We start from the raw sequence: 57,671 nt of genomic DNA, 5'->3' as shown, positions 1-57,671 counted from the left end.
ATCGATTTCCCCGTCAGCTGATTGCTTAACTCAACAGAAAACTGTTGCAGATTGCCGTTTATTTTCACAATCCCGTTTTTGGAATGCCACTGCGGATTATTAAGCGGCCAGCCTAATTCCTGCCACGCAGCGTTTAGTGAGACCGGCAAACTGGCTTTTAACAAATTCAGCTGCGCGCTGGCTTGCGCCGCATAAGGGCCACTCACAGATAGCTGATGTTTCCAGGCAGATAAATCACCCTGCGCCTGCCATTGCAACTCAGCAACCTGTTTGTTTTTCGAGTGCTCAGTGACATTCAGTTCCAGTTGGTTGGGGTATTGTCCCCTGGTGGTTATTTTGCCATTCAGGTTAAGTTGCCATTGCTGATAACTGGCAGCAAAACGTTGCAAGGTAATTTTTGCTCCTTCCCCCTTCGCTTGCAGCTGAAAGTCATTGATTTGCTGCATTTCACCTGCTGCTGCCTGATACCGAATCTGTTCAATCCGCATTTGATGTAAGACAAAATTTAGTGGCAGTCGCCAGTCTTTCAATGTCGGAGGCTGATATTGCAACTGCTGAAAATAGGCCGCATTCAACTGTTGAGTTGTCTGTTTATCTGAATCCGCCAGTTGCTGTAACGACAGCAACCCCATATGCAACTGTGCAACATCGAGGTTTTTGTTTAGTGATAAGCGGCTGTTGAATTGGGTGACGGAAACCAGCCAGCTATCGTCATAATTAAGCTGAGCTTTACCCAGGGTGAATTGTTGCAAGTCGACATCAATCGGGCTGCTAAAGGTACCAGTGCTTTTTTGCGATGTTTGCTGTTGTTGTGTCGCGAGTAATTTACCCTCAATCTGTTCAATCGATATTGATTCAATACATAATTTAACACTCAGCAGGCAGGGCAAGCGCAAACGGGTTTGCACATTTTTTAGCGCAACAAGACTATCACCATCTTTCCAGATAACCTTAGACAGCGCCAGTTCAGCGCCTATTGCACCAGACTGATAGTCTATTTCAACGCTATCGATTTGATGATCAATCCAGCCAATCAGCACCCGGCTTCCCCAGGGAGAATACAGCATCCCCAGAGTAAACAAGGTAATTCCAACAATAAATACCAGCACCGCAATGAAAAACTTCTTCATCATAAAGACGGCCCCATCAGCAAATGCAAACGCCAGGTATTTTCTTCATCATTATGGCCACGTGCCACATAAATTCTTACCGGACCGACAGGTGACTGCCAAATCGCCCCTACACCAGCACCGGTTGCAATATTGTTGTTGAACTTGTTGGCTGCATTACCTGCATCGATAAACACAGCAGCCCGCCATTCATCCGCAACCGGATAAGAATATTCGGCACTGACTACCGCCAGATAGCGTCCACCTGTCAGTTCACCTTCCTCATCTTTTGGGGCCAGATTGCGGTAACCAAAACCACGAATACTTTGGTCACCACCGGCAAAGAAACGCAAACTGGAAGGAATAGCGTCGAAGTCATCAGTAGCAATAGCACCAGCTTCCGCGCGCAGTAAAAAACGATGTTCCCCCAAACTCCGTAACCAACGGGTAACCGCAGAAATACGTACAAAATTAACGTCTGAGCCAACATCATCACCCGCGGCCTCAAGCGTTACCATTTGCTTGTCCCCCCAATCCACATCCAGTCCCCCGCGACTTCTAAGACGACTAAATGTCACCCCGGGAATAAACAAATTGGCTGTTTGTGGTTCGTCACTCCCCTGTTGATATTCTTCGTGTTCATAACGAATAAAATCGATACGTTGCCAATCAAGAGTATCTAAATCAATATGACGCTGTGCAGAAAGTGTGTATTTACTACTATCGGTATCATTATCCTGCAGGGCCTGATAACCAAGCTGCAAACTCAGAAAATGCTTAACTGGATCAGATAATGGGATTTTGTAATCAAAACTCGCATGCTGCTCCACCTGAGACGCAAACAACTCTGCCGACATTGAATGGCCGCGACTATTCACCCAGGGTCGTTCCCATTTAGCACGGAAACGGGGGCCAATATCATCCGATGAAAAACCACCGCCCAGATCAAAGTTATCCCGCGGCATATGCACCAGAGTAAGGGCAATTGGCACTTGATTATTACTTGCTTCTGACAACAGAGGACGGACTAATACATGCCTGAAATAACGGGTTTTCTTTAATGCCTGGCTTAATTCAGCCAGCCCGTCTGCCAGATAGGGCTCCCCCTGCTGAAAGGGCACCAGCTGAGCAATCAGTGCTTCAGTGCGTTCATCCCGGGAGTACTGCAATTTACCAAAAGAATAACGTGCCCCCGAATCTGCAATTAATATTACATCTGCAGTTAGTGATGAATTACTTACTTTTAAAGTGTGCGTACTGAAGGAAAAATCAAAATAACCACGGGCTAATGCCATCGCCTGTAATCGTGATTTTAGATCTTCGTATTTGGATTGATTTAGTGGTGTACCTTGTTTCAGTCCACTCTCATTAATAATGGCATTAAGTTGAGCATCCTGACTGCCATCACCATTGATTTGCAGTTTTAATGACCGTATTAACACCGGTTTGCCGGCTTCAATAACCAGTTTCCACTGCAAGCCTTTGTTGTCAGTGGGCATGACATTTATGTTGCTCTGATAATAGCCATAGGCTTTAAGGGCTGTCCGGGCTTTTTTCTGTGCTTGTAAGGCAAAGTCTTCAAATTGGAAACGACTTGAAGGAGCGTCCAGTGTTTGCAAATGTAACTGCACGTTTTGTTTTAAGTGCTTTTGCTCGAGCCCTTCAATATCAAAGTTAACTGTTTCAGCCTGAATGACTGCGCTGAATAACAGATTCATCAGCCAGCAACATAAAACAGATAAACGCGCGCTCAATCCCTGGATTCCTTAAAAAATATCGAACAATTAGCTTAACAAAACTCAGCTAAATATGCGCTACCGCTGAAAATTATTCATCTCATATTTATATTTGGCGATATTTTCATCACCCCAATTACATGTTGAGTGTATTACTCGCAGCAAAGTTAGCAACGTCACAAAGCTGTCTTAATGCTGACACATCACGGTCATATTGGTTTTATTAAATAATGCTGTCACCCTGCTAACGGAGCCAGCTATGTCGTTAAGACAATCAGCAGTTCATTCAAAGACCAGTAACATTAAATCCATAGAATACAGTCAGACTTTGATTCGTCAGCCTTCCATTACCCCTGACGACATGGGATGTCAGGACTGGCTAAGTCAAAAACTGACCAATCTTGGATTTACATGTCATCGCTTTAACGCCAATGGTGTAAGCAATTTAATTGCGCAAATGGGTGAGGGGGATACTACGCTGGCATTCGCCGGGCACACCGATGTAGTACCACCGGGACCTATGAACAAATGGCGGGTTAATCCATTTTCCGCCAGCATTATCGACGGTGAATTAATTGGCCGTGGTGCCGCCGATATGAAAACCGGCTTAGCCGCCATGTTAGCCGCGACTGAGCGCCATATTCAGTCAGGTAACCCGATTAACCAACGTTTTATGTGGTTGGTCACCAGTGATGAAGAAGGCGAAGCAGAAGACGGCAGCAAACTCATCGCCAGCTGGTTGGCTGATAACAACATTAATCTTGATTATTGCATTGTGGGTGAACCCACTGCCCAAAGCCAGACAGGCGATGTAATCAAAGTGGGGCGTCGTGGTGCAATCTCAGCCAAATTATCGGTACAGGGCATTCAAGGTCATGTGGCCTACCCGCAATATGCCGATAATGCGATTCACAAAATGGGGCACATTATAAGCCGCCTTAATCAAATTGAATGGGATCCCGGCAGTGAAGATTTCCCCGGTACAGGTTTACAGATCACACATATCAATTCGGGGCAATTTACCGACAATATTGTACCAGCGCACTGCGAAGCGCATTTTAATATTCGCTACAGCCACAATTATTCACAACAAAGCTTAAGCAAATTAATTGAGCGTACCATAAGCAGCGTAACACGTGATTTTAAGCTGGAATGGGATCGTCCATGTGAACCTTATTTCACCGCCAATCGCGAACAAAATTGTTTAATTCATGCAGCAGAAAAAGCCATTTTCAAGAATCTGGGCAAGTTTCCCCGCCTTTCAACATCCGGCGGTACCTCAGATGGACGTTTTTTCAGTAGCCCAACCACGCAAGTTGTTGAGCTCGGCGTACCTAATTACTCTATTCATCAGGTCAATGAACGCAGTCATATCGCCGATATTGTTACTCTGGAAGACATCTATACCGATTTGCTGACAAACCTGCTCAGCATCTGATCCCTCTTAATAAAAAAACCGGGTTAAATACCCGGTTTTAATCATCTTAAAAAAGCTTAATCACGCTGCATCTGATGACTGACGATGTGGCATATAACGTTCACGACGTTTGGGTTTAAGTTTATCCAAATCAACCAATACCAGACCATCCACACAGTCGTTGAAATCAGGGTCAACACCAAAACTTAAGAACTGCACACCGCCCGGTTCACATAATTCGGTGTACTGTTTATACAGTGTGGGAACTGCAACCCCCATGTTCGCTAACAAGTGCTTTAACTGAGTGAAGTCTTGTTTGTAATCATCACCACTAAAGCAACCTTCCAGTTCCGCCGGCAACTGATATGGGGATTTGGAACGGGCTATAAAATCCTTACTGCCAAAATAGGTGGAATAAAACTGGATCAACAGATCCTTGGCGGCGGCGGGATAGGCGTTACTTAAGCTGACCGCTCCAAACAAATAACGGTAGTGGGGATGACGCTCTAAAAAGGCGCCAATACCAATCCACAAATAATCCAGGCTGCGTTTTCCCCAGTATCTGGGCTGAACAAAACTACGGCCAAGCTCTAAGCCTTGTTCAAAATAGGCATCCATGGCATCGCCATAGTCAAACAGACTGGCAGAATAGAGGCCACTTTTTCCCTGTTCATTAATCAGCTTGCTGGCACCACCAAATCGATAGGCACCGACAATTTCCAGCTCATCGTTATCCCATAAAATCAGGTGGTAATAATGATGGTCGAACTTGTCCATATCACGGCGCTGATTTGATCCTTCACCCACAGCACGAAACGCCACTTCCCGTAAACGGCCAATTTCCCGCATAATTGGTGAACTGCCCTGATACTGATACAGATAAATTTGTTTATTATCCGGAGTAACATCCAGCAGCTCACATTGCTGAGCAATGGCTTTGCGTAACTCCTTGCGATTTTCTGAAGGCGCGATGGATTTCTGGGTCTGGAAAATACCTTTTTTATCCGCACCAATGCGGTACAAATGTTTTTTAAACAGTTTGGCCTGCTGATTTAAATTAATACCGCTGTTGCTGTATGACTCAAATGGCACCAGTTCACCAATGCGAATTGGTAAGTGTTTGCTACGCTGCTTGAACATTTCTTTAACTAACAACGCAGTTCCAAGCGGCTTATAGACCATGGACAGACCATAAAACAACGGGGAGTTTTTACCCTCCATAAACACCGGCAGAATCGGTGATTTAGTTGCTTTGGCAATACGTAAAAATCCGCTGCGCCATTCACCATCTCGTACGCCCCCCGGGCTTAAACGCGACACTTCACCGGCAGGGAAAATAATCACAGCACCTTCATTATTCAAATGGGACTGAATGTTCAGAATGCAGTCTTTGGCGGTACCGCCCTGCATATTATTTACCGGCAGTAACATGGAATGCAGCGGCTCAATTGCCATTAGCATCTGGTTTGCGACGACTTTGATGTCCTGACGAATATCGGCCAGCAGTTTTAATAACACCAAACCATCCAGTGAACCTATCGGATGATTGGCGATAATGACGACGCGTCCCTGTGCCGGAATCCGCTCTTTTTCCGTCTCTCGCGCAGAGTAACTAAAGTTGAAATACTCGAGCACCTGCTCGATAAACTCAACGCCTTCAAGATGCGGATAAATTTCGCCAAATTCGATGCATTCTTTTTCATGCAATAGGTGGCGAAGGGCCAAATTAAGCGGTTTTGCCAGCCAGGGTTTGTCTTCTAACTGAGGGTAATTTTTGTGTAGTACATCAGCAACGGTAAACATAAACACTCACCTGTTGAAATCTTAAGCAATGTTCAGTGTAGTGACTGAATATGAACAAAAGATTCCAAATTAATGGCGTTTTTATGACAGCCTGAATCAGCGCCTTAAACTCACCATTCAGGCTGCTTTTTGTTTGCTCTGTACGACTTCCCGGCGAGGCAAAGTGTGTAGATTTTCTGCTGAAATATGTGCCCAGTAAACCAGATTCAAATTACCCTGTGCATCTTCGGTCAAAGCCGAGCAGTTTTCGATCCAGTCACCGTCATTGCAATAAGTGACACCATCACGCTCATCAATCTCCGGATGATGAATATGACCACATACCACACCATCAAGACCCATTTCACGGGCGCGGTTTAGGCAAGCCTGTTTATAACGTTCAATGGCAGTATTCGCTCCTTTTACACGTGATTTAATATAGCCTGCCAGTGACCAGTATTTGAATCCCATCATAGCGCGAAAACGGTTGTACCAACGGTTGATAAACAACAACAAGTCATAGGTTTTATCACCAATCCACGCGTGCAATTTACCAAAGCACACTTCCTGATCGAACTGATCTCCATGCAACATCAACAGCTTGCGCCCATCAGCTGTGGTATGAATCAATTCACGGTGAATTTCCACTTCACCAAACATCATGCCATCGTACTTTTGTGCTGGCTCGTCATGATTACCCGGCAAATAAATCACCTTGGTGCCTTCCGACGCCATTGAAATCAATTTATGAAATAACTGATTGTGGCTGGCCGGCCATAAAAACTGGCGGCTCATCGCCCACATATCAACTATGTCACCCACTAAATAAAGGGTGTCAATTTTGTGATGTGCTAAAAAATCCAGCAAGTAGTCTGCTTTACAGTCCTTGCAGCCCAAATGAATGTCTGACAACCAGACAGTGCGATAGTGTGTTGACTTGCTCATGCCAATACCTCGTATTTGGTTTGGCTTATCTTGGCCAGCAAGCTTTACAGTTAGATGAACATCTTTTGACCACATGGTGAAAATATCACCTTAAAACCGTGTTGTTTGGTCAATAAACTGCAATAAAAGCCACGGTTTTTATTTTAAATGAGAATAACTTTTAATAGTTTATACAGTTAAGTACAATCCAATATGTTGTTTTATAAGGATATTTAGTTATGAATTGTAAAGGATTACAGGCCGTTTTCGCTTGTTTATTATTGTTTTCTTTTTTCCCGGCTGCCGCTGAAATACCGGTGGAAAGTTTTAGCCAGTTACCCAGTTTTCAACGTCCGAGATTATCACCTGATGGTACTCAGGTTGCTTACATTAATAATGTGGAAGCCAAGGGAGGTATGTCGGTTTTAATGGCATATGACCTCAAAAAGCGAAAGCAATATATTTTGCAGGCAACCGACAATCTTGACGTCAAAATTCGCTGGTTTGAATGGGCCAACAACAAAACGTTACTGGTTGGCCTGGCCTATGCGGCAAAACGTCAACGTGTGGATACCAAAGAAACACGTATGGTCGCCATAGAAGCTGACGGCAGTGACAAAACCCCACGCTTGCTGATTAAACCGCGCCGTATATTTTCAGACCATGTTTCCCAGTTTCAGGACAATGTACTCGATTATTTACCCGATGATCCTGAGCATATTCTGGTATCGATGGATTTGGATGTCGCTTCAATGCCATCAGTTTATAAGGTCAACATTTACACCCGTAAAAAATCCAGAATTGAGCACGGTAAACTGAATATTCGTGCCTGGATGACTGACCAGCAACACAAACTCAGACTCGGTGTTTCAGTAGACTACAAAACGGGTGAAGCCAAAGTCAGAATTCGCAACAATGAAAATGATGACTGGCAGGATTTGTTCGAATACAACGCCATGAACGACCCAGCCATTTCACCCCTGGGTTTTGCGCTGGATCCCAATATTTTGTATTACACCGCCTACAAAGGCGATAAAAAATCGCTGTATAAAATCAATCTCACCACCCGTGAAAGCGAGCTGGTATTTAGCGACCCTAATTACGATATGGACGGTAGCTTAATCTATTCGGGTAAAACCCGTGACGTAATTGGGTTTACACATGCCAATACCGACACTGGTCGCGTGTATTGGGACAAAGACAAAATTAACTTTATCAAAGCCATTAACAACGCACTGCCAGATATGGACAACTATGTGGTGGATTACTCGCGCGACGAAAATAACTACCTGCTTTACACCGAGAATGACCATAGTCCGGGAATATACTTACTGGGTGACCGCAAACAAAAAACAATGGATGTGCTGTTTAATCAGTATCCCAACATAACCGAAGATACATTAGGCTCACATAAGCTGATGACTTATACCGCAAGAGACGGCACTAAAATTGAGGGCTATTTGAGCTTACCTAAAAATATTAAAGGCCCTTACCCTATGGTTATGCACCCTCATGGTGGCCCTGGCGCGCGCGAATTAGGCGGCTTTGACTATTGGACATCCTTTTTTACCAGCCGGGGCTATGCGGTATTTCGTCCCAACTTCCGCGGTTCTACTGGTTATGGCTATGAGTTTTCCCAAAGCCAAATGAAAGGCTGGGGATTAACCATGCAAGACGATATTACCGATGCCACCCACTGGTTAATCGAGCAAAAAATTGCCGATCCGGAACATATTTGTATTGTGGGTGCGAGTTATGGTGGATATGCAGCAGCCATGGCCGCAGTAAAAACCCCCGATTTATTTAAGTGTGCGGTCAGTCTGGCAGGGGTATTTAATTTAAAACGACTGGTGATTAAAAGCCGCCGTTATAACAACTCCGAATTTGTTAAAAATCAAATCGGTGATGATTTTGACGACTTAGAACAACGCTCACCTTACTATCAGGTAGATAAAATCAAAATTCCTATGCTTATTATGCATGGTGAAGATGACAGGGTAGTCGATGTCGATCAAAGCAGGGACATGGCCGACGAATTAGACGATGAAGATAAAAAAGTTGAATTTATTGAATTGCCGAAAGGCGACCACTATCTATCGGTTCAAGCTAATCGACATCAGGCGTTCCGCGCAATGGATAAGTTCTTAAAAACCTATTTAAAGAAATAACCTGAGATTTCTTATATCAACCTCAGGTTAGATAACAATATAAAAGCGACAAGTGTTAACTTGTCGCTTTTTTTAACGCTAGTGGCGGATACCTACACCCTTATCCAGTAAGCGATAAGCAATGGCGAACAAAATCACATTAAACGCAATCAATACACCAATTGATGTGCTAAAACTCACATCACTGACACCTAAAAAGCCATAACGGAAACCGTTAACCATATATACGATCGGGTTCGCTTTGCTCACCACTTGCCAAAAGTCAGGTAATAACGACAAGCTATAGAATACGCCGCCCAAATAGGTCAGTGGCGTTAATACAAAGGTTGGCACCATGCTGATATCGTCAAAGGTTTTTGCAAATACAGCATTGACTAAACCCGCAGCAGCAAACAAGGTCGCGGTTAAAATCAGCGTAATCACAATCGCAGCAAAGTGGTGAATTTGCAGGTCGACAAACAGCAAAGAAACACAAGTCACGATAATGCCAATCAGCAATGCACGTGCGACACCACCACCGACAAATCCACCAATAATCACCCAGGTAGGGACAGGTGCAACCAACATCTCTTCAATGTTATTTTGAAATTTAGCGCTAAAAAACGACGAGCTAACATTCGAATAAGCATTGGTAATGACTGACATCATGATCAGGCCCGGCACAATAAATTCCATGTAGCTAAACCCGCCCATTTGACCAATTCTATTACCGATCAGACTGCCAAAAATAACAAAATACAAGGTCATGGTAATCGCAGGTGGTACCAGAGTTTGCACCCAAATGCGCATAAAGCGGGTAATTTCTTTAATCCAGATAGTGCGTAGTGCAACCAGTTTATGATTAGCCATTAGCGTTCCCCCCGTCACGACCTGACTCCAGTAAACGCACAAACAACTCTTCCAGACGGTTGGTCTTGTTGCGCATACTAAGTACCTGAATACCTTGCTCGGTTAACTGATTAAATACTGGATTTAAACCCGCTTCTTTGGCCACATCCACTTCCAGAGTATGGTTATCCAGCAGACGGTGTTCAAAACCTTCAAGCCTGGCAGTCCTGCCATTGCTCACATCCAAATCCAGTACAAAGGTTTCCATATTAAGCTTGGACAATAGCGCCTTCATGCTGGTGTTTTCGACAATGGTGCCTTTATCGATAATGGCGATATTGCGGCATAACATCTCTGCTTCTTCCAGATAATGGGTTGTCAGGATAATGGTAATGCCTTGCTCATTAATTTTTTTCAGGAAAGTCCACATAGAACGGCGGATTTCAATATCCACACCGGCTGTTGGCTCATCCAAAATTAAGATTTTAGGTTCGTGCATCAAGGCTCGGGCGATCATCAATCGGCGTTTCATACCACCAGATAATGAACGAGCAGGGGAATTACGCTTGTCCCACAGCTCCAGTTGTTTGAGGTATTTTTCCGCACGCTCTTTGGCAATATGGCGCGGAACACCGTAATAACCGGCCTGATTGACCACAATCTGCTGCAGGGTTTCAAACTGATTAAAGTTAAATTCCTGTGGTACCAAACCAATACATGACTTAGCTGCAATAAGGTCATCATCAATAGAGTGACCACTAACTAACACTTTTCCTTCTGATTTATTAACCAAAGACGATATCACGCCGATAGTGGTCGATTTACCTGCGCCGTTGGGGCCTAATAAAGCGAAAAAATCCCCTTGTTCGACGGTCAGATTGATCCCTTTCAGGGCTTGCACCCCGCTTTTATAGGTCTTTTTTAACCCATCAATCTCTAATGCGTACATACGATACTCTGCTACTAATTAATCTGTCTGAATGTGGTGACGGTTGCACCAAAATTCAAGCACTTAGGCTGGTTTACATTGACTGACTGATGCACTCATATGCTGGGTGGTAACAAAAGTTTGCTGAATAATACTGGCATCAGTGCTGGCACGATGTCGTTTTAAACGCGATTCCTGGTGCAACCGATCTTTAACGCTGTGCCAGATTGCCATTTGTTTCTCATTTAAGATCATCTCAAGCGCGCTTAATCGAAATTGCATACTCATTCCAGCTGCATTAAACAGTTTGATCATCCAGGGGTGATCCACCACCCAGCCATCGGAATACACGGTTTGCCCGTACAGCAAATTATTCAGCTCTATGGCAATTTCGGTAGGCGCCAAACCTCGCTGCTTAAGCAAGTCACGGGATATGCCATGCAACGCTTCTGCATCTTTATCCCAATAAGTCCATTTCGGTTGTGGTTTTATCAGGCTGCAATAACGCTTTTGTTCACCTGTCACCACCCCAACTTCGATGGGATAACTGTTATGCCCAAAACCGCTGGCTTCTACGTCCAGTATGGTAGGCGTGATAATAGAGTAATTCACACGTCGCTCTTTATATTTTATGTAGGGTACAGAGTTCTGAACCTAAGCTAGCAATAATTGTTCCCCGCGGGTGAAACATTGAGTAAATGTCTGCAATCCGTGGCTACCGCCATTTACTTTTTTACGTGCTTTGGCCAGATTTCCTGTGGTTAACGCCTGACGAATACCCGTTTCACCGCGTTTTAAAAACATCGACAGAATATCTGCAGCAATGATGGGATCATTGGCCAACTCAGGTTGTTGCACTAATTTGGTGCCCATGCCCAGCCGCTCACCAATATCGCGATAATTGTCCCGCCCCGTTAACTGGATATATCCCCGACCCTTAAACAGAGCACCATCGGGCGCCCCCTGATTGCCTAAATCGTGGCGATCATCATACAAATCAAAGTCATGACCCCCCTCGCTGGTGTTGTAATGGGATTTATATTCATCAATAGGGCAAAAACGGCCGGTTTCGGTATACACAGTGGCCATTGCCATCAGTAACATTAAAGGATCGGCAAGATCTAAACGACGCATAGACTGACAAATAATAGGCCAGTGATGGGCCACATTACTGGCATCACTGCCAATGCAAATTTGCTGCGCCAGCGTAATGTCTTCAATATTAACGGGAGTGGCAGCGGCAGCTTTAACGATCATTTCGATCTGGCCGAGAGTAATGTGTCCGGCCTTACCATCCACCTGCAGTTGTTTTTGTTGCTGAAACGCTTCAACGGCGGCCTGTGTTTTCTCGCCAAAGTCACCATCGATTGTGTAAGGATAAAAACCTAACTTCTTAAGCTGAGTTTGCAATGCAGCTACCGCTTCTCCTGCATCGCCCAGTTGCAACAGTGGCATGTGTTATCTCCTTATTTTCACACTCTGTTTAAGCGTAGCAGCAATAAAAAAGATAACTGTTTCAATCAGGTTAATTTTGTATAAGCACGAAAACTCAGCAGTGTGCACAAGACAGTATAAATAGCCAAAATTGCAAACAAATTGCTCACACTGGTGTGATGATCCAGAAGATATCCAAACAATACGGGTGACAAAGCAGTGCTCAATATACTGAGCGAGCTAACCAAAGAACGAATGCTACCTAAGTTTTGCGTGCCATAGACTTCAGCCCACATGGCCGTAATCAGTATCCCGGCGATACTCATTCCCAGCCCAAGCAAAAACAGCATCACCCACACCATAAAATCCGCCTGCACCAAAGCGCAACCGGCAAATGCCAACATGAAAGGCCCAACCAGTGCAATACACCATAAATGACAAACCCACTGGCAAAGAGTGAAGGTGACCACTGCATCCCCTCAAGAATGGATGATTGATGGATAAATATGCCGGTAATCGCAAAAGGTGGCATTAATACCAATGGCAATACACGCCAAAAACGCAGGTCTTTTAATAATGTGCGGCGCGATGCCGGTTTAGTGTCACGGTTAACAATGGGATCCACTGCACTCACATCCTCCGCAGGTGATAAGTGGCCAAGCAACCAGTAACCCAGAGGTAAAATCAAAGTGAGATTGATTAGGGCAATCCACAACCAATTTTGCTGCCAGTGACTAAGCGTTAACATATAAACCGCAAGTACTGGCAGTATGACTTCGCCCAATGGAACACCTAAGCCACTAACACTCAACGCTTTCCCGCGATTAATACTAAAATGCCGGCCCATATGCACAGCTGCGGTATGTGGTAATAAACCCTGACCGAAAAAACGTAACAATAGAAAACCAGTAAATAATGTTGCCACACCAGACACTTGCCACAAACTCAGACAGGCGACAACTAAACCTAACATTGCCAACGTAAAAAATCGCTTTACCGGCATTTTATCTACCCAACCGCCCAACGCCATAATCGCCAGGCCGCTGCACAGAGTAGCCGCAGAATAGATACTGCCATAGGAGGTGGCACTTAAATTTAAATCTGCCTGAATGGGTGCTCCATACCAGCTAATAAAAAATGACTGGCCAACATTACCAGCGAACACCGCCAGCATGCCAAACAACAAAGTTGCACTATGCTGCATAAATACATTTTTATAGGCCTTAAACAAATCTGGCTCCTGTGGCGAGAGTGAAAATGATCAACTATAACTGGTACTTAGTTAGGGCTTGTTGTTCTTTTTTAAACTTACAAGGAGTGAAAATGAAAACTGAGCGACATGGACTTTCAATCGGTATCGAACGCTCTGGTGACCAGTTTTTCTTATTTTTTAAAGCAACCGGCAAGTTAACACATCAGGATTACAAAGTAATTTCACCTATGTTGGAGTCGGCTGTAAGCAGTGTTAAACAACCCAATATCAGCGCATTAATTGATACCACTGAATTTGAAGGATGGGAATTGCGTGCAGCCTGGGATGATTTAACCATCACTCTTAAACATGGCAACCAGTTTAACAAAATTGCCATTTTGGGAAATAAGGGATGGCAGGAATGGTTTGCCAAAATCAGCAGTTGGTTTGTATCCGGAGAAGTACGCTTTTTTGACAAAGCCACCGATGCATTAAGCTGGCTGGATGATAACCCATCCAGCCAGTAACAGTTACTGGTAGTGAGGTGGCAGTTGCTCAAACTGAGATGCACCAGAATCCAAAGCCGCCTGTGCTACGGCCTTTGCCACCCGCTGGCATAAACGCGGATCCATGGGTTTGGGAATAATATACTGCTTACCAAAAGTCAGTGAACCGATATCACTGGCACGTAACACCTCGTCCGGCACCGGTTCCTTACTAATTTGACGAATAGCATCAACTGCTGCGATTTTCATTTCATCGTTAATCACGCGCGCTCTGACATCCAGTGCACCACGGAAAATAAACGGGAAACACAATACATTGTTCACCTGATTAGGATAGTCGGAACGTCCGGTGGCCATAATCAGATCATCACGAACCTGATGCGCCAGCTCGGGTTTAATTTCCGGATCTGGATTGGAACAGGCAAATACCACCGGGTTAGGTGCCATCAGTGCCAGAGTCTCAGCCGGAAGAACATCAGGGCCCGACACACCAACAAAAACATCTGCCCCTGACATAACATCGTCCAACGTACGTTTATCGGTGTTATTGGCAAACAACTCTTTATGTGCAGGCAATTCGTCACGCCGGGTATGGATAACACCTTGCCGGTCGAGCATATAGATACGCTCTCTCTGAGCACCACACTTTACCAACAGTTCCATACAGGCGACAGCTGCAGCACCGGCTCCCATACACACAATCGTTACCTGACCAAGTTGTTTTCCCTGAATTTCCAGCGCATTCAGCATACCTGCCGCCGTAACAATCGCCGTGCCGTGCTGGTCATCATGAAAAACAGGTACGTTGCAACGTTTAATCAATTGTTGCTCTATTTCGAAACATTCCGGGGCCTTAATATCTTCCAGATTGATGCCGCCAAAGGTATCTGCAATATTAGCCACTGTGTCGATAAATTCATTCGTAGTGCGATGACGCACCTGAATGTCGACTGCATCCAGTCCGGCAAAACGTTTGAATAACAAGGCCTTACCTTCCATCACTGGTTTAGAAGCTAATGGACCTAAATCCCCCAAACCAAGAATCGCGGTTCCATTGCTAATAACCGCCACCGAATTGCCTTTACCGGTATACAAATAAGCGGCATCGGGATCGGCGGCAATCTCTCTAACCGGCTCAGCGACACCCGGGCTGTATGCCAGTGCTAAATCTTTAGCACTGTCGGCTGGTTTGGTTAATTCAATACAAATTTTACCCGGCACCGGTTTGGCGTGATAATCCAGCGCCTGTTGACGAAAGTCTGTCATGTTGACCTCTGTGTGTTGTAGGGATGTTACGGATCAATTTTTTTGTCCGTTTTTTATTATTAGATCCTCAGCATAACACAGGCGTCTCAGAACAATAGGCCATCAAATTTACTGTGTCCTGGACACTATGATTTACTCAATAATAGTGAGCCTTTGTTGCACCACGTTAGAGCGGGTGGCCCGCAGAACATCAGGCTGACCACCACCTACGCTAATCAGATAATCCCCCGACACCAGTTGCGCTTCTCCCTGCGGGTTGTATTGCACAAAATCACGCTCAGATAAGGTAAAAGTCAGGGTTTGCTGTTCGCCGGGTTGCAATCTAATCCTTTGAAAACCTTTTAGGCTGCGTAATGGTTGCCCCGTCTGGTGCAACACTGGACTGATATAAAGCTGCGCTACCTCATCACCAGCAATCGCACTGGTATTTTTAAGTTTTACTTTAACCTCAAACGACTGCCCGGCTTTTAATTGCCGGGGCAAATTCAACTCACTGTAAGCAAACTGGCTGTAACTCAAACCATATCCAAATGGGTACAAAGGTTGTTGGGTAAAATAACGATAGGTCTGGGTGGAAAAATGATAATCATCAAACCCGGGTAAATCTTTTACCGAGTGATAAAAAGTGACCGGCAAACGCCCTGCGGGGTTATAGTCACCAAACAAAACATCCGCTATCGCCTGCCCGGCAGCCTGTCCCGGATACCAGGCTTCGACTATGGCATTCACATGTTTATCTGCCCAGTTTACCGCCAGTGCGCTGCCGTTAAGCAAAACCAACACGACAGGTTTACCGGTAGCGCTCACTGCTTTAATTAACTCCTGTTGAGGGTATGGCAATGCCAGCGAGGTGCGATCTCCGCCGTTAAATCCCGGCGTTTTCACCTCCATTTCCTCGCCTTCCATGCGCGCAGTTAATCCCATGACCAGCACTACCGCATCGGCCTGGGAAGCGATATCAACCGCCTGTTGTTGCATGGATTGTTGGGGAGGGGCCCAGACCAGTTCAACCTGTGCATCAGCATATGTCTCAATCGCAGTCACTTTTATTTTGTAATGCAGCCCTGCCTTAAGTGCTAAGCGCGTACTTTTACGCAATCTGGGATCACCATATTCATTACGGAAATGATAAGGCGTGTCGGCAATTAATTTTCCATCCAGCCATAACTGAGTATTACAAGTGGTAATTACACCAAGTTGGTACTCACCATCTTTTTGTGGCACCAGTTCGGTTTCCCAGCTAACCGAAAAATGATCATCATCCATGTCACTGCGTGGCGCCCGATCACGCCAGTTAACCGCCAGTTGCGGCATGTCCTGTTCAAACAATGGCTGGCCGCTTAAATCAATGTTATTAAAAAAACGTGCATGCAGACCCGCTTTTGTCGACGTCTGTTGTAATACCCCGGCAGGCACAGTGCTAAATACAGGGATACCTTCAGCTAAATCACTACCCTGTGCCGTCAGTATTTGTGTATTTTGACCGAGTTTTTGTTTTATTCCGGCCACAGGGGTAACCGGTGCCGCGGGGACACCATTGTAATTACCCAGTAACATCAGCCACTCATCAGCATTGGGACCTATTACTGCAATTTTTTTAAGCTCTTTGCTAAGCGGCAGAGTTTGCTTGTCATTTTTGAGTAAGACAATAGATTTTTGTGCCGCCTGCAAAGCCAACTGACGGTGTTTTTCGCTATCGACCACTGAATAGGGAATATGCTGATAAGGCACCATATCTGCTGGATCAAACATGCCCAGTTTAAATCTGGCACGCAGTAATCTGGCCAGCGATATATCCAGTTGTTCTTCGGTCAGCATACCGGCCTTAACGGCCTCGGTTAATGACTGATATACCTTGCCGCAGTTAAGATCTGTGCCACTTTTTACTGCCAGTGCCGCACTTTGTGCGCCGTTTTCGGTCAGTTTATGATGGGCATGAATATCTTCAATCGCACCACAATCGGATACCACAAAACCGCTAAAATCCCAGTCACGGCGTAAAACATCCCTGAGTAATAAATCACTGCCACAAGCCGCTTTGCCATTGTAACGATTGTATGCACACATTAAGGAATAAGCACCGCCCTGTTTAATGCCTTTTTCAAACATTGGCAGATAAGACTCATACAAGTCTTTGTTGCCGGTAACCGCATTAAAATGATGACGTTGCGGCTCGGGGCCGCTATGTACCGCAAAGTGTTTAACTGTAGCCACCGTTTTCAGATAACGTGGGTCATCTCCCTGTAAACCACGGATAAATTGCACCGCCAGCTCACCGGTTAAATAGGGATCTTCGCCATAGGTTTCCTGCCCCCGCCCCCAACGCGGATCGCGAAACAAGTTAATATTGGGTGACCATAAGGTCAGTCCCTGATACAAATTGCGTTTACCTTTGGCGGCAAAAGCGTGATGTTTGGCTCGCGCTTCATCGGAAATGGCAGTCGCAACATCATAAAGAGCTTGTCTGTCCCACATAGCAGCCAGACCAATAGCTTGTGGAAAAACTGTGGCAATACCCGCTCTGGCAACGCCATGCAATCCTTCCGACCACCAATTGTATTCTTCAATGCCTAACCGCGGAATGGCAGGAGACTGATTCATCATCTGGCTGACTTTTTCCTCGAGCGTCATTCTGGCCAGTAAATCGTCAACCCGATGCTCAAGTGGCAGATTAGGATTAAGATAATCAGCCGTTTTCGCCTTATCAGGCTCATGACTAGTACAGCTGACAATAACGGGCAAAATGGTACAAACAAAAAAAATCACACGGTTCATTTTGTGTTTCCGGTAGCACTGGGTTTCTACCAGTATGAGAAGTGTGACAGCCCGCCTCAATAGATCAGCGCTTACGTTTATTAACATTACAGCAACAAAAATTAGCAGGCTAAAATTGTGATTTATCTTCACTTTTCAATAAATTAGTACTTATATTGAAACAATAAAAACAACAAATGACGTCGCAGCCCAATATTTACGAGCTTTTTACGTCAATATGGCGGTGGTTATGGTAATTTTAGCCCCAGATAATCCGGCTAATATTACAACACCCATTTAGCGGAACCATTCCATTAATACACCAGTATTTGTGAGTCAGTATTGAACAATTATGTTGCGGAGGGCGAAAGTGCCTCACTTAGCCTTAGCTAAACAACAAGCTCCTTATGCCTATCTCAAAGCCATTTTGATTATGGTGGCAGTTGGCGCATTTTCGCTGATTCTGGATCACTGGTTTTTACCTAAACTTGGCACCCTGATGATTCTGCAACTGGGTGTGGTAATGGTGGCATTACAAGGTAAAAAAATACCCGCCGTGATGGCTGCTTTTATTGGTGCGTTAATTTTTAATTTGTTTTTTATTGAGCCGCGCTATCACATCCATATGATAGATGCTGAAGATATCACCAACATGCTGGTATTTTTGATTGTGGCTCTGCTCACCAGTCATCTGGCTAATTTTTATCGAAATCAAGGTGAAGCGTTGCGTCAGGCACAACTGCGTTCCAGCATACTTTTATCGGTCTCACACGATTTGCGCACCCCTCTTTCCAGTATTATCGGTACATTAAGCACCATTCAGGCCTATAAAGAAAAACTATCGCAAGATGAACAGAGCGAGCTATTGCAGGCGGCTTTAGATGAAAGTCATCGTTTACATACTTATATAGAAAATCTGTTACAGGCCACTAAAATTCAACATGGTGAACTTAAATTACTCACCAGCTATCAATCCATACTGCCGGTGATTCAGGCGGTGGAAAAGCGCTTCGAAGACCCCAGAGTCAGCGTTGAGATCAAACAGCCAGTTCCTCACGTGCATATTCGTTCTTCGTTGTTAGAGCAGGCGATATATAACGTAGTGGATAACGCCCTGAAGTATTCCGGCAAAGCATCACCTGTTGTGATCAAAGTGTCAGGACAGGATGACTATGTAGAAATCAATATTGTTGATTCAGGACCGGGCATTCCCAAAGCCCAGCATCAAAAAGTATTTCAGTTATTTTATTCCACCCGTCAGGGTGATACCGGCGAAGGCGGCACGGGGTTAGGTCTGGCCGTCACCGCTGGTATAGTAAAAGCGCATAACGGCTTACTGGATATTGTATCCACCACATCCGGCTGTACTATGCGTATCAGACTCCCTGCTGCAGAAGAGGAACAAGCATAATGCAACGTATCTTAGTAATAGATGATGAACCGCAAATCAGACGTTTTATTCGTATTTCGCTGACTGCAGAAAATTTTGAGTTTCTCGAAGCGACCACGGCAGCCGAGGGTCTGGAAATAGCCAGTACGGAGAAACCTGATTTGATCGTGCTTGATTTAGGCCTGCCTGATCAGGATGGTTTCAAGGTATTAAAGCGCTTACGAGAGTGGACCAATGTGCCGGTATTAATTTTAACCGCGCGTGATGCTGAGGAAGAAAAGGTAAAACTGCTGGTAGGTGGTGCCAATGATTACCTAAGCAAACCCTTTGGCATTAAAGAGCTGATTGCTCGCATCAAAGTACTGCTGCGTGATTTAACCGACAATCAGCAGGAAAAAACCATTCTGGAATTCCGTGATTTGCGCATTGATATACCCAATCATCAGGCCTGGATCCACGATGAGAAACTGTCTTTGTCGCGCAAAGAATTCGCCATGCTGTCATTTTTAGCCAGCCACCCGGATCAGCTAGTCACACAACAGCAATTACTGGAAAAGATCTGGGGCGCCAGTCATTCAGGTGATACCCATTACCTGCGCATTTTTGTTAGCCTGTTACGTAAAAAGTTAAATGACGATCCGGATAACCCGAGCTTTATTAAAACTGAACCTGGTGTAGGATATCGTTTTGTTCAGCCGGCTATAGAAACAGAGGCCTAACCTATCAAACTATGGTAAATGCCAGCAATACCATCAGGCTGTTGTCCATGCCCATGTTATGGATGGGCGTGGTACAAATCAGTTTTGGGGTATTGTCACTTTTTGTATTCAGAGACAACAATGCCGCGGCTTTTTTTGAGCCGGGTTTTGTACTGGTTTTTATCGCAGCAATACTGATATTCACTTTTAGTAAAACCGATATCAGTCAAATATCCAATCGCGATGCATTATTGTTCGCCACCTTAACCTGGGTGTTATGCGGCATTCTTGGTGCTCTGCCTATCGAAATTGTTACCCGGGTCAGCTATGTGGATGCGGTATTCGAATCCATTAGTGCCCTTACCACTACCGGTGCCACCATTTTAAGTGGCTTAGATGAGATGCCACGCTCATTTCTGATGTATCGCCAGTTCCTGCAGTGGATGGGCGGTTTGGGCATTGTGATTTTTGTGGTGGCGGTATTACCCATGTTGAACGTAGGTGGCATGCGCCTGATCAAGGCCGAAACGCCCGGTCCGGTCAAAGACGAAAAGTTATCCCCCCGTATCGCCAACACGGCTCACTATTTCTGGTTTGTCTATTTGCTGATTACTGTACTGTGTGCACTGGCTTATTATTTTGCCGGCATGAGCATGTACGATGCCATTGCGCACAGTTTTACCACAGTATCTACCGGTGGTTTTTCCACCCACGATGCCAGCCTGGGTTATTTTAACAGTCATGGCATTTTTGTGATTGCCAATGTATTTATGTTGCTGGGTGCCATCAGTTTTGGTTTGCATTTCCGTGTACTGCACTCAGGCAAACCCGGTTTGTACTGGCAGGACGAAGAAACCCGCATTTTTATTTATATTGTGGTTTTTATGGCGCTGATGCTGGCTTTGTATCTGTTTAATAAACAAAGTTACAGCACAGCCGGGGAATGCATCAGCTACGCGTTTTTCTATGTTATTTCCTTTATAACAAGTACCGGATTTGGTGGTGACGATATCAGTGGCTGGCCGGAAGCAACTGGCATGTTTTTAGTTTTTTGTGGTTATCTGGGTGGCTGCGCTGGCTCCACAGCCGGCGGCAATAAAATTATCCGTGACATCGTGACGTTTAAGGTTATTCGCCGGGAGCTGAAAAAACTGCTGCATCCACATTCACAAGTGGTGCTGAGATATCAAAAAAAACAGGTAGCAGATGATACCCGTAATGCCGTTATGGCCTTTATGTCGCTGGCAGCCGGCAGCAGCATGGTTATTACATTACTCCTGGTGTGCACCGGCATGGATTTTTGGTCTGCCTTCACCGCGGTTGCTGCTTGCGTGAACGTGCTGGGCCCCGGATTTGGCGAAGTGGGTAGTAATTTTCAACCTGTCAGTGACTTTGGCACCGTTTTATTATCCGCCGCAATGATTTTAGGCCGGCTGGAATATTTCACCGTACTGGCTTTATTCATTCCCGCTTTTTGGCGGTATTAGTCCAATAATGCTTTGGTAATACCTGCATCCGCTAACTCTTGTTTTAACCAGCGACTGAATATTTGAATACGTGCCAGTCTGGGTGAGTCCTGATCGTATAACAAAGTAAAATTCTGACCCGGTTCAATATTAATATTGAAGGGTTTGACCAGTAAGCCATTGGTTATTAAATCAGAGACTAGACACTTGGGAGCAAGACATATACCTTGCCCTGCCATTACAGCATTAATCCCCATTTCCAGCGTAGAAACCTCCAGCCAGCTCATTTGACTGCTTTGCATAGCAACACCTGCCGTATCAAACCAGTTTTGCCAGCTAAAACGCCCTGGTCCCGACGCTTCAATTAACTGACAGCAGCCAATTTGTTGTGGTGAGGATAAATTGTTGTTCTTAATCAAGTTTGGCGAACAAACCGGAAACACCGGATCGGTAAACAACAATTCGTTGTAAACCGTGTGGTCAATTTTGTCGCCCTGACGTATCGCTACATCCAGTTCGGAGTGTTTTACATTTTCCAATTCCGCCGACACAAACACTTTTACGGTAACAGAAGGGTGAAGTGCAGAAAATCGCCATAATCTGGGCACCAGCCAGATAGAGGCAAAGGATAAGCCAGTGGTGACATTTAACACTCCGGCTTCCGGCTCTACCTGCACCCGGTCAAACCCTTCAGATAATAACGAAAATGCTTTGTTCACATAGTCCTGTAGTGTTTTTCCCTGACTGGTCAACAGCATTGCCCGGCCATTACGCTTAAACAACTTAACCATCAGTTGCTGCTCAAGACTGCGAATTTGCTGGCTGACTGCGGCCTGACTAATCGCCAGTTCCTCGGCGGCATCACTGTAACTTTGGTGTTTGGCCGCTGCAGCAAAACAGCGTAACAAACCTATATGCCTTAACCTTTTATCCATAAGTTTAACTTATATTAAAAACAATAATTAATCGTTCGTTTTTTATGCGAACAATAAGCAGAATTACAACCTGATTCAGCACAGGAGTACAATAAATGAAGGCTAATATACATAAAAAACAGCAGGATAATAAGAAATCAGAGTTAAAATGTTGCAAAACGCCAGTAGCAGGATGGTTGTTCAGAATGGGACAAAAACTCAATATGGAACACATGGCAAGATATAAGTAATGCTTAATATGGATGGTACATTCCAAAGCATTACGATTTATAACAACCTCCCAACGAAAAATAACCAGTTGGTACCGACGCACAACACTCGGATGTTAAGCTTTTGTTATCGAGTAACAACTGGTTATTTTAATGAAGAAGTACCTGATCACCTTATGTTTATTGTTTAGTCATCTGGCATTTGCCACCCCGGATTTCAGTGGAGAAGACGGTTACAACCTTTGGCTAAACTACCGTCCTCTCAACGCCCGGCAACAGCAGCATTACTTATCGCAACTGGGCACGGTTTACATTGCAGATAAAAGTGCAACAACAAGCGTGATAAAAGATGAGTTAAAACGCGCTACCAAGGGGCTACTTGGTCAGAAACTCAGTGCGGTAAGCTCAGCCCAAAGTGCCAAATTGGTACTGGCTCTTAACAATAATCAGCTCACAACCCCCCTGGGTATAGAGCAAAAATCGCTGGGTGATGAAGGTTATGCGATTAAACAGCACAAAGGCCAAATCTGGCTGGTAGCCAATAGTGATGTGGGTTTGCTATACGCTACTTTCGATTTAATCCGTCAGATACAAACACTGGCCGATTTAAGCAAAATCAACAAAGTATCGGTGCCCAAAGTAAAACTACGCATGCTTAATCACTGGGATGATCTGGATCGCCACACCGAACGTGGTTATGCCGGACAATCGATTTTTGACTGGCACAAGTTGCCGGATTACCAGGAGCAACGTTATTACGACTATGCGCGTGCTAATGCGTCAATTGGTGTTAATGGCATTGTGCCGAATAATGTTAACGCCAATGCATTAATTCTGACCCCCGCTTATCTGCAAAAAGTCAAAGCACTGGCCGATATTTTCAGACCCTACGGCATTAAGGTGTATTTATCGGTTAAATTCAGTTCGCCCCATCTAATTGGGGGATTAGAAAATTCTGACCCGGTCAAACCTGAAGTACAGCAATGGTGGCACGATAAAGCCGCCGAGATTTATCAACTGATCCCGGACTTTGGTGGCTTTCTGGTCAAGGCCAACTCCGAAGGCCAGCCGGGCCCGGGAGATTTTGGCCGTACTCACGCGCAAGGCGCAAATATGCTGGCGCGTGCGTTAAAACCGTTTGGCGGCAATGTTTTGTGGCGTGCCTTTGTTTATGCCCATGACGCCAAAGCAGAGCGCAGCTTGCAAGCTTACAATGAATTTGTGCCGCTGGACGGCAAATTTGATGACAATGTTAGTGTGCAGGTAAAAAACGGCCCGATTGATTTTCAGCCACGTGAACCCTTCAGTCCGTTATTTGGTGCTATGCCACACAGCTCACTGGCAATGGAATTCCAGATTACCCAGGAATATTTAGGTTTCAGTACTCATCTGGCTTACCTCGGCACCTTGTATAAAGAGGCGCTGGATGCTGATACTCATACACAAGGTGCTGGTTCAACTGTCGCCAAAGTGGTGGATGGCAGTTTGTCTGATTCGCCGCTTACCGCCATGGCAGGTGTAGCCAATATTGGCATGGACAGAAACTGGACCGGCCATATCTTTGGTCAGGCTAACTGGTACGTATTTGGTCGGCTGGCGTGGGATCACGATTTATCTGCTGCGGATATTGCCGATGAATGGATCAACATGACCCTCACTCACGATAAAAACGCCATTGATCAAATCAAGGATATGATGATGAATTCGCGTGAAGACGTGGTGAACTACATGACACCGCTGGGTTTACACCACCTGATGGATACAGGTCACCATTATGGTCCTGGCCCCTGGGTGGATAATTTAGGCCGCGCCGACTGGAACCCAACCTATTATCATCGCGCGGATAAACAAGGTCTGGGTATTGATCGCACCGCCAGTGGCACCAACGCGATTTCACAATATGCGCCCTACTGGCAACAAAAACTGGCAAACCCGGCAACCACCCCCACTGAATTACTACTGTGGTTCCATCATCTGAGCTGGGATTACACCATGCCATCCGGCAAAAGTTTATGGTACGAGCTGGTACACCATTACAACATGGGCGTGGCTGGTGTGGAAAAAATGCAGCAGCAATGGCAGAGGGTTAAAAACCAAATCGATCCTAACCAGTTTCATCAGGTCGAAATGGCACTGGGTATTCAGTTAAAAGAAGCAAAATGGTGGCGCGATGCCTGTCTGGCATATTTCCAGACCTTTTCTCAGCGCCCTATCCCCGAGGGTTTTCCTAAACCCGTTCATGATGTGGATTATTACAAATCCCTGCAATTTCCTTATGCACCAGGACAAGGTTAATTATGCGTAGATTTTCTATCCCACTGCTTGCCGCTGCGGCGCTAAGTCAGTCAGCACTGGCCGATGTAACTCTGCCTAAACTGATTTCCGATGGCATGATACTGCAACGCGACCAGCCGGTTAAGATTTGGGGCTGGGCCGATGCCAACGAGTCGGTTACCGTTCGTTTAGATGGCAAACTAATAGGCCGGGTAACCAGCCCAACAGGAGAGTGGTCACTCACTCTTCCTGCACAAGATTCTGGTAAAGCTCATACTATAAGTATCAAAGGTAACAATAGTCTCGAAGTTAAAGATGTTTTGTTTGGTGAAGTGTGGCTGGCATCCGGTCAATCCAACATGGAATTACCCATGGAAAGGGTTAAAGAACGCTTTCCGGACGTAATTGCTGCGGCCAATTACCCAACCATTCGCCAGTTTAATGTCTCGTTAGATTACGATTTTATCGAGCAGCATCAGGATTATCCTAAAGGGCAATGGGTGGCAGCAACGCCGCAATCGGTACTGAAATTCTCGGCGGTAGCCTTTTTCTTTGCCCGTGACCTGCAACAAAAATATCAGGTGCCGGTGGGTATTATTAAAACCCCAATTGGTGGTACACCGGTACAAGCCTGGATGAGCGAAGGCGCACTAAAAGCCTTCCCAACTTATATGGACGAGCTAAAACCTTATCAACAACCTGGCCACGTAGCCGAGGTTAAGGCTGCAGATAAAGCTAAAAATGATAAGTGGTACGGTGAGTTAACTAAAAACGACCTGGGTTTACAGCAAAACTGGCAACAGCCCGATGTGGATGACAGTGACTGGCAAACCTACCAGCTACCGGGTTTATGGCCCGATGGTCTGCTGGAGCCCAAAGAAGGGGTGGTTTGGTTCCGTAAAACCATTGATATACCGGCAAATATGGCAGGCAAACAACAAAAACTGATGATGGGTCGCATCATCGATGCAGACCAGGTCTTTGTGAATGGCCAGCAAGTGGGCAACATTACCTATCAGTATCCACCGCGTCGTTATACGGTGCCTGCAGGTTTACTTAAAGCCGGTAAAAACTCGATTGTGGTAAGGGTAGTTAACAGCCAGAACCGTGGTGGTTTTGTGACCGATAAACCTTACTGGTTGGGCAGCCCGGAACGTCATATTGATTTAACCGGTAGCTGGAAATGCAAGGTAGGTGCGACCGCCGAACGTTTGCCCAGCGATACTTTTGTGCATTACAAACCAACCGGTCTGTTTAATGCGATGATTTATCCGGCACTTAATTACACTATTAAAGGTGTGATCTGGTATCAGGGAGAATCCAATACCGGCCATCCATCGGATTATCACGCATTATTCTCCAGCATGATTCAGGACTGGCGTAAACACTGGCACCTGGGTGATTTCCCGTTCCTGTTTGTACAATTAGCTAACTTCCAGCAATTCCACCAGCAACCAGTGGAAAGTGGCTGGGCGGAACTGCGCCAGCAGCAACTGGATACCTTATCCGAACCCAACACCGGCATGGCAGTGATTACTGATGTGGGCGAATGGAACGACATTCATCCATTAGATAAACAAACGGTTGGTCATCGTTTATCACTGGCCGCGCAACATATCGCTTATGGCGAAGATGTAGTTTATTCCGGTCCTATTGCCCAGAGTGCAGCCGCTATGGGTAACTCCTTGGTTGTGAGCTTTAATCACACCGGCAGCGGTTTAAAAATTAAGGGCGATAAACTAACCGGATTTGCGATTGCGGGCCGTGATGGCGTCTATCACTGGGCAAAAGCCACTATTAGCGGCAATAAAGTGGAACTGAGCAGCGATGCCGTCAGCCATCCTGTCAAAGTGCGCTACGGCTGGCAGGATAATCCCGAAAACGCCAACCTGTATAATGAAGAAGGGCTACCGGCCTCTCCATTTGAGTTAGCCGCTAAATAACGGCTAACAGGCATGATGGCAACAGTAAAATTAAGCATAATTAATTTTACTGTTGCTAAACATCTTTTATCGATTGCAAATGGCCATCCATCCCATAATCACGCACCACATGTGCAACGCGTAAACGGTAATGTTCAAACAAACTATTTTTCCCTTCGTGCTGCGCCTCACAATGCGCAAAATGACTTTTCCACAGTTTGACTGACGCTTCATCCCGCCAAAACGAAAGTGAAAGATAACGCCCGGGATTCGAGAGGCTCTCGAACCTTTCCATGCCAATAAAACCATCCATGTCACACAAGTAAGGCTTCAAATCTGCTGCAATCTCAAAGTACCTGTCCTTACCCGTTTCATTGGGTGTGACCTCAAAAATCACCGCTATCATATTGCAGCCCTTGGTAACTGTTTGTAGGTAGATGCGACCACTTTTAAGAACGAACGATTTTCCTGAACAATAAACCTCTCCTGTTGTGCATACATAAAGTTTTCCCGACCGGCATCATCTGTTTTAAGCCGTGCTCTGTACGTTTCGTAATCAGCTAAACTGTTAAAACTGATTAAACCAAAAGCAACATCATTTGTGCCTTCATGAGGTAAGAAGTAACCTAATAAGTCACCACCACACTCCGGTATAATCTTGCCCCAGCTTTCTGCGTACGTTTCGAATTGAGCCAGTTTTGACGGGTCAATTTTATATTCAATAAAGCAGGTTATTTTCATTAGCATTGCCTCCTGTGTTGTTTTGATGCAGTCTAGCGACTCACAAAATCAATGCTTCGATGCATATCGAACTATAGAGATACAAACTGCTTGGAACCTAATATTGCTTTTATTTCCGCTTTGCTCGGAGACCCAGCCCGCTCTCGTATGTTAATCGCATTGATGGGTGGAAAAGCACTTACCGCGACCGAACTGGCACTGGAAGCCGACGTCACAGCACAAACAGCCAGTAGCCATTTAGCAAAACTGGTTAATGGAGAGTTGCTTATCGTCAGAAAACAGGGGCGTCACAAATATTTCCAACTGCATCGTGCGGATATCGCACAACTTATTGAACAATTATTAAATGTAACCTCCAATATAAATCATCCAGCAACAATCACCGGCCCCACTGATCCTAACCTCAGAAAAGCCCGGGTCTGTTATGACCATCTGGCAGGCGAATTGAGTATCGGGCTGTACGATGCGCTGGTATCAAAGGGTTTTATTATTGATCAGGGCTTTGAAACAAAACTCACCAATACGGGGCGCTCTTTTTTTCACGCTCAGGGAGTTAATTTCGACAAGTTGGCAAAAGCCAGACGACCCGTTTGCAAGTCCTGTCTGGACTGGAGTGAAAGGCGCAGTCACCTGGCGGGTAGTTTAGGCCATTGGATACTGGAGGATATATTTGCAAAAAAATGGGCAGTCAGAGATCTAACCTCCAGAGCCGTCAGCTTTAACTCCAAAGGCTTAAACGCCTTTGCCCGTATGTACAATATTAAAAACATCATTTAGCTTTGATGACTCACCTAGGTTTCAAACATATGCAGACAATGTTCAATCTCTGTAAGCCTTTACCCGCTTTAATATTCTTATTATTAATCTCTGCCAACAGCCATGCACATCCGCCAGCAGGATTGCAGTTTATTCAGGTTTTAAAAGACCAAATAAACGGGGTAGATGGGCTGGATAATCCGCGTAATGTGGTGGCTTCCCATGATAATCGCAAAGTATTTATCACCAGTGCTGATGACAACGCTTTTGCTGTATTTAACATCGGCAATGATTTTAAGCTGCATTTTTCTCAGGTGTTTAAAAATACTGATAGCAACATCAATGGGCTGGAAGGTGCAACCGGACTGGTGTCAGTCAATCACGATAATCTGATCATCACCAGCGGATTTTACGATGGTGCATTAGCGCTGTTTACTCCCCATAAAGATCAATACCAACTCACTCAAACCCTCAGCGATAATCTGGGTTATGACAGAGTCTTTGATAGCGACAAACCCACAAAAGAGCGGGATAAACTGGGCATACTCGGCCCGTGGGAAGTTGTAGCCACTCGCGACAATAAACAGCTATTTGTAGCTGGTTATATGAGTAATGCGCTGTCGGTATGGGAAATAACAGCGGATAAGCAACTGCACTTTAAGCAGTTTTTACGAAACAGCGGGTCGTTAATTACGGATTTAGGCAAACCCATTGGTCTGGCATTGTCGCCTGCCAATGATGAATTATATGTACTTGGATTTGACGCAGGGCAAATTGCTATTTTCAACCGAGACCAACAAGGTGAACTGTCTGCCAAACAACTGATTCAGAATGAGGTCAATGGTATTAGCAATCTGATTAACCCACAAAAAATTGTGGTATCGCCTGATGGACGTTTGTTATTCGTGGCCTGCGCCGGTAGCAGTGCCATTCTGGTCTTTGAGAAAACAGCAAATGAACAATTCCAATTGATCCAGACTGTCACCACTGATGATGTGCAAGGCGGATTGGAAGGTGCCAGTAGTCTGGCGTTAAATGCAAAGGGTGACACCCTGTACGCAGCAGGTGAAGCTGGCAATGGTTTACTGACTTTTGAGATCACTCCAGCAGGTAAGCTCACATTAAAAACTAAATTACCAACAGCTGGTGAAGATGAACTGAAAAATATCGCGTCAATTTATATCAGCCCGGATAACTAGCATCTGTTTGTAACCAGTGGTAAAGGCGATGCGCTGTATGTGTTTAAAATAAAGGGTTAATTTAACAAACTTTAAATTAAGTGTGAGCGCCCGCTTACACTCAGACTATTTAACTAACATTATCTCCCTGCACTGTAACTTAATCAGCAATATTTAACTCTCATCTTTGATATTAAACTGCTCTTTGGCCTGCTCAATCAGGCTGTCGGATTCCCCACGTGAATTCAATTGCAACCCTTTAGAAGACAGGCTGAAACCAGCGGCTTCCTGAATCAGACTGCGACTGGCAGTCAGGTAACTTACCACTCCGTCTTCAGCCACATCATTTGCCTGCAAGGTTTTGGCGTATTCCTGTGTCTGGCCAAACTCATAAAATTCCGACATACGATCCAGCTGAGTTAATTTGTCCTGCAAGGCCGTATTTTTATCTAGGTAGGTTTGCAGGTTCTGTAACTGTTCCTGAGTAGCTTTTTCTTCCGGTGTGGCCGCGGCCAACTGTTCCTCGTCCATTAATCCGTCAACCTGCCATTTACCATCGACATTTTGCAGGTTAACCGGATCCTTTATGCCGAACCGATCGGCCATTTGTTGCAGGTCTTCGGCAACCGGGCGCATATTATAGGCAATCATATTGTTAACTGTTTTAAGACTCACATTGGAAAAACCATTATCCAGAAACTTAAGCGGGTTATCGGTTTGGCCTAAATTAAGCGAGTCGGTCAGTGTGTTTAGTTCCTTACGCAGGTCCTGATACTGGTACTGATTCTGTGCCAGATTTTGCAGGGTTTGGTTACTTTTATCCGCATCTTCTAAATAGTCGAAAAGCGTTAACCCGCTGGATTGAATTTGCATAACAAACTGACCTTTTATGTGAAAAAACCAATGATTGTGCAAATAAATAGCAAGCTTTACGCCAACTGATTTTCAAACGGATAAAGGCAGTGTTTTTAAGTGCAAATACAGGCTAAAATCGGCCAGATAACAGGGAAGATGTTTTAATTCTCCTCGAACAGGGACACGCATTATCAGCAGGAATTCTATGCCCGGATTACAACGAATTATTCTTATCGACACCCACCTGCCCGACGTGGTGGAACTTAAACTCAACGGCCATACCAATATTTGTGGTACCAATGCCTCAGGAAAAACCACCTTACAGCGCTTAATTCCGGTTTTCTACGGCGAATATCCCAGCCGCGTGGTACCCGCAACCCGCGATAGTTTTGAACGCTGGTATCTGCCGCGCCAAAGCAGCTTCATTATTTATGAGTTTACCCGCGCAGAAGGTGACTTATGTCAGGCGGTGTTAAGTTCCAACGGCAGCGGGGTGCAATACCGTTTTATCGCCAAACCTTTCGATTTAAATGATTACACCTATAAAAATAATGCCGGCGAGCACAATATTGTCAGCATGACCGAGCTGGCGCGTGCGATGAAACGCAATGATGTGCTGGTGTCTAACCTGCTGAATACCAAAGAATTCCGCGCCATTATTCAAAACGACCGCAGCACGCTCAATACCAGCGCCAACAGTCGTGAATTACTTGGTTATGCCAAAGTATTTAGCTTGTGTGCCCAGCACGCCAACCTGCGCCATATTGAAAAGCTGACCAAAGCCGTGCACTCCAAAGAAGGCAAGATGGAAACCATCAAGGCCATGATTGCCGCGATTTTGGAAGAGGACGGTGTGCAACCGCCACGTTCCAGCTTAAGTCGTCAGCGGGTGGAAGACTGGATTAAGGAATCACAGCTGATTACCGAGTTTGATGCTATTCGCCCTGAATTCAGCAAGCTGGAAAAATCCGATTTACAGCTTAATGATGCCGAGCAACGTCTGGCCGATTTAAACCAGCAATTTAGTCAGGATATCAGTTTATTGTCGGCCAGCAGCATTGAGCTGGATGGCCAGTTAAATGATCTGATCCACCAGATTAAAGTGAATGATAAAAACTGGACGCAAAACCGTGATGAGCTCAATCAGACGGTGTCTTCTGCTAAAGCCGAAATCACGACACTTTCGGCTAATCTCGATCAGGTGGAAGCCGAGTTTGACCAGTGGCAGCAGCAGGATATCGAAAAACTGCAACAAAATGTGCAGCAGCTACCGGGCTGGGTCAACGATTTAGATTCACTTAACAGCCGTTATTTACTGCTAACTGAAAAGCATCAGGATGTGGAATCTGCCTTTAATAAACGTGTCGCCGATTTAAACGAAAAGCTGCAAGGTGAACTGGATAATTACAATAACCAGTTACAACAGTTACAGGCACAGCAAAGCGAGCAAAAACAAGCTGAGCAGGATGATTTACGTGAAATCCACCAGCAATACCAAAACCAGCGCGAAGCTTTAAGCAGCGATTATGCAGAACAAATTCAGCAACTAAAAATCGAACAGGCAGAGCTTAGCACTCAGCTTAAAAACATCGGTTTTAATGAATTTGAACAAAGCCAGCTGGATATTCTGGAGCAAAGCATCAGTGAAGCCAGCGCCGCTGAAGACAGTGCGCGTGGTAAGTTGCAACAGATGCAGCAACAAACCCAGTCTGCGCAGCAGCTGCGTCAACAGGCACGCCAGCAACTAGACGATGCCGCCCGCGCCGAGCAGCAACAGCAGCAGTTAGTGGATAAAACCGAAGCGTTGTTATATCCGGGCGACGCCACGCTACTGGAGTTTTTACGTAAACAGCAACCGGGCTGGGAACAAAAACTGGGTAAAGTGATCCACCCGGATTTACTCAAACGCCAGGATTTAAAACCTGCTATGGGCGAGGAAAGTGACAGCCTGTTCGGATTAACCCTAGATGTGTCCACACTGGATACACCGGAGTACGCCGAAAGTGAACAGTTACTTCAGGCAAAATTAGCCGAACAACGAGCCAAACTGGATGTGTTAGCAGAACAACATTCACAAGCCGAACAGCAACTGGCCAAAGCCAATGAAGCGGTACGTGTGGCCGAACTGGCACAAACCCGCGCAGAATCCGACTGCAAAACCGCCGAAGCCTCGCGTAAACGTGCACAGCACGATAAAGAGCAATCGCGTCAGGAATATTTATCTGCGGTGGCCGAGCGCAAGCAAAACAGCAATAAACGTTTGCAGGCCAATGAAAAACAACAACAAAAAGTCGCCGCTCAGCAGCAGCAAGCGTTGGATGAATTAAACGAACGTCAGCTGGAAGCCGAAACCGAACGCCAGTTCCACTGGCAGCAAATTCTGGGCGATATCAGCGACAAGATTGCACAGGTTAAAGACTTACTGCAAAGCACCCGTCAGCATGCCGAACTGGAGCGTAAAAAATGTCAGGACTGGTTGCAGGATGAGCTGAATAAACGCGGTCTGGATGTGGATGAAATCGGCGATATCAAAAAACAAATTAAACAGCTTAAAGACGATATCCAGCATACCGAAACCCACAGACACAAAGTGCAGGATTACCAGCACTGGTATAAAACCGTGTTCACCGGGCATAAAGTTAAATGGCAAAACCAACTGGAAAAAGCGCGCAAGGAATTCAGCGATGCCGAGCGCAGTCTGCAAAAACAGCAAAGCGAATATCAGCATCAGCGTGAAGCCGATAAAGCGCGTCAGACTCAGTTAGAGCACAGCTTAAAAACCAGCCGCGAGCAACATCAGGCTGTGGAATCGCTGCACAATTCACTTAATCGCATCAAACTGCCGCTGGCAGATAAACAAAGTGACTTATCGCAGCAACAAGTAGCGCAGCGTATTTCTGAAGGCCAGGAATTGCTGCAACAACGCGAAAGCCTGCTGCTGGATGTACGTAATTATGTGGATCACTTCGACAAGCTCATCGCCAAACAGGCCGGTACCGGCTTGTCGGATACCTGGGACAGATCACGTGAAGAATGCACCCAGATGAATGCACAAGGTCTGCGTTTGCTCGATCACCGCAAACTGGTGAGCCACTTAAATCGATTACTTAACGACATAGTGCCGCAAAAGCTGGCCGGTTTACGTGAGCAAGGGCGTATTTTTGGTGCCGACCTTAGCCAGTATTATCACGTGCTGGCGGATATCGATAAACGCATTGCCAGCCAGAGTCAGCGCATCAGTAAAGAAGTGGACGAAGAACTGTTCCTTGAAGGGGTGTCTGATTCCGCCGTCAAAATCCGATCTCGTATCAGCGAACTGGAATTCTGGCCGGAATTACGCCAGTTCCAGCAGTTATACGAAGAATGGCTGCAAACCGGCACACAGGATTTACCCAAAGAAGACTATTCGCTTAGCATGCGCCGTGTAATGGAAATTCTTGGTCGCGCCGCCTTAAGTGGCGGCATTATCAACCTACTGGATATCGAGCTGCACATTAAGGAAGGTAATTCTAATCTGGTGATCCGCACCGACCGTCAGTTAAACGAATCCTCCAGCCACGGTATGGCCTACCTGATCTTATGTAAGTTCCTGCTGGCCTTTACCCGTTTATTGCGTGGCAATGCCGAAGTAACGATGCACTGGCCAATTGACGAACTGGGCACGCTGCACCAAAGCAATGTGAAGAAGATTTTTGATGCCTGTCATAACAACAATATTCACGTACTGGGCGCCTTCCCTAACCCGGAATCCGATGTGCTGAATTTGTTTGCGAACCGCTATTTAATCGATAAAACCACCCGCCGTTTACAAACCGTGCAGCCCAAAGTCAGCGCGGTCAGTGAACGTCTTAAACAACGTCAACAGGAGGTCAGCGCATGATGAATGAACAAGGCCGCGCGCTGGAGCAATTGTTAAGTGGCGCCTTTATCTGCCAGACCAGCGACGAAACCCTGTGGCGGGTGCTAAAAAACAACGATTACGCGGAAAAAATCGAACAGCAATTAAATGTGCTCAACCGCACATTAACCAGCTGCGCCGATGGCGAAGTATTTTATGCCGCTTATCAGCATTTGGGCGACGATGAACGCAAAGTGTTGGGCACCCAGTTTCAGGAAACCGCGGCGGGTTTGTTGCCGATGGTGGAATGGTTATTACTGGTGCAACAGGCGGTGGGTAACGATATGCCGCTCACTCAGGGGCAGGCCATTCGCTTACCTGAATTGCAAACTCAGATAGAAGACACCCCGGCCTTTAAAGAACAATTACAAAAAATCGCCCGTTACCGTTTATTTAATTCACTGAGTACCGAGGTGGATGGTCAGTTAAAACAGTTATTTAAGAAGCTGACCGATATGGGTTATTTAATTCGCCCTAACCCGGAAAAACAGATTTATCTGGCCACCGGCAAGGTGGATTATCTGTTTGATGTACTTAAGTTTATTGATGAAACCGAGGCCTTATCGCTGTCACAACAGGCTGAACAGGCAGCGATGCAGGAGTCACTGCTGTGAACCCCAACCTGTATAACAGCGGCCTGAAATTACTGCATGCCATGAGCCGGCATGCGGATGTGATTATGCAGGTGTATTTATCCGGCAGTCTGGATGAAAGCAGCACCACACCGCAGGTGATCGACAACCTTAAAAAGCTCGGCATTTTATGGCGTCCGGAGCCGGAGGCCGAATTGCGCCTGAAAAGCGCGGTGCGTAACCTGCTGGAAAACAGTCTGCAGGACGAACGCTCACGTCAGATTGATGCCAATATCGGCTCGGCCTTAAACGGCCTTAAAACGCTGGCCGATCATTACAAAGAAGCGCTGCATCATGGCCGTTTTGCCGAATCCCAAGGGCATTTAAACGATTTACGTGAACATGTGTACAGCCTGACCGAATCCATGAGCAACAGCGTGCGCATTCTGTTTAGCCGCATTCATAACGAGTTCGGTTATGTAGCCTCAATTGATGCCAAAATCCGTGAAAACGAACTGGCACAATCACAGGTTTCCACCATGCTGCAACAAATTGAATTGTTCCAGTTTGATGTACTGGCCGAAACCGCAGGCAGCAACCGTGAGTTACGTTTATTACTGGTGGTTACGCTGCAACAGTCGTTCTCACGCGCCACCCAGGAACTGTCACTGGTACAGGCGCGTTTGCTTGAATTATTAGGCCGATTCCGCGAATACCGTGGCCGTACCCGTTTATTAAAAGGCTTTTTGCTGCATCAGGAACAACATCCCGATTTTCAGCCCGCCGATTACAGTGCATTAAGCGCGGTACCCATGCTGTTTAATCAGGCCAGCGGCATTATCAAACCTGCCGCTGCCGATGTGTATAACGTGGCACATGAAACCGATTTACAGCAGCTGGTGGCCAGAATCAAAGCCCTGCACCGCAACGATAAACCACAAACCCAGCGCAGCAGCGGTAAAGTATCGCTGGATAACCCCGCCGGTGAAGCGGTGGTGGAGAATAAACTCAAACAAGCGGTGGAAAGTTACTTCTGCGATATTATCGATTCCGGGCAAACGGTTACGGCGTTGCAGTACTGGCAACAACAGCAATTGGAGTGTGATGCCGAGGTTTGGATTTATCGGGTACTGGATGGGTATCAGTCATTACCTGATGAAGAAAAGCAGTATTTTGAGTTAGCCACCCATGGGCATGCCGATCCTGTGTATTCAGGGAATTATGTGGTAGAGGATGTAGAACTTGGGTTGAAGTAACCTGCGGTTACTTAGCTATTTTTGGGTAGTGCGATTGTGATGGTCATTATTGCTAGGCAACCACTTGTCATAAAAGTTAAGTTTGGGCGTCGCGCCGGCGACAACGGCAAAACTTTTAGCGACACGGGGCGCCAGACATATCTTTTTTCTCACCCCTGCGGGGCGCGAGCCTATTTGGATGGAGCCAAATAGGCGAAAGCTCCTGCACTCCGCCGACTTTCTTAACGCCAAAACCAAACTGCCTTTATTTCGAAGCGGCCAAAGGCAGCAGTCCATGCAAAGCGTTGGCCTTGGCCGAACGTCCTGTTCGGCCATTCGAAAGCCAGCTTGGTTTTGTCTAAAAGTCAGAGTCGCACTAAGTCAGCCTCTGGCTGACTAGGAAAACCAACACTGTCAGCCATCACCGCGACAGCAGCCAAACGAAGTTTGGCTAACTGCGACTCCAACTTGCCTTGTGTAGGTGAAACTTGTTCGAACGGGAAAACAGGAGGTTTTCCCGAGGTGCGTGTTTTGCACGGATAGCTGCCTCGCGCCGGTTCGATTAAACAAGTGATACCGAAACAAGAAAAGCAAGTTGGCGGAGTTGAGCACTTTTCCCCTGTTTTGGTGCTTCAAAACAGGGTCGCGCCCCGGGAAGGGCGTGAAAACATCATGGACGATTTTATCAACCACTTAAGCAATCTAGCTCGCTATAACCCTTTGTTGGTAAAGATATAATTAATTTGATATTAATAGCTTGCAATATGAGAAAAGTTAATGGAAACATTCAATTTAAGGAACGTTAACTTCAACTTCTAATGCGCAGAATTTAAAAGGAATTACAACTATGTTAGGAAACAAAAAAATATTCGGACTTTTATTAACAACTATTTTTTTATCAATTCCGACTTACGCAGAAAAGTTATCTGAAAAGGCAGAAGTTCAAGGAAGTGAACTAAGTAAAATTCTTAAAAGTTCTGGATCTTTAGTTGCTCGAGAAAGTTACGAACTGCCTTCCATTGCAACTGTATCAGGAAATGACATTGAAGCCGAAGTAATGGTTGTTAAAAGCCTCCTAAACGTTTCAAATGACAATATTTTTGTTGGTCTAATTTTGAAAGCCAAAGAAAAATATAGCTCTAATAGTGCCAATATAGATCCCGATGAAATTGATGGGTTACTTTCATCGATAAACCTAATTGAAACTAAAGGACTATCAATCATAGACAATCCGTCATCTAAGACAAATAAGTCAAAAGGTGTAAGTACAGAGATTCACTATAGAACTAAAGATGGTTTAATTTTCGCGGCTTTTAAATCAAATGAGATTTTAAAATTTGGAATTAAAGTTAGTTCAACAGCCGATTGGGCATTGCTAAGTAAAGATGCAATAGCAACATTAAAAAATAACTTGTTAGTTGCTAAATCTATAGCCGCCGAAGTCAAGTAAACTTAAAAATTGATTATTGAAAAGTTAAAATCGGTACAAAAAAAAGACGCTACAGGCGTCTTTTCTCACAAACTAGGTTTGCGTCAAAAGATCCTTCTATGACTAAACCTCTATTAAGTGCCATTTTATTCCAACTCTTTTGGTTTGCTTGTGTTTTGGGTGGCAACCAAGTGGCGCTTGTCGCTTTTGTCATTTACCTAACACTGCACTGGCGTTTGTTAATGCAAAGCTCAAATGAGTTTTTACTGATTAGCTTGTTTATTGCCACCGGCGCTTTAGTGGATGGTGTTCTTATCGCGCGCGATGTTATTGGCTTTGGTGCTACAGAGTCACAATTTTGGGTATTACCACCACTGTGGTTATTGTGTTTGTGGGGTGGTGCGGGGTCGTTGTTTAGTCATGCACTTGTATGGGGGCAAAAATGGCCGTGGGTTTTATATTTAGCCGGTGCTGCAACAACACCATTAAGTTATCTGGCGGGTGCGAAATTAACCGATGTAGTGATTGCTGAGCCGCTATGGCAAAGCTACTTAATTTTGGCGACGGTTTGGTTGTTTATGATGATTTTTGGCAGAGGTTTTGCTGCACGCAGGATTGGCCAAAATCGGCTGACTAGAGATGCGGTAGCAAGTTTTGAAAACCCACAAAAAAAGGCGCTGATAGCGCCTTTTTCACAAGCCTGGTTTGCTTACTTCTTAGAAGAAAGACCACCGAAACGCTTGTTGAATTTCTCGATACGACCGCCGCTGTCAACGTTACGCTGTTTACCAGTGTAGAACGGGTGACATGCAGAACATACGTCCAGGTTCAGATCTTCTGAACAAGTAGAACGGATAGTCATTTTGTTACCACAAGAACAAGTTGCAGTAATCTCGTTGTATTGAGGGTGGATACCTTCTTTCATGGGATAGCCTCTTCATTTTGGCCCGTATCGCAATCCAGCCCGAAGCTGAACACCACACGTGTTATAAGTAAAAATGCAGCAGTGCTGCGGTTTTTTGAGGCGCGGATTTTAAAGGATCACCAGCATGCAGGCAAGTGATTTTTATTTGAACAGGTTAGTGAAATCAGTGCATGACCACAGGTAGCTGCATCATTTATAGTAGTAGGCTACACGCAATTAACCCGCTGGATAATAAGCTGTTTTATGACCACCCGCATTGCTGAAGTCGCGCTGGCTGTACCTAAACGCACTACTTTTGAATATTTGCTTGGCGATAGCACGCCAGCGATTGGTGCGCGGGTACAGGTGCCTTTTGGTAATCGCAAACTGGTGGGCGTAGTATTGGCAATAAAGTCCGATTCCAACTGGCCGGTGGAAAAACTCAAACCCATTCAGCAAATATTAGATGATGATGCCGTACTGGATACGGGTTTAATCAAACTATTAAAATGGGCTGCGCAGTATTACCAACATCCCATTGGCGATGTGATGCAATCGGCTTTGCCGGTAAAACTGCGCCAGCCAAACAGCAGTGAAATGCCACAAATTACTCAGTGGCAATGCAGCGAACTGGGCAGGGAAACCGATGCTGCGACCTTATCGCGCGCGCCCAAACAACAAGCATTATTGCTGGCGCTGCAGCAATCAGAGCTCACCGATAGCGACATCAAACAAAATTACACTACGGCCATTATTAAAGCGCTTGAACAAAAAGAGTTGATTGAAGCGCAGTTAATCACGCCGCAAAGTAATCTCGACTGGCATACGCAGTTGCAGGTAAATATCGCTCCCAAACCGTCGCTTGAACAATCACTGGCAATTACCTGCATTAGCGGTACCCAGCATCAGTTTCATCCTGTACTACTCGAAGGTGTCACCGGCAGTGGTAAAACCGAGGTCTATTTACAGGCGATTGAACCGGTTTTAAAACAACAAAAACAGGTACTGATACTGGTGCCGGAAATTGGCTTGACCCCGCAAACGGTGAGTCGTTTCCGCAAACGCTTTAATGCCCCTGTGGGGTTGTTGCATTCCAATCTGACCGATAACGAACGACTGGCGGTTTGGCAGCAGGCGCGGGAAGGTGAACTTGCCATAGTGATAGGTACACGTTCGGCGATTTTCACCCCATTTTTAAGCCTGGGCATGATTATCGTTGATGAAGAGCACGATAATTCCTATAAACAACAGGATGGTTTTCGTTATCACGCACGCGATTTAGCCGTGATGCGTGCGCGCTTTGAGCAGTTACCTTTGGTGTTAGGCAGCGCCACGCCTTCTCTTGAAAGTTTACACAATGCTTTGTCGGCTAAATATCAGCATATTGAACTACACAATCGCGCCGGCAATGCGCAGCATGCGCATCAGCAGTTGTTTGACGTAAAACATCAGCCTATGCAATTTGGGATAGCGGTGGGAATGCAACAACGCATGCGTGCGCATTTAGAGCAGGGTAATCAGGTGATGGTGTTTATTAATCGCCGAGGTTATGCACCTTCGCTGTTGTGTCACGATTGTGGTGAAGTGGAAATGTGTCAGCGCTGCGATAAAGCTTACACCTACCACAAAGGGCTAAATAAACTGCAATGTCACCACTGTGGTGATGCTAAACCGGCTCCCCAGCAATGCAGTGCTTGCGGCTCCAAGCAGCTGGTGACTCAGGGTGTGGGTACCGAGCAACTGGAACAAGGTTTAAGCCAGTTATTTCCGCAATACAAAAGTGTGCGCATTGATAGCGACAATATTCGCAGTAAAAGCCGTTTTAATCAGATTCTGGATGATATTAATCAGAGGCAGTACCAGATTTTAATAGGCACCCAAATTCTGGCCAAAGGACACCATTTTCCTCATGTAACTATGGTGTTGATTGTGGATGTAGACGGCGCTTTATTTAGCATGGACTTTCGTGCGGCAGAAAACTTAGCACAGCTCATAACGCAGGTATCCGGACGTGCCGGACGCGCTGAATTAGCCGGTGAAATGTGGATGCAAAGCCACCAGCCACAACATCCACTGTTACAGGATTTAGTACAAAACGGATATCAGCATTTTGCCCGTTATGCCTTAGATGAAAGACGCGCCGCAGGTTTACCGCCTTTTAGCTTTCAGGCGCTATTCCGTGCCGAGGCGCATAACCAGGCTACAGCACATCAGTTTTTACATTCAGTAGCTGAGCTAATTGCTGCGCAGGCACATGTTTTGCCTTTAGGCCCGTTTCCCGCATTAATGGAAAAACGTCAGGGGCGCTTTCGTATGCAGCTGCTGGTGCAAAGTCAGGAGCGTGGTGCACTGCAAAAAGCGCTGTTTGTTAGCATGCCACAAATCGAACAACTGCCACTGGCGGCTAAAGTACGCTGGTCGCTGGATGTGGATCCACAGGATTTTTATTAAATTTAAATCATCCATTACGCATAATTATTTCTAACCATGCATTCTTGTATTTTTTGCCTATAATTCAGTTAGTTGTGGCGTTTTATTCGCACCAAAATGATGCAAATAGCCATCTCCCATCTAACAATAATTAACTGAAAGAAAGGATTTGTTATGGACTTGCGTCAGTTTTACCAAAGTCTGAGCATCAGTACCAAACTGCTGGCATTAATTGTTAGTCTGGTGCTGATTTGTGTAGTGATGTTGTCGTTTTTTTCTTCTTCCAGCTTAAGCAAAATTTCTCAGCAGCAGCTGGATGCGACCGAAGCCCAATTAAAACAATCGGTGCTGGATAGCATGAAACTCACCGGACAGAATGCGGCAGCCAAAGTAGAAGGTTTGTTAAATCAGTCATTTACTGTTCCCTATTCGCTGGCATCAGTGTTAGGTAATACTGCCCACCCGCAGCAGCCCCTGAGTCGGGAGCATGTGCGCCTGATTGATCGTTCTTTTCTGGAAGCCAATCAGCAAATCAGTGCCATTTATTCGCAGTTTGAAGAACAAGCTTACGACAAGCTGGATAAACAAAATGTTGGTAACCTGAAACACAGCAGCAATAGCGGAACATTGGAAATTTACTGGGTTCGCGAGAATGGCGAGCTGGTTTATTATCCGGTTGATGACCCCGAAGAAAAACACGACACCGAACTCAACGAATACGGTATCCGGGCCGCAGAGTGGTATTTATGTGGCAAAGATACCCTTAAACCCTGCGCCCTTGATCCTTATTTGTATGAAATTGAACCGGGCAAAGAAGTATTAATGACCACGTTAACTGCGCCTGTGGTAGTTAAGGGTCAATTCCGTGGCACGGTGGGCATTGATATTAATTTGCCAGTGATTCAACAGTGGCTGGAAGAACAATCAAAAGAGTTTTACAGCGGTCAGTCACGTTTAACTCTGGTGAGTCAAAATGGGTTATTAGTTGCGTCCAGTGAATACCCCGACAAACTGGGACATCTGGCTCAGGAAGCCTCTTCCGGATTAAATAAGCTGATTGAACAGCAAAAGTCCGCATTTCTGGAAAAAGATTTCTGGCATATAAAAGTGCCGGTGCATATTGCGCTTTCCGGCACCGACTGGCAGCTGCTGGTGTCTGTTCCAACCAATATTGCCTTAAAACCCTTACTGGATATGCAGGAGGTCGCTTCAGACACTCTGGCCAGCGAACGCACCAGCTTTATTATAGTTGCTGTTGTTTTACTGGTGATTGCCACGATACTCGGCGTTTGGTTGTCGCGCTCGGTCTCCAGGCCCATTGAAGTTATTTCTGGTTCTGTGGCCAAACTCGCATCGAATGAAGGGGATTTAACCCAGGCGATTAATGTACATGATCATAAAGAGCTCAATCAGGTTTCAGAGGGGCTGAATCGTTTTATGGAAAAACTGCGCGATATGATTATTTCTCTCAAATCAGACGCAGATGAACTTAACAGGCAGGTGGATGTGCTGGATACCCGCGCTCATTCCATGCAACACGAAACCGATGAACAGGAATCCAATCTGGATAATGTAGTCACCGCGATTAATGAAATGGCGGCCACCGCCACAGAAGTGGCCAGTCTGGCCAGCGGTACCGCAGATAACGCCAGTAACAGTGCCGAGCTTTTAAATAAAACCCGCAGTAACTTCCAGCATAATGTAGAGGAGGTCAATCAGTTGGCCAGTCAGATTCAGGCTTCTTCAGCCCGAGTCACTGAAGTGTCCAATCGAACTGAAAGCATCACCAGCATAATCGCCACCATCCAGTCGATTGCCGAACAAACTAACCTTCTCGCGTTAAATGCCGCAATTGAGGCAGCCCGCGCAGGTGATCAGGGTCGGGGATTTGCGGTGGTAGCTGACGAAGTACGTGGTTTAGCAGCCAGAACCCAAACCTCAACCAAGGAAATAAGCGACTTAATCCAGAATTTGCAAAAAAAGAGGTAAGCTTTGCCGTCACCTCACTGGATGAAATCCAGTCATCGGTTACCTCCACTGTGGAAAAAACCCAGATCAATTTTGACCAGCTTTCTGAAGTACTTGGCAGTATTAACGCGATTAATAACAACACGATACAGGTAGCAACGGCGGCTGAACAACAAAGTCAGGTAAGTGAAGATATTAACAAACGCATTGTGGCAATTGGTGATGGCAGTAAAACTCTGGCTATGCTCGGTGGGCAGCTAAACGAGCTCAGTACTCAGGTGCATCAGGTTGTAGCTAAAATGAACGAGCAGTTAAATCGCCTCAAGTCGTAAATTAGGCACGCGGTGCTCCAGCACACTGGTTAAAAATATGACATAATGCCGGCCATTAAATATTTTTAGTGGTTGGCTAGGGTCTGTTGATCTTTGCTGTATACTTTTGCAACGAATTGCGCAGTATTTAAACAATGAGGCACGATTGTGGTGTAGTCGTTCTACATGAATGAGTGCTGAAGCAGTAAAAATGCCGCGCAAACGTTGCCCGAAGGGTTCGTCCTAAACGCTCTTTACTCTTTGTTGCTTATTTTTGACTTAATCCATTAGGCCTGCAAATAAGCGCCGCGATTAAAAAGCGTTTGGTTAGAACAAAATTTATACAGCAAAGATCAACAGACCCTAACCACTGTCCTCAACTTTTGGAATTCTCACCTTGTTAGTAACTTCAAATATCACCATGCAATTTGGCGCTAAGCCGTTGTTTGAAAACGTATCTGTAAAATTCGGCGAAGGAAACCGCTATGGTTTAATTGGTGCCAACGGCTGCGGTAAATCCACCTTTATGAAAATTTTGGGCAAAGAGCTGGAGCCCTCTTCCGGCAACATTTCCAAAGATCCTAATGAACGTATTGGTAAGTTAAAGCAGGATCAGTTCGCTTACGAAGAATTTTCGGTGATCGATACGGTGATCATGGGTCATGAAGAATTATGGGCCGTAAAGTCAGAACGTGATGCGATTTATGCCAAGCCAGAAATGACCGAAGAAGACGGCATGCGTGCGGGTGATCTTGAATCCGAATTTATGGAAATGGATGGTTATACCGCCGAAGCCCGCGCCGGAGAATTATTAATTGGTGTTGGTATTCCGGTTGAACAACACTTTGGTCCCATGAGTGAAATCGCTCCGGGCTGGAAATTGCGCGTATTACTGGCGCAGGTACTGTTTTCCAATCCGGACATTATGTTACTCGACGAACCGACCAACAACCTCGACATCAACAGTATCCGCTGGTTAGAAGGCATCTTAAATCAGCGCAATTGCACCATGATCATCATTTCGCACGATCGCCACTTCTTAAACAGTGTTTGTACTCATATGGCCGATTTGGATTACGGTGAATTACGTCTGTTCCCGGGCAACTACGACGAATATATGACGGCAGCAACCCAGGCACGTGAGCGCTTACTGGCAGATAACGCTAAGAAAAAAGCACAAATAGCCGAGCTTAAAACCTTTGTTAGCCGTTTTTCGGCCAACGCATCTAAGTCCAAGCAAGCAACATCTCGTGCCAAACAAATTGATAAAATTCAGCTGGAAGAAGTTAAACCTTCCAGTCGTCAGAATCCCTTTATCCGTTTTGAACAATCTAAGAAATTACACCGGCTGGCACTGGAAATTGAAGGTCTGGCCAAATCTTATGAAGAGCAACTGTTCAGCGGCTTTAACCTGATGGTAGAAGTGGGTGAACGTGTAGCGATTATCGGTCCAAACGGTATCGGTAAAACCACCTTACTTAAATGTTTGGTGGGTGATGAAGACATCAACGCAGGCTCCATTAAGTGGTCAGAAAATTCGAATATTGGTTATTACGCACAGGATCATGCACACGAATTTGCCGAAGACAAAACCTTACTCGACTGGATGTATCAGTGGGCCAAAGAGGGCGACGACGAACAGGTGATTCGCGGCACATTAGGCCGTTTATTGTTTTCGCAAAAAGAAATTGATAAATCAGTTAAAGTCCTGTCGGGTGGTGAGCAAGGACGTATGTTATTCGGTAAGCTTATGCTGCAAAATCCGAATATTCTGGTGGTGGATGAACCGACTAACCACATGGATATGGAATCCATTGAATCACTCAACCTGGCGCTGGAAAACTACCCGGGCACCTTGTTATTTGTTAGTCATGACCGTGAGTTTGTATCCTCGCTGGCTACACGCATTATCGAGCTAACCCCCACCGGTATTGTAGATTTCCACGGTACTTATGAGGATTACCTGAAAAGTCAGGGTGTGGAATAATCCTCTGAAATTCAGATACAAAAAAGCCGACATAATGTCGGCTTTTTTATTGTTTGTTCTTTCTTATCGATGGCGACGGAAAACCATCAAAGCACCAAAAGCAAATAAAACAAACAAACCTGGCTCTGGTACTGCACCGAAAGTTAAGTTATCAAATTTAACATCATATGATGTGCCGTAATTTCTTGCGTTCAGAATAACACCAGACAAATAGTCAACATCACCTGATGTATCAGTATAAATCAACGTATCGTTAAGGAAATACTGTACTCCGCTACCCGAAGTAACCCACAATTTTAAATTGTTATACGCATTTGCGTTAAACAATGTGCTTACATCAGCGCCCCAACCCAGATTGTCCCAAGTGGCAACACCTGCTGGATTAGCAGGGACAACGGCACCCGCACCCTGATACTCTAAAATTGGCCACCCAGCAACATTAGAAGGATTTGCACTATTACGACCAATTCCCCATATGCCAGCATAACGGAAGCCATCAAGCCAGTTATCTGAGTCAATAAACATATCGATTGAAAGATAATTTACATACTCACCAAACTGCAGTTGCATACCTTGCGTGTCATAAAATACACCTTGTGGATTTGGTGAATCGGCGCCATCAATACTCAAAACCAGTTCATCATTGATAATTTCGAATCCAGATGGTGTTGAGCGGTCAGTATTCCAACCAGCCAAAGAATCACCGTCGTTGAATTCAATAGTGGTTAAACCTGCGGTCGCATTAGTTGCGATTGCCAACATACCTATTGCTAATAATTTTTTTAACATGAGAGCCATTCCCCTTTAAGTTCCTTCAATATTATTTTTGGCGCATTACTATCAAAATAGTTTTGGCATTTATGCATTTATAATGCCACCATAAATTTTATATTAAATTTCAAATAGTTAATTAATTTTACAGTATATTTAATACGTATTTTGTAAAAAAAGCTGACAGCGCTATCATTTGTCAGATTTCAAATTAGAACTTGTATAAAGATGTATTCATTTGGCTAAATCTTTTTGCTGCTGCCTGTGATTTTTTGTACACAAATATTCAGAGTAAAATACGCAAGTGAGATACAAATTACAGGGATTGCGACAAAACATCAGACTTAACTAATCTTTGTTTTATTTTTACGTTGTATCAACAGGTATTGCAGGTACAATCACTAGCCCAATAAAGAAAACACCGCTCATTAAACCAGTTGTAGTTAATTTTTATGGCGCCAAAAGATTATGTTTCCCGGGGAAAATCACAAACTCCCCCACCCAAAGAAACGCCCCCATTACCCTGGGTACGTATTCTGGTTACCACAGCGTTAATATCGGGCTTTGGTTACTTTTTATGGAGCATTAAAGGCTCTGCACCGGAAACTGATAGCAAACAAATTATCGAGCCCAAAGAAAAAACCGACCCTTTGCCTAAGGTGCCTAAAGAAAAGTGGGATTTTATTGATGCACTTGATCATCAGGATATTGAGGTAGATGTACCCGAGCCCGCAGAACCCAAAGACACACGTCCTTACAAAATGCAGTGTGGTTCTTTCCGCTTAAAATCGCAGGCTGAAGAAATGAAGGCCAAACTGGCGCTGGTCGGTTTGGAAGCCAATGTGAAAGGCACTGAAGGTAAAAACGGCCTGTGGTATCGGGTGGCGGTTGGCCCGATTGAAACCAAACGCGAAGCAGAAGCACAAAAGCATCGTGCGCGTAAACTGGGGATCCCTACCTGCCAAATCTGGCGCTGGAATTAATCTGTCCGGCGCCCTTGAAAACCCGCACAACTATCCCTAAATAAGCACTATCTACCAACACCGCCGCTGGCGGTGTTTTTTTCACAAATAGGAATGACGATGACCACAATAGTTTCTGTCAGACGTGGCAATCAGGTGGTAGTTGCCGGGGATGGTCAGGTATCCCTTGGAAACACCGTTATGAAAGGCAATGCACGAAAAGTGCGTCGCTTATATCACGATAAAGTATTAGCTGGTTTTGCTGGCGGCACCGCCGATGCTTTCACACTATTTGAACGCTTTGAAGCGAAACTCGAAGCCCATCAGGGGCATTTAACCCGCGCCGCCGTTGAGCTGGCAAAAGACTGGCGCACCGACAGAATGTTGCGCAAACTGGAAGCGTTATTAGCGGTCGCTGACCATACGGCGTCATTTATTATTACCGGTAACGGTGACGTGGTACAGCCGGAAAATGACTTAATTGCCATTGGCTCGGGCGGTGCCTACGCGCAGGCCGCAGCAACTGCCATGCTGGAAAATACTGAATTAACGGCCGAGCAAATCGCTACCAAAGCTTTAACCATTGCTGGTGATATTTGTGTTTATACCAATCATCACCAAACTGTAGAACTACTGGATTATTAAGAGACTGATTCATGTCTGAAATGACCCCAAGAGAAATTGTTCACGAATTAAATCGCCATATCATTGGCCAGAATGATGCTAAGCGCGCGGTTGCCATTGCACTGCGTAATCGCTGGCGTCGTATGCAACTTAATGAAGACTTACGTCAGGAAGTCACACCTAAAAACATTTTAATGATTGGCCCGACCGGTGTGGGTAAAACCGAAATTGCCCGTCGTCTGGCTAAATTAGCCAACGCACCTTTTATTAAAGTGGAAGCCACTAAATTTACCGAAGTGGGTTATGTGGGTAAGGAAGTGGATTCGATTATCCGCGATTTGGTGGATATGTCGGTCACTATGACCAAAGAGCAGGAAATGGCCAAGGTTCGCTTCCGTGCAGAAGAAGCCGCCGAAGATCGCATTCTGGATAAATTATTACCTCCACCCGAAAACAGCTGGGGTGAAAAGGAAGACGTTCAGGATAAAGGAACCCGTCAGGCTTTTCGTAAAAAATTACGTGAAGGCCAGCTAGACGACAAAGAAATTGATATCGAAGTTGCCTTGCCGCAGGTCGGTGTGGAAATTATGGCACCACCCGGCATGGAAGAAATGACCAATCAATTACAAGGCATGTTCCAGAACTTATCCGGCAATCAGTCCAAGAGCAAAAAGCTTAAAATCAAAGATGCGTTTAAATTACTGGTTGAAGAAGAAGCTGCCAAGCTGGTTAATCAGGAAGACTTAAAGCAAAAGGCCATTCACATGGCCGAACAAAACGGCATCGTGTTTATCGATGAGATCGACAAAATCTGTAAACGTGAAAACGCCGGCGGCGGTGATGTATCGCGTGAAGGTGTGCAACGTGATTTATTGCCATTGGTAGAAGGCTCAACCGTTAGCACTAAACACGGTATGGTTAAAACCGACCATATGTTGTTTATTGCCTCTGGCGCATTCCAGATGTCGAAACCATCTGATTTAATTGCAGAACTTCAGGGCCGTTTACCTATTCGTGTTGAATTAAGTGCACTGTCTGCAGAAGATTTTGTACGTATTCTGACAGAACCAAATGCCTCTTTAACCGAGCAATATAAAGCCCTGATGAAAACCGAAGGTGTGGATATCAACTTCACCGAAGACGGCATCGAGCGTATTGCGAAAGCGGCATGGCAAGTAAACGAAAAAACCGAAAACATCGGTGCCCGTCGTTTGCATACTGTGATGGAAAAACTCATGGAAGAAATTTCATTCGATGCGTCGGAAAAACAAGGCTCAGCGGTGGATATCAACGCCGAGTATGTAAATGATAAGCTGGAAATTCTGGTTGAAAACGAAGATTTAAGCCGTTTTATTCTGTAATCAAACCTAATCCGCATAAAAAGCCATCTACTTATAGTAGTTGGCTTTTTTTTTGACCTACACTTTTGTTTTTTAAGTTAATTGTGCGAATTTATTTAGGCGGATTTATTTTTTCATGATATATCGCACCCTTTAAACTTTTTGCCTGACGGGATGCAAAAAATGAAGACAACATTAGGCTGGCGAGAATGGGTAGCTTTGCCCGACCTGGAACTTGCTTCCATCAAAGCTAAGGTCGATACCGGTGCCAAAACCTCATGCTTACATGCTTTTAATCTGGAGCCTTTTGAAAAGGACGGTGAAAACTGGATCAAGATCTGGCTGCATCCCAATCAGGATGACAATGAAACCGAACACCAGTGCGAAGCCAGAATTATTGACCAGCGCTCAGTGCGTGACTCTGGTGGCCATGAAGAAATACGCTATGTCGTGGAAACAACGCTGGAACTTGCCGGGCAGTGCTTCCCGATAGAATTAACCCTAACCAACAGAGACAGTATGAAATTCAGAATGTTACTGGGTAGACAAGCGATGCTTGAGCGGTTTATCGTAAATCCGACTGCCTCTTATTTAATCAAACAACCGTCATAGGCTCAGACATGAGAATTGCTGTTTTATCCAGAAACGCCAACCTTTATTCTACCCGCCGCCTCAAAGAAGCCGCCATTGAACGTGGTCATGAAGTGCAGGTAGTTGATGCACTTAAATGTTACATGAACATCAATATGCAGAATTCATCCGTGCATGTGAAAGGCCATGAGCTGCCACAATTTGATGCGATTATTCCACGTATTGGTGCGTCCATTACTTTCTACGGCACAGCAGTGCTTCGTCAGTTTGAAATGATGGGGGTTTATCCGGTTAATGAATCGGTGGCCATTACCCGCAGCCGCGACAAACTGCGCTCTTTGCAATTATTGTCACGTAAAGGTATTGGTTTACCTGTTACCGGATTCGCTAACCAGGCCAGTAATATCCCCGATTTAATTGAAATGGTCGGTGGCGCCCCTCTGGTTATTAAATTACTTGAGGGTACACAAGGCATTGGTGTGGTGCTGGCGGAAACCCGCAAAGCGGCGGAGTCGGTAATCGAAGCCTTTATGGGTTTAAAAGCCGACATTATGGTACAGGAATACATTAAAGAAGCCGGTGGTGCCGATATTCGCTGTTTTGTGATTGGTGACAAAGTGATTGCCGCCATGAAGCGTCAGGCCAAGGCCGGTGAATTCCGTTCAAATCTGCACCGTGGCGGTACTGCTACTGTGGTGCGTTTAACCCCCGAAGAACGCAGTACTGCGGTTCGTGCTGCACGCACGATGGGTTTAAACGTGGCAGGTGTGGACATTCTGCGTTCCAATCATGGTCCGGTAGTGATGGAAGTAAATTCCTCTCCCGGACTGGAAGGGATTGAAGCCGCAACCGGTAAAGATGTCGCGGGTAAAATCATCGAATTTATCGAGAAAAACGCCCAATCAAGAAAAACCCGTACCCGTGGTAAAGGTTAAAAAAATTAATGGCCAGAAAACGCGCGCCCTTTGAGCTTGCAGAAACGGTAATTCCCGCGGGTCGTCAGGTATCAGTAAAGATTCCTGCGGTTCGCCTGTATACAGATACCCCGATGGATTTGCATGTTGAAGTTTTTCACGGTGTAAAAGACGGGCCAACTCTGCTGGTTTGTGCCGCAGTGCATGGAGACGAGCTTAATGGCATCGATATTTGCCGCCGCCTGATCAAAAAGCTCAATCCCAAACGTTTACATGGCACTGTGATGATAGTGCCGATTGTTAATGTATTTGGCTTTATTCAGCAAACCCGCTATTTGCCCGACAGGCGCGACCTAAATCGCTGTTTTCCAGGTTCTGATCAGGGCACGGTAGGTTCACGTCTGGCTTATCTGTTTTCCAGCATGTTAATGTGCCGCGCCTCACATATTATTGATTTGCATACAGGTGCCATTCACCGCAGTAACATGCCGCAAATTCGCGCCAACATTAAAGATCCGGCAGCACTGGCGATGGCAGAGGCTTTCCATGTGCCGATAATTTTGCACGCCAAAGAACTGGATGGTTCAGTACGTGCCACCGCCAGCAAACTGGGAGCCTCTGCAATTATTTATGAGGCAGGGGAAGCGCTGAGATTCGATCAGGCTGCAATTAAAGCCGGATTAAACGGTGTTTTGAACGTAATGAAAGAACTGGGCATGGTGCAACGCCGTGGCAGCCGGGTTAAATTTGAACCGCTGATTGCCAACCATAGCCAATGGGTACGCAATGAATACGACGGTGTCATCATTAACCGTATTCAACTTGGCTCACGTGTAAACAAAGGCCAGATTATTGGTTACAGCGCCAGTCCACATGGAGATACCGAGCATCCAATCCGCTCACCGATAGATGGTGTGGTAATTGGTATCAGTAACATCCCGGTGGCCAATGAAGGCGAAGCCCTGTTTCACATCGCTAAAATCAGTACTGAACAGATCACTGAAGCCGGTGAAATCGTTGACTCCTTTATTGAAGATTTTGATACCCGCGTTTTATAAATATCACCCTAATTTTTAATCATTGCTTGACCCTGGAGTATACTTCAGGGTTTATGCTATTCCACATGGCAGATTAAGTGAGCAATAATCCAATGCAAAGTTTGCAGATCGGAGAGCTGGCCAAACAAGCCGGCATCAGTGTTGATACATTGCGTTTTTATGAATCGAAAGGACTAGTGAAAGCCAGCGAGCGCAGCGAAGGCGGTTATCGCTTGTATAGTCAGGCAGATTCCGAACGCCTTAATTTTATTCTGCAGGCCAAAAAAGTGGGATTTTCATTAAAAGAAATCCAGCAACTATTAACGCTGGATGCCCATAAAGACCAGCATACCTGTAATGAAGTGAAGCAGGTCACCGGGCAAAAAATCGAAGAAATTGAGCAGAAAATTCATGATCTGGTGGTGATCAAACAGGCATTGCAACATTTACATCAGGCCTGTTGTGGTGGCCCGGAAAGCGCAGAAAACTGCACGATTTTACAATCGCTGCAGCAAACTAAGGAGGCATCTACATGCAATGGTTAATCGAGTTATTAAATAACTTTGTTTTGTTATTTATTGAATCGGCCCCCTGGTTATTACTCGGTTTGTTAATGGCAGGCATGATGAAATGGTTACTGCCGGTTAATTTACTGGAAAAACACATGGGCACCAGCAGTGCCGGTTCAGTCATTAAAGCAGCGATTATTGGCGCCCCTTTGCCTTTATGCTCCTGTGGTGTGATTCCCGCCGCCATTGGTCTGCGTCGCGCAGGTGCCAGTAAACCAGCTACCGTTTCCTTTTTAGTTGCAACACCGGAAACCGGCGTGGATTCCATCTCGGTATCTTATGCCTTGCTCGGCCCGGTTATGGCGATAGTGCGCCCAATTGCCGCCATTAGCAGCGCAATTTATGCGGGTTTAGTGGTTCGAATTAGCACAACACAGGCACAGACAGAACCGGTTAAAAGCACACCATCTGAAGCAGTGTCCTGTTGTAGTTCGGCGAAAACAGAAGCCAAACCAGTCAGTAGTTGTTGTAGCTCCTCAAACGAACAAACAAGCAGCCAAAACAAAAGTAGCTGTTGTGCCAGCGAAAAGCCTCAGGTACCAGCACCGGCAAAGTCATGCTGTGGCAGTGCATCGAAAAAGCCAGCTGAACCAAACTGGCAGCAAAAAGTGATTAATACCTTGCAGTTTTCCAGCGGTAAATTGCTTAACGATATAAGCAAATGGCTGCTGATTGGCCTGACACTGGCAGCTATGGTTAAAACCTTTGTCCCGGTGGATTTTCTTACTCAGTGGGGTGACGGTTTTATTGCCATGTTAGTGATGGCGTTAATTGGTATTCCCATGTACATCTGCGCTACGGCTTCAACCCCTATTGCCCTTGGTTTTCTGGCTGCGGGAGTTTCCCCCGGTGCCGTGCTGGTGTTTTTACTGGCGGGACCGGCAACCAATATTTCCACCATGGGCATGATTTATCAGGAAATGGGTAAACGCACGTTAATGGCGTATTTGTTCAGTATTATGACAGCCAGTATTGGATTCGGTTACGCGTTAAATGCACTGATTGATGTCTATGGCTGGCCGATAGGCAATGCTGCGCTGATGTCACATGAACACAGCCCGTCATTGCTTTATATTGGCTCTGCTGTGCTGCTGGCAGGATTGATGCTGCGTAACCTGCTCCAGCACCTAAAAAGCCATCAACACAACCCCGCTGCCGCCAGTTAAGCAGCGTTGCCCGAGCCGGTCAGCTTTGGATAACGATTTAACAAACGCTGCACCGGCTCAGGATAAATAACCTGATCCCACAACGCTTTACACAAATCACCGGTATCCTGCCATTTCTGCGCTTTGATCCAATCCACTAACGGGCTGACATCCTGAGGAAACACGATTTTGTTATTGGATGGCGCATGCAGCCATTTATCCAGAATATCGGTGTCCAGATTATGCATTTTGCTACATAACTGCAGCTCATTCAGGGTTAATACATTAGACAACTGCTCGAACTGGCCATGCAGCGGTTTTAGCAATAGCTTTTTACCCAGCATTAAACATTCGCTCGATAACTCAAAACCGGCATTGGCGATCACACCGGCACTGACCACCAGCTCTTCCCGAAAACCCGTCTTACTGGTTTTACGCCAACTAATGTTTTCATCATCATAATCGCTGTCCAGATTAGGATGGAAACAAACAAACCGTTTTTCACTAATGGGTTTTAAAAACTCTTCAATATCTGTCAGGTTTTCAAACGGCAGGTACACTAAATACTGATCGGTTTTTACATCTTTGACTGGCTCAATATCAATAAGCGGTGGTAGTAAATGATGACCAAAGTGATGCCAGTGCACCCCCAGGTTAATATCACAGGGCGCGAAATATTTAAGTAACAGGCGATTCATCAGATTATCACCTTCCTTTGGCACATTATGGGTAAATGCCGCCTGATGGCTGATGGATATCGACGGAATTTTCTGTCGCTTCGCCGCCCAGGCAGAAATGGGTTCAAAATCATTCAGCAGTAAATCATAACCAGATAAATCCAGCGATTTAATATCTTTCCAAAGCTGAGTGGTGCTGGCTTGTTTAAAGGTTTGCCAGTGGTCGATAGAGCCTTTTTTGGTGACAAATGACAGACCGCGGCGGGTTTGAAAATCACCAAATACTTCCATATCAAAATACTTATCTGCAGCACGACCACTAAACAGATAATCCACCTGAATGTCGTCCCGTTTGGCAAATGCCGCGGCCATGACTCGCGCACGCGTGATATGCCCATTCCCTGTGCCCTGCACACCATAAAAAATTTTCATACAACGTTTTCTATAAAAGGATTGAAAGACTCACCAGTGAGATGGTTTCACCTAACAATGCACCAACAACAATATCACTGGGATAATGCACTCCCAGCAATACGCGTGAAATTCCGATAACTGATGCCCAGCAATACACCAACGGGGTTAATCCGGGATAAAAGTGCGCCAGTAATGACGCCATAAGAAAGGCTGCTGCGGTATGACCAGAAGGCAGACTAAATTTATCTGAAGGCGAAATATGCGCCTGAAAATTACTAAATAAATCACAGGGGCGCTGGCGTTTAAATGACTTTTTCAGCACCACATACAGAGGCAGTTCCATTGCATAGGCCAGTAAGGCACTGTAAAGCCAGATACTACCCTTTTCCTGCTCAAAGGAATAAATTAACAGCGCAACCAGCAGGTAAAGATAACCATCGCCTGTTTTCGAAATCATTCGAATCAGGGTACAGTTGCGTCCTTCGGTTTTATTAAACAGCCAATAAAACAATTGTGTATCTGTACGTGAGAGTAAATTCATAGCCAGAATGCCTCTTTCTCATTATGGCTGATGCTAGTTTTGCTTTTTGAAGGAAACATGACAAAGATAAGAAGCTTTGATGACAAAAGCAGCAATTGGCGATAGTTTTTAAATGCTGCTTTAATATGCGAGGTGTCTGGCAGTATACTTGTGTAGCCAAGTGCGAGTTTAAGGATCAACATGGAATACAATACCTCTGAACTATGTGATTTGTTTGCCGATAGTGTCGATGTGGTCGAACCTATGTTCGTTAGCTATGGTGGCCGCCGGTCATATGGTGGAGAAATTACCACGATAAAATGTTTTGAATCCCGTGGACTGATTGAAAAAGTATTGCAGCAACCCGGACAAGGGAAAGTGCTACTGATTGATGGCGGAGGTTCAACCCGCCGTGCATTAATTGATACCAATCTGGCCCAGCTGGCACTGGAAAACGACTGGGAAGGCATTGTTTGTTATGGCAGTGTGCGCGAAGTCGATATGCTCGAAGAACTCGATATTGGCATCCATGCCGTGGCTGCTATTCCTGTTGGCGCTGATTTTGAACCCAATGGTGAAGTAGATATCGCGGTTAATTTTGGTGGTGTAACCTTTTTACCGGAAGACCATCTGTATGCCGATAGCACCGGCATTATTCTGTCACCCGATCCACTAGACGTAGAATAAATCTCACCCGATATGACATTTGAGTTAGACCTGGCCACCGACACGTGGCTTAAGTCCGTGGTTAGTTGCCGAGCGGGCGAATTTAAAACTGGCCAGAAAATCCGGCTGTTATCCGATGGTCTATCACTGCAAAACGCAGCTCAACACGGCATTAAATACGTTGTATTCGGTGTGCCGGAGGATATTGGCCCACGAGCAAACCTGGGTCGCGGTGGCGCTAATAAAGCCTGGTCGGCATTTTGTCGTTATTTTTTAAACTTACAAGCCAACCGGTTTTTAGCCGCAGATAACATTTTGCTGCTCGGCGAGCTCAAAGTACCGCTTTGCGAAAGCAACAAACCTGACAATTTACGTGCCGCCTGTAACGAGCTCGACCAGAGTGTCTTTGAACTGGCTAAAACCTGTTTCGACTCTGGCCTTATTCCGATCATTATTGGCGGTGGGCATAACAACGCTTACCCTATCATCAAAGCCTGCAGCCAAAGCAGTGAACAAAAACTGGCAGTGGTGAATTTAGATCCGCACTCAGATTTTCGACCAATGGAAGGCCGTCACAGCGGTAATCCTTTCCGGTATGCCCACCATCAGGGCTATCTGGAACATTATGCTGTAGTTGGTTTGCATGAACAGAAAAACTCCGACGATGCTTTAAATGCGATGCAACAAGCGGGCTTCCGTTATTTTTCTATCCAGCAATGGTTATGGCAGCAACAAATAAGCTGGTCGCAAATCGTTGAACAAACCACAACTTATTTAACTAAAAACAAACAACCGATTGGTATTGAACTGGATGTGGATGCGATTTCGACAATGCCATCCAGCGCCCTGACCCATTGCGGTGTTAGCGTGACCGACGCCATGCGTTATGTTTCGCAGTTTTCAACACTGCCAAATGTGCGATATTTGCATTTAGCCGAAGGCGCGCCGGAGCATCATCCCGCCGGGGTTGACGCTGGTATGGTGCAAGTTGGGCAAACACTGGCTGAGTTAGTGAGTGCTTTTGTTAAAGCAAGGTAGTTGCGCAATTCATTATTCCTCCTCTGGCTTTTTTCGTGCGACATCCAGTCGCCCAAGCACCTTTTGGAAACACCCAAAAAGGGGCGAAAATTGTGATCAGTATAGAAGTGTCGAACTTTCACACATTGTTTTGTTATTATGATTTGACAACATGCTCCAACTTTTCAAGCACCTCATTACAGTTTGTAAAAACTGATTCTACAGTATTCCAAAAAGAATCATGGAGGGGTTCTATTTTCGGTGAGCCTGAATAATAGTTTAACAATACACCGTTGGTAGCATGAAGCGTTAAACTTCCGTGTGCAAAAGCATTTCTCCATTTAATAATACTTTTTAGATATCCCTGTAGACGATCTCTGTCCTTACCCTTAAATGCATAAAATTGATTTGAAACTTTTGATATTAGATGTTTTTTAGCACTTAGTTGTATAAAAGACGCCTGTAACAATTCATTTTTGAACAATGCCCGCTTGTTACAAGAGCCTTCAAAAGATCCCATAAAATATTCTATTAAAATATCTTCCATCTTTTTTTCTAGACATACCGTAGACCACAAAATTTTACTCCCATTTTCTCTAGCTATATTTAAAATTCTCCAATCATCTTCTCCGATGTCGCCTATTGAAAAACTCTGAAATCCATCTTGGTTAGGTATATCTTCAACTTCCAATTGCTTTGGGGTTAAAGTAAATGCAACCGTATTAGTCGCAGGTAATTTAATTTTTTTCATTGATTTTATTTAAATTTTTATTATTAGTAATAAGATAACTGAGTCTTTTTAACCATTTTCTAAACCTAGTATTTTAGAAATGGAGTTTCCAGACGCATTGTCAATATTTCTGACTGTTGCAACCGTTTTGTTTATTCCATCTAAAAATGGTATGTATTTGGAAAAGAATCCCTTTTGTGCACTACTATTCTCTACAGCATTTTTAACCATATTTCGTTTAAGTGCGAGAGAACCAAAACTTGTCTCTAACTCGGCTTCTATTCCCTCTATGCCTCTAATACGATAAGCAATTATTGCTTGCCTTAGGCCCTCAAGATTTCTTATAAGAAGAGATTTTAGATTTTCTTCGAAATCCAACTCTAAAACAGTTTCAGTTAACTCAGATAAAACTTTTCCTGATTACCCACTTTGATCAGCCACTGCTACACTGTATATAATTACAGTTAAAGGTGGGTGCATATCATGGCAAAG

General features: G+C 45.2%; 52 protein-coding genes (1 of these 52 running past the window's edge). 30 read left to right on the top strand and 22 right to left on the bottom strand.

Translation table 11 applies throughout. The features are described from left to right. Positions 1-1,133, bottom strand: partial view of an autotransporter assembly complex protein TamB gene (gene tamB, locus H8B19_RS08925; protein WP_186506477.1) — the 5' portion only. 2,632 nt of this gene lie to the left of the window's left edge; the window shows 1,133 of its 3,765 coding nt (coding positions 1-1,133); it begins with the start codon at positions 1,131-1,133; the stop codon falls past the left edge of the window. Next, positions 1,130-2,863, bottom strand: a complete 1,734-nt coding sequence (locus tag H8B19_RS08920; protein ID WP_186506476.1) for an autotransporter assembly complex protein TamA — start codon at positions 2,861-2,863, stop codon at positions 1,130-1,132. The genes tamB and H8B19_RS08920 overlap by 4 nt, the downstream gene beginning before the upstream one ends. Positions 2,864-3,104: 241 nt before the next feature. Here H8B19_RS08920 and dapE point away from each other — a divergent pair, with 241 nt between their 5' ends. After that, a complete protein-coding gene (gene dapE / locus H8B19_RS08915) occupies positions 3,105-4,283 on the top strand; it encodes a succinyl-diaminopimelate desuccinylase (RefSeq protein ID WP_186506475.1) in 1,179 nt (392 codons plus the stop codon). Positions 4,284-4,343: 60 nt separating this feature from the next. On the opposite strand, the gene olsF is transcribed toward dapE, so the two are convergent. After that, positions 4,344-6,065 (bottom strand): bifunctional ornithine lipid synthase OlsF, encoded by a 1,722-nt coding sequence (gene olsF, locus H8B19_RS08910; protein ID WP_186506474.1) that lies wholly within the window; start codon positions 6,063-6,065, stop codon positions 4,344-4,346. 117 nt (positions 6,066-6,182) lie between these two features. Continuing rightward, positions 6,183-6,989: a UDP-2,3-diacylglucosamine diphosphatase gene (locus H8B19_RS08905; RefSeq protein WP_186506473.1), complete on the bottom strand. Its 807-nt coding sequence runs from the start codon at positions 6,987-6,989 to the stop codon at positions 6,183-6,185. A 218-nt stretch (positions 6,990-7,207) separates the two neighbouring features. Between H8B19_RS08905 and H8B19_RS08900 the strand changes: the two genes are divergently transcribed. After that, positions 7,208-9,136 carry an alpha/beta hydrolase family protein gene (locus H8B19_RS08900; RefSeq protein ID WP_186506472.1) on the top strand — a complete coding sequence of 643 codons (1,929 nt, stop codon included), beginning with the start codon at positions 7,208-7,210 and terminating at the stop codon, positions 9,134-9,136. A gap of 78 nt (positions 9,137-9,214) precedes the next feature. Here H8B19_RS08900 and H8B19_RS08895 read toward each other — a convergent pair whose 3' ends face one another. The 6 genes from H8B19_RS08895 to H8B19_RS08870 all read right to left on the bottom strand — a co-directional run bounded on the left by H8B19_RS08895 (position 9,215) and on the right by H8B19_RS08870 (position 13,557). Beyond that, positions 9,215-9,985, bottom strand: a complete 771-nt coding sequence (locus H8B19_RS08895; RefSeq protein ID WP_186506471.1) for an ABC transporter permease — start codon at positions 9,983-9,985, stop codon at positions 9,215-9,217. Continuing rightward, positions 9,978-10,913, bottom strand: coding sequence for an ABC transporter ATP-binding protein (locus H8B19_RS08890; protein WP_186506470.1), 936 nt, complete (start codon positions 10,911-10,913; stop codon positions 9,978-9,980). Before H8B19_RS08890 ends, H8B19_RS08895 begins: the two co-directional genes overlap by 8 nt. Positions 10,914-10,976: 63 nt before the next feature. After that, on the bottom strand, positions 10,977-11,504 hold the full coding sequence (locus H8B19_RS08885) for a hypothetical protein (RefSeq protein ID WP_186506469.1): 528 nt from the start codon (positions 11,502-11,504) through the stop codon (positions 10,977-10,979). Between the two features lie 42 nt (positions 11,505-11,546). Continuing rightward, positions 11,547-12,347, bottom strand: a complete 801-nt coding sequence (locus H8B19_RS08880) for a peptidoglycan-binding protein (protein WP_186506468.1) — start codon at positions 12,345-12,347, stop codon at positions 11,547-11,549. Between the two features lie 65 nt (positions 12,348-12,412). Beyond that, positions 12,413-12,688: a hypothetical protein gene (locus tag H8B19_RS08875; RefSeq protein WP_186506467.1), complete on the bottom strand. Its 276-nt coding sequence runs from the start codon at positions 12,686-12,688 to the stop codon at positions 12,413-12,415. Next, a complete protein-coding gene (locus H8B19_RS08870) occupies positions 12,676-13,557 on the bottom strand; it encodes an MFS transporter (RefSeq protein ID WP_186506466.1) in 882 nt (293 codons plus the stop codon). Before H8B19_RS08870 ends, H8B19_RS08875 begins: the two co-directional genes overlap by 13 nt. Positions 13,558-13,649: 92 nt before the next feature. Between H8B19_RS08870 and H8B19_RS08865 the strand changes: the two genes are divergently transcribed. Continuing rightward, positions 13,650-14,045, top strand: coding sequence for a SpoIIAA family protein (locus tag H8B19_RS08865; RefSeq protein WP_186506465.1), 396 nt, complete (start codon positions 13,650-13,652; stop codon positions 14,043-14,045). Positions 14,046-14,048: 3 nt separating this feature from the next. On the opposite strand, the gene H8B19_RS08860 is transcribed toward H8B19_RS08865, so the two are convergent. After that, positions 14,049-15,290 carry a malic enzyme-like NAD(P)-binding protein gene (locus H8B19_RS08860; RefSeq protein ID WP_186506464.1) on the bottom strand — a complete coding sequence of 414 codons (1,242 nt, stop codon included), beginning with the start codon at positions 15,288-15,290 and terminating at the stop codon, positions 14,049-14,051. A gap of 132 nt (positions 15,291-15,422) precedes the next feature. Then, on the bottom strand, positions 15,423-18,065 hold the full coding sequence (locus tag H8B19_RS08855) for a beta-glucosidase (RefSeq protein ID WP_186506463.1): 2,643 nt from the start codon (positions 18,063-18,065) through the stop codon (positions 15,423-15,425). 349 nt (positions 18,066-18,414) lie between these two features. On the opposite strand from H8B19_RS08855, the gene H8B19_RS08850 reads away from it, so the two are divergent. The 3 genes from H8B19_RS08850 to H8B19_RS08840 are packed head-to-tail and all read left to right on the top strand — an operon-like array spanning position 18,415 to position 21,619. Then, positions 18,415-19,455 (top strand): ATP-binding protein, encoded by a 1,041-nt coding sequence (locus tag H8B19_RS08850; RefSeq protein ID WP_186506462.1) that lies wholly within the window; start codon positions 18,415-18,417, stop codon positions 19,453-19,455. Continuing rightward, positions 19,452-20,153, top strand: coding sequence for a response regulator (locus tag H8B19_RS08845; protein ID WP_186506681.1), 702 nt, complete (start codon positions 19,452-19,454; stop codon positions 20,151-20,153). The genes H8B19_RS08850 and H8B19_RS08845 overlap by 4 nt, the downstream gene beginning before the upstream one ends. 47 nt (positions 20,154-20,200) lie before the next feature. After that, complete coding sequence (locus tag H8B19_RS08840) at positions 20,201-21,619, top strand: TrkH family potassium uptake protein (RefSeq protein WP_241737550.1); 1,419 nt, start codon at positions 20,201-20,203, stop codon at positions 21,617-21,619. On the opposite strand, the gene H8B19_RS08835 is transcribed toward H8B19_RS08840, so the two are convergent. Then, on the bottom strand, positions 21,616-22,533 hold the full coding sequence (locus H8B19_RS08835; protein WP_186506460.1) for a LysR substrate-binding domain-containing protein: 918 nt from the start codon (positions 22,531-22,533) through the stop codon (positions 21,616-21,618). The two genes, H8B19_RS08840 and H8B19_RS08835, sit on opposite strands and share 4 nt — an antisense overlap. Positions 22,534-22,628: 95 nt before the next feature. Here H8B19_RS08835 and H8B19_RS19125 point away from each other — a divergent pair, with 95 nt between their 5' ends. The 3 genes from H8B19_RS19125 (at position 22,629) to H8B19_RS08825 (ending at position 26,959) form a co-directional block, all read left to right on the top strand. After that, on the top strand, positions 22,629-22,763 hold the full coding sequence (locus H8B19_RS19125; RefSeq protein ID WP_277816393.1) for a hypothetical protein: 135 nt from the start codon (positions 22,629-22,631) through the stop codon (positions 22,761-22,763). Positions 22,764-22,895: 132 nt separating this feature from the next. Then, positions 22,896-25,037 carry an alpha-glucuronidase family glycosyl hydrolase gene (locus tag H8B19_RS08830; RefSeq protein WP_186506459.1) on the top strand — a complete coding sequence of 714 codons (2,142 nt, stop codon included), beginning with the start codon at positions 22,896-22,898 and terminating at the stop codon, positions 25,035-25,037. Positions 25,038-25,039: 2 nt separating this feature from the next. After that, positions 25,040-26,959: a sialate O-acetylesterase gene (locus H8B19_RS08825; RefSeq protein WP_186506458.1), complete on the top strand. Its 1,920-nt coding sequence runs from the start codon at positions 25,040-25,042 to the stop codon at positions 26,957-26,959. A gap of 55 nt (positions 26,960-27,014) precedes the next feature. Here the strand turns inward: H8B19_RS08825 and H8B19_RS08820 are convergent, their stop codons facing one another. Both H8B19_RS08820 and H8B19_RS08815 read right to left on the bottom strand, forming a co-directional pair. Continuing rightward, positions 27,015-27,344 carry an antibiotic biosynthesis monooxygenase family protein gene (locus H8B19_RS08820; RefSeq protein WP_186506457.1) on the bottom strand — a complete coding sequence of 110 codons (330 nt, stop codon included), beginning with the start codon at positions 27,342-27,344 and terminating at the stop codon, positions 27,015-27,017. Beyond that, entirely contained in the window at positions 27,341-27,679 is a 339-nt protein-coding gene (locus H8B19_RS08815) for an NIPSNAP family protein (RefSeq protein ID WP_186506456.1), read from the bottom strand. The genes H8B19_RS08820 and H8B19_RS08815 overlap by 4 nt, the downstream gene beginning before the upstream one ends. 90 nt (positions 27,680-27,769) lie before the next feature. On the opposite strand from H8B19_RS08815, the gene H8B19_RS08810 reads away from it, so the two are divergent. Continuing rightward, positions 27,770-28,456 carry an ArsR/SmtB family transcription factor gene (locus H8B19_RS08810; protein ID WP_186506455.1) on the top strand — a complete coding sequence of 229 codons (687 nt, stop codon included), beginning with the start codon at positions 27,770-27,772 and terminating at the stop codon, positions 28,454-28,456. 38 nt (positions 28,457-28,494) lie between these two features. Next, positions 28,495-29,634 carry a beta-propeller fold lactonase family protein gene (locus tag H8B19_RS08805; RefSeq protein WP_186506454.1) on the top strand — a complete coding sequence of 380 codons (1,140 nt, stop codon included), beginning with the start codon at positions 28,495-28,497 and terminating at the stop codon, positions 29,632-29,634. Positions 29,635-29,787: 153 nt separating this feature from the next. Here H8B19_RS08805 and H8B19_RS08800 read toward each other — a convergent pair whose 3' ends face one another. Beyond that, a complete protein-coding gene (locus H8B19_RS08800; protein ID WP_186506453.1) occupies positions 29,788-30,486 on the bottom strand; it encodes a hypothetical protein in 699 nt (232 codons plus the stop codon). 187 nt (positions 30,487-30,673) lie between these two features. On the opposite strand from H8B19_RS08800, the gene H8B19_RS08795 reads away from it, so the two are divergent. From H8B19_RS08795 to H8B19_RS08775, 5 genes are all read left to right on the top strand, one after another. Then, a complete protein-coding gene (locus H8B19_RS08795) occupies positions 30,674-34,348 on the top strand; it encodes an ATP-binding protein (RefSeq protein WP_186506452.1) in 3,675 nt (1,224 codons plus the stop codon). Then, on the top strand, positions 34,345-34,980 hold the full coding sequence (locus H8B19_RS08790; protein WP_186506451.1) for a condensin complex protein MksE: 636 nt from the start codon (positions 34,345-34,347) through the stop codon (positions 34,978-34,980). The genes H8B19_RS08795 and H8B19_RS08790 overlap by 4 nt, the downstream gene beginning before the upstream one ends. After that, the gene (locus H8B19_RS08785; RefSeq protein WP_186506450.1) at positions 34,977-36,194 is read left to right on the top strand and encodes a phosphoenolpyruvate carboxylase; all 1,218 of its coding nucleotides are present in this window, start codon (positions 34,977-34,979) and stop codon (positions 36,192-36,194) included. The genes H8B19_RS08790 and H8B19_RS08785 overlap by 4 nt, the downstream gene beginning before the upstream one ends. Positions 36,195-37,020: 826 nt before the next feature. Next, on the top strand, positions 37,021-37,623 hold the full coding sequence (locus H8B19_RS08780) for a hypothetical protein (RefSeq protein WP_186506449.1): 603 nt from the start codon (positions 37,021-37,023) through the stop codon (positions 37,621-37,623). 98 nt (positions 37,624-37,721) lie between these two features. Next, a complete protein-coding gene (locus H8B19_RS08775; RefSeq protein WP_186506448.1) occupies positions 37,722-38,399 on the top strand; it encodes a DUF2878 domain-containing protein in 678 nt (225 codons plus the stop codon). On the opposite strand, the gene rpmE is transcribed toward H8B19_RS08775, so the two are convergent. After that, complete coding sequence (gene rpmE / locus H8B19_RS08770) at positions 38,312-38,527, bottom strand: 50S ribosomal protein L31 (RefSeq protein ID WP_186506447.1); 216 nt, start codon at positions 38,525-38,527, stop codon at positions 38,312-38,314. The two genes, H8B19_RS08775 and rpmE, sit on opposite strands and share 88 nt — an antisense overlap. 243 nt (positions 38,528-38,770) lie before the next feature. Between rpmE and priA the strand changes: the two genes are divergently transcribed. The 4 genes from priA (at position 38,771) to H8B19_RS08750 (ending at position 45,202) form a co-directional block, all read left to right on the top strand. After that, on the top strand, positions 38,771-40,957 hold the full coding sequence (priA, locus tag H8B19_RS08765; RefSeq protein ID WP_186506446.1) for a primosomal protein N': 2,187 nt from the start codon (positions 38,771-38,773) through the stop codon (positions 40,955-40,957). A gap of 153 nt (positions 40,958-41,110) precedes the next feature. Next, positions 41,111-42,925 carry a methyl-accepting chemotaxis protein gene (locus H8B19_RS08760; RefSeq protein WP_186506445.1) on the top strand — a complete coding sequence of 605 codons (1,815 nt, stop codon included), beginning with the start codon at positions 41,111-41,113 and terminating at the stop codon, positions 42,923-42,925. Positions 42,926-42,975: 50 nt separating this feature from the next. Beyond that, the gene (locus H8B19_RS08755; RefSeq protein ID WP_186506444.1) at positions 42,976-43,236 is read left to right on the top strand and encodes a hypothetical protein; all 261 of its coding nucleotides are present in this window, start codon (positions 42,976-42,978) and stop codon (positions 43,234-43,236) included. 376 nt (positions 43,237-43,612) lie between these two features. Next, positions 43,613-45,202, top strand: coding sequence for an ABC-F family ATPase (locus H8B19_RS08750; protein ID WP_186506443.1), 1,590 nt, complete (start codon positions 43,613-43,615; stop codon positions 45,200-45,202). A gap of 63 nt (positions 45,203-45,265) precedes the next feature. Here the strand turns inward: H8B19_RS08750 and H8B19_RS08745 are convergent, their stop codons facing one another. Beyond that, the gene (locus H8B19_RS08745) at positions 45,266-46,000 is read right to left on the bottom strand and encodes a hypothetical protein (RefSeq protein WP_186506442.1); all 735 of its coding nucleotides are present in this window, start codon (positions 45,998-46,000) and stop codon (positions 45,266-45,268) included. Between the two features lie 425 nt (positions 46,001-46,425). On the opposite strand from H8B19_RS08745, the gene H8B19_RS08740 reads away from it, so the two are divergent. From H8B19_RS08740 to H8B19_RS08705, 8 genes are all read left to right on the top strand, one after another. Continuing rightward, positions 46,426-46,956 carry an SPOR domain-containing protein gene (locus H8B19_RS08740; protein WP_186506441.1) on the top strand — a complete coding sequence of 177 codons (531 nt, stop codon included), beginning with the start codon at positions 46,426-46,428 and terminating at the stop codon, positions 46,954-46,956. 99 nt (positions 46,957-47,055) lie between these two features. After that, complete coding sequence (gene hslV / locus H8B19_RS08735) at positions 47,056-47,580, top strand: ATP-dependent protease subunit HslV (RefSeq protein WP_186506440.1); 525 nt, start codon at positions 47,056-47,058, stop codon at positions 47,578-47,580. 11 nt (positions 47,581-47,591) lie between these two features. Continuing rightward, positions 47,592-48,920: an HslU--HslV peptidase ATPase subunit gene (gene hslU, locus H8B19_RS08730; RefSeq protein WP_186506439.1), complete on the top strand. Its 1,329-nt coding sequence runs from the start codon at positions 47,592-47,594 to the stop codon at positions 48,918-48,920. A gap of 162 nt (positions 48,921-49,082) precedes the next feature. After that, positions 49,083-49,511: an ATP-dependent zinc protease family protein gene (locus tag H8B19_RS08725; RefSeq protein ID WP_241737549.1), complete on the top strand. Its 429-nt coding sequence runs from the start codon at positions 49,083-49,085 to the stop codon at positions 49,509-49,511. 8 nt (positions 49,512-49,519) lie between these two features. Continuing rightward, positions 49,520-50,425 carry a 30S ribosomal protein S6--L-glutamate ligase gene (gene rimK, locus H8B19_RS08720; RefSeq protein ID WP_186506437.1) on the top strand — a complete coding sequence of 302 codons (906 nt, stop codon included), beginning with the start codon at positions 49,520-49,522 and terminating at the stop codon, positions 50,423-50,425. 8 nt (positions 50,426-50,433) lie between these two features. After that, on the top strand, positions 50,434-51,462 hold the full coding sequence (locus H8B19_RS08715; RefSeq protein WP_186506436.1) for a succinylglutamate desuccinylase/aspartoacylase family protein: 1,029 nt from the start codon (positions 50,434-50,436) through the stop codon (positions 51,460-51,462). Positions 51,463-51,539: 77 nt separating this feature from the next. Further along, the gene (gene zntR, locus H8B19_RS08710; RefSeq protein WP_338401514.1) at positions 51,540-51,986 is read left to right on the top strand and encodes a Zn(2+)-responsive transcriptional regulator; all 447 of its coding nucleotides are present in this window, start codon (positions 51,540-51,542) and stop codon (positions 51,984-51,986) included. Continuing rightward, complete coding sequence (locus H8B19_RS08705; protein WP_186506435.1) at positions 51,974-53,176, top strand: SO_0444 family Cu/Zn efflux transporter; 1,203 nt, start codon at positions 51,974-51,976, stop codon at positions 53,174-53,176. The genes zntR and H8B19_RS08705 overlap by 13 nt, the downstream gene beginning before the upstream one ends. Here H8B19_RS08705 and H8B19_RS08700 read toward each other — a convergent pair. Both H8B19_RS08700 and H8B19_RS08695 read right to left on the bottom strand, forming a co-directional pair. Next, complete coding sequence (locus H8B19_RS08700) at positions 53,173-54,264, bottom strand: MJ1255/VC2487 family glycosyltransferase (RefSeq protein ID WP_186506434.1); 1,092 nt, start codon at positions 54,262-54,264, stop codon at positions 53,173-53,175. The two genes, H8B19_RS08705 and H8B19_RS08700, sit on opposite strands and share 4 nt — an antisense overlap. A 10-nt stretch (positions 54,265-54,274) precedes the next feature. After that, entirely contained in the window at positions 54,275-54,787 is a 513-nt protein-coding gene (locus tag H8B19_RS08695; protein WP_186506433.1) for a phosphatase PAP2 family protein, read from the bottom strand. A gap of 180 nt (positions 54,788-54,967) precedes the next feature. Here H8B19_RS08695 and rraA point away from each other — a divergent pair, with 180 nt between their 5' ends. Both rraA and H8B19_RS08685 read left to right on the top strand, forming a co-directional pair. Continuing rightward, positions 54,968-55,453: a ribonuclease E activity regulator RraA gene (rraA, locus tag H8B19_RS08690; RefSeq protein WP_186506432.1), complete on the top strand. Its 486-nt coding sequence runs from the start codon at positions 54,968-54,970 to the stop codon at positions 55,451-55,453. 12 nt (positions 55,454-55,465) lie between these two features. Then, entirely contained in the window at positions 55,466-56,470 is a 1,005-nt protein-coding gene (locus H8B19_RS08685; RefSeq protein ID WP_186506431.1) for an arginase family protein, read from the top strand. Between the two features lie 136 nt (positions 56,471-56,606). Here H8B19_RS08685 and H8B19_RS08680 read toward each other — a convergent pair whose 3' ends face one another. Then, complete coding sequence (locus H8B19_RS08680; protein WP_186506430.1) at positions 56,607-57,200, bottom strand: hypothetical protein; 594 nt, start codon at positions 57,198-57,200, stop codon at positions 56,607-56,609. 48 nt (positions 57,201-57,248) lie between these two features. Continuing rightward, the gene (locus tag H8B19_RS08675) at positions 57,249-57,557 is read right to left on the bottom strand and encodes a hypothetical protein (protein ID WP_186506429.1); all 309 of its coding nucleotides are present in this window, start codon (positions 57,555-57,557) and stop codon (positions 57,249-57,251) included. Positions 57,558-57,671: the final 114 nt, after the last annotated feature.

This window comes from Neptunicella marina (assembly GCF_014270035.1).
Classification (GTDB): Bacteria; Pseudomonadota; Gammaproteobacteria; order Enterobacterales; family Alteromonadaceae; genus Neptunicella; species Neptunicella marina.
The sequence above is the reverse complement of the archived record's forward strand: the minus strand, read 5'-3'. Positions and strand labels throughout refer to the sequence as shown.

Excerpts from the sequence above, each read along its gene's own strand:
- H8B19_RS19125 (WP_277816393.1), top strand. The coding sequence starts at position 22,629 with ATGAAGGCTAATATACATAAAAAACAGCAGGATAATAAGAAATCAGAG.
- hslU (WP_186506439.1), top strand. The coding sequence starts at position 47,592 with ATGTCTGAAATGACCCCAAGAGAAATTGTTCACGAATTAAATCGCCAT.
- H8B19_RS08895 (WP_186506471.1), bottom strand. The coding sequence starts at position 9,985 with ATGGCTAATCATAAACTGGTTGCACTACGCACTATCTGGATTAAAGAA.
- H8B19_RS08825 (WP_186506458.1), top strand. The coding sequence starts at position 25,040 with ATGCGTAGATTTTCTATCCCACTGCTTGCCGCTGCGGCGCTAAGTCAG.
- H8B19_RS08695 (WP_186506433.1), bottom strand. The coding sequence starts at position 54,787 with ATGAATTTACTCTCACGTACAGATACACAATTGTTTTATTGGCTGTTT.
- H8B19_RS08790 (WP_186506451.1), top strand. The coding sequence starts at position 34,345 with ATGATGAATGAACAAGGCCGCGCGCTGGAGCAATTGTTAAGTGGCGCC.
- H8B19_RS08905 (WP_186506473.1), bottom strand. The coding sequence starts at position 6,989 with ATGAGCAAGTCAACACACTATCGCACTGTCTGGTTGTCAGACATTCAT.
- H8B19_RS08740 (WP_186506441.1), top strand. The coding sequence starts at position 46,426 with ATGGCGCCAAAAGATTATGTTTCCCGGGGAAAATCACAAACTCCCCCA.
- H8B19_RS08780 (WP_186506449.1), top strand. The coding sequence starts at position 37,021 with ATGTTAGGAAACAAAAAAATATTCGGACTTTTATTAACAACTATTTTT.
- H8B19_RS08820 (WP_186506457.1), bottom strand. The coding sequence starts at position 27,344 with ATGATAGCGGTGATTTTTGAGGTCACACCCAATGAAACGGGTAAGGAC.
- H8B19_RS08840 (WP_241737550.1), top strand. The coding sequence starts at position 20,201 with ATGCCCATGTTATGGATGGGCGTGGTACAAATCAGTTTTGGGGTATTG.
- priA (WP_186506446.1), top strand. The coding sequence starts at position 38,771 with ATGACCACCCGCATTGCTGAAGTCGCGCTGGCTGTACCTAAACGCACT.
- H8B19_RS08685 (WP_186506431.1), top strand. The coding sequence starts at position 55,466 with ATGACATTTGAGTTAGACCTGGCCACCGACACGTGGCTTAAGTCCGTG.
- H8B19_RS08815 (WP_186506456.1), bottom strand. The coding sequence starts at position 27,679 with ATGAAAATAACCTGCTTTATTGAATATAAAATTGACCCGTCAAAACTG.
- H8B19_RS08890 (WP_186506470.1), bottom strand. The coding sequence starts at position 10,913 with ATGTACGCATTAGAGATTGATGGGTTAAAAAAGACCTATAAAAGCGGG.
- olsF (WP_186506474.1), bottom strand. The coding sequence starts at position 6,065 with ATGTTTACCGTTGCTGATGTACTACACAAAAATTACCCTCAGTTAGAA.
- H8B19_RS08680 (WP_186506430.1), bottom strand. The coding sequence starts at position 57,200 with ATGAAAAAAATTAAATTACCTGCGACTAATACGGTTGCATTTACTTTA.
- H8B19_RS08745 (WP_186506442.1), bottom strand. The coding sequence starts at position 46,000 with ATGGCTCTCATGTTAAAAAAATTATTAGCAATAGGTATGTTGGCAATC.
- H8B19_RS08805 (WP_186506454.1), top strand. The coding sequence starts at position 28,495 with ATGTTCAATCTCTGTAAGCCTTTACCCGCTTTAATATTCTTATTATTA.
- H8B19_RS08830 (WP_186506459.1), top strand. The coding sequence starts at position 22,896 with ATGAAGAAGTACCTGATCACCTTATGTTTATTGTTTAGTCATCTGGCA.
- H8B19_RS08865 (WP_186506465.1), top strand. The coding sequence starts at position 13,650 with ATGAAAACTGAGCGACATGGACTTTCAATCGGTATCGAACGCTCTGGT.
- H8B19_RS08725 (WP_241737549.1), top strand. The coding sequence starts at position 49,083 with ATGAAGACAACATTAGGCTGGCGAGAATGGGTAGCTTTGCCCGACCTG.
- H8B19_RS08875 (WP_186506467.1), bottom strand. The coding sequence starts at position 12,688 with ATGGTGTGGGTGATGCTGTTTTTGCTTGGGCTGGGAATGAGTATCGCC.
- H8B19_RS08760 (WP_186506445.1), top strand. The coding sequence starts at position 41,111 with ATGGACTTGCGTCAGTTTTACCAAAGTCTGAGCATCAGTACCAAACTG.
- dapE (WP_186506475.1), top strand. The coding sequence starts at position 3,105 with ATGTCGTTAAGACAATCAGCAGTTCATTCAAAGACCAGTAACATTAAA.
- H8B19_RS08775 (WP_186506448.1), top strand. The coding sequence starts at position 37,722 with ATGACTAAACCTCTATTAAGTGCCATTTTATTCCAACTCTTTTGGTTT.
- hslV (WP_186506440.1), top strand. The coding sequence starts at position 47,056 with ATGACCACAATAGTTTCTGTCAGACGTGGCAATCAGGTGGTAGTTGCC.
- H8B19_RS08700 (WP_186506434.1), bottom strand. The coding sequence starts at position 54,264 with ATGAAAATTTTTTATGGTGTGCAGGGCACAGGGAATGGGCATATCACG.
- H8B19_RS08795 (WP_186506452.1), top strand. The coding sequence starts at position 30,674 with ATGCCCGGATTACAACGAATTATTCTTATCGACACCCACCTGCCCGAC.
- rimK (WP_186506437.1), top strand. The coding sequence starts at position 49,520 with ATGAGAATTGCTGTTTTATCCAGAAACGCCAACCTTTATTCTACCCGC.
- H8B19_RS08860 (WP_186506464.1), bottom strand. The coding sequence starts at position 15,290 with ATGACAGACTTTCGTCAACAGGCGCTGGATTATCACGCCAAACCGGTG.
- H8B19_RS08800 (WP_186506453.1), bottom strand. The coding sequence starts at position 30,486 with ATGCAAATTCAATCCAGCGGGTTAACGCTTTTCGACTATTTAGAAGAT.
- H8B19_RS08715 (WP_186506436.1), top strand. The coding sequence starts at position 50,434 with ATGGCCAGAAAACGCGCGCCCTTTGAGCTTGCAGAAACGGTAATTCCC.
- H8B19_RS08835 (WP_186506460.1), bottom strand. The coding sequence starts at position 22,533 with ATGGATAAAAGGTTAAGGCATATAGGTTTGTTACGCTGTTTTGCTGCA.
- H8B19_RS08705 (WP_186506435.1), top strand. The coding sequence starts at position 51,974 with ATGCAATGGTTAATCGAGTTATTAAATAACTTTGTTTTGTTATTTATT.
- rraA (WP_186506432.1), top strand. The coding sequence starts at position 54,968 with ATGGAATACAATACCTCTGAACTATGTGATTTGTTTGCCGATAGTGTC.
- H8B19_RS08855 (WP_186506463.1), bottom strand. The coding sequence starts at position 18,065 with ATGAACCGTGTGATTTTTTTTGTTTGTACCATTTTGCCCGTTATTGTC.
- rpmE (WP_186506447.1), bottom strand. The coding sequence starts at position 38,527 with ATGAAAGAAGGTATCCACCCTCAATACAACGAGATTACTGCAACTTGT.
- H8B19_RS08880 (WP_186506468.1), bottom strand. The coding sequence starts at position 12,347 with ATGCCACTGTTGCAACTGGGCGATGCAGGAGAAGCGGTAGCTGCATTG.
- H8B19_RS08900 (WP_186506472.1), top strand. The coding sequence starts at position 7,208 with ATGAATTGTAAAGGATTACAGGCCGTTTTCGCTTGTTTATTATTGTTT.